Raw genomic sequence first — 54,396 nt, forward strand, 5'->3', positions numbered from 1 at the left:
ACTACTTCGAAAACTCAGGCTATGACCGAAATTAATCTCATCCCGCTCTAGATGGCCGCCAGAGAAGAATTTCCAAATAGCCTCTCAGATCATCTGGAATATTCCGGTGGTCTTGAACCGGAGATAGGCCTCGATGCTGCGCGTCATATTGGGCAGCATTTCGGGCAAGTCGTCGGGCGCGAACCAGCCGACGGCACTGCTCTCGTCATCGGTGACGGCCGGCTCGCCTTCAAAGGAGCGCGTGTAGAACATCAGCGCGAAAAACTGGGCGCGATCGCCATTCGGAAACTGGAAGGTTTCATAGTGCGGGTCACAGCCGAACCCGAACGGCTCGACATCGCTGACGATCAACCCGGTTTCCTCGAGTACCTCCCGGACCACCACGGTCTCCAGGCCCTCGCCTTCCTCGGCATTGCCGCCAGGCAGGCCCCACAAGCCAAAATCAGTTCGTTTCTGCAACAGGATGCTGCCGTCGGCGCGTTCGATGACGATGCGAGCGCCCGGCATCAGCACCAGACGATCCCCGATCAGCGCCCGCAATTGTCCCAGATAGCTGTCGGCAAAGGCCATTCAAACGCTCCCCGCAGCTAGCGAAACCGTTGCGCGAGCAATACCTCAGCCTTCCGGCTTGACCACGTCGACCGGACTGATGTCGAGCAGGTCGAGCGTGCGCCGGAGCAGCCGCACCTCGCTCTCGGCCAATTGCGAATCCGCCTTGGCGATCTCGGCCATATGGCGGGCCAGTTGCTTGCGCCGCTCGAGGTCTAGATCGCGGAACAGCGCGATGGCCTGCGAGCCGTTGGTCTCGTAGCCGAACTCGTTGAGATATTCGATGACGCTGTCGATGCTCGTTTCGGCAATGCCGAAGGCGTCCTTGCAAATGCGTCGGAAGGCAACCATCTCGCTCTCGCTGACCGACCCGTCGGCCAGGATCATGCGGAACAGCATCAAGAGTTCCGCCGACAGGACCGGATCGTCCGCCACCTTGCGCACGCCCGGGTCGCCGTCGAAGATCGAGCGTATCTGGTCCAGCAATGCGAATGCCATCAGGAGCCCCTTTCCGATTCAGATGCGTCGCATGATTTCACCCAAGCGCGACGCGCTTGAATAGGGGTAGCGCGGAATCGGCCTTGCGCAAACAGGGCCGTCGTGGTCGAACGCCCGATATCTCAGCCGACCGGACATTTCCATACAACAAATGATCGACCTCACCACCCAGACCGTCGCCATGCTGGCGTTCGCCGGCTTTGCCGCGGGCTTTGTCGACTCGATCGCCGGCGGCGGCGGATTGATCACCATTCCCGCACTGCTTCTCGCCGGTTTCTCACCGATCGAAACGCTTGGAACCAACAAACTGCAAGGCATGTTCGGCTCTGGCTCGGCCACAATGCATTATGCCGCGAATGGCCATGTCGACCTGCGACGACAGCTGCCGTCAGCCTTGCTGGCGGTTGCCGGCGGCACTGCCGGTGCCTTGCTAGCAACGATTGTGCCGGGCGATATTCTACGCGCCTCGCTGCCCCTTCTGCTGATCGCCATCGCATTTTATTTCGCCATAAAACCCAACATGGGTGATGTCGACCGTGCCGAGCGGCTGTCACCGTTCCTGTTCGGGTTGACTGTCGCGCCCGCAATCGGCTTCTACGACGGCCTGTTTGGACCCGGCGCCGGCTCCTTTTACATGCTGGCCTTCGTCGCACTCGCCGGTTTCGGCGTGCTCAAGGCGACCGCGCATACCAAGCTGCTCAATTTCGCCTCCAACATCGGCGGCTTCATCGTCTTCGCCGCGGTCGGCGTCGTCTACTGGAAGATCGGTTTGATGATGGGCGTTGCCCAATTCCTCGGCGCTCGCGTCGGCGCCAGCCTGGCCATGCGCATCGGTGCAAGACTGATCAAGCCGCTGCTGGTGGTCGTCTGCCTTGCGCTGGCCGTGAAGCTCTTGGCCGACCCGGCGAACCCGCTGCGTGTCATGATTGGTGTGTGAACACCCGCCCTGATAGAATGCCGCTGTTCGAATCATGTTGCGAGGAGCCAGACATGAATCTTAGCGCACCCACCCAAATTGTTTTCATCATTGCAGTTGTTATCGCCATCATCGGTGTTCTCGCCGCGCTTGGCGTTCTTGCGTTCATTCCAATCGCATCGGTGTGGATTGTTCTTATTGCCTTCATCGTGCTTGCCGGCGGCTGCTTGATGCGCGGCGCCTGACCAGTTTCCCTTGAAGTGGGGACCTGGAGCGCCCGGCCAAAAGCCGGGCGCTTTTGATTCTGGCCTGGGGTCTGCTAGATTTGCCTCGGCGGAAGGATGGCCGATGCCAGTCGAGACGCAGCACCGGAAGGAACAGGACCGCTCCATTGCTGGGCGGTTCGAGATGCGCCGGCGCCTGCCCAGTCCTGCACTTGAAGGCATCGTCACCGACATCTGCGGCTATCGCGAAACGGCGCCAGGCCATTTCCACAATGTCGAATATGCATCGCTGACCGTGCCGCTGGTGATCAGCTTTGCCGAGCCCTTCGCCATCGGCCTCGGCAAGACGCCGGGCGACAATGACCGCTTCGCCAGTTTCGCCGCCGGCCTTTTTGCCGGACCGGTGGTGATCGAATCCTTCGGCGGCGCCTGCTGCGTCCAGGTCAACTTCACGCCGCTCGGCGCACGCCGGTTTTTCAAGCAGCCGATGAGCGAACTGACCGACAGCATGGTCGTGCTCGACGACGTGCTTGGCGGCGAAGGCATGGCGCTGCGCGAGCGGCTTGGCAACGCGCCGGACTGGGCGGCGCGTTTCGACATCGCCGAAGCCTTCGTCGCGGCCCGTCTCAAGAATGCCGCCGAAACCCCGCTCGAAATCGCTTGGGCCTATGACCGCATCATCACCTCTGGCGGCCGGACCCGCATTTCGGTGCTTGCCGAAAAGCTGGGCCGGAGCCGCAAGCATCTCGCCAGCGGCTTTTCCGATGCGATCGGTATCGGCCCCAAGACGCTGTCGCGCATCGTGCGCTTCAACCGGGCGCTCGGCCTGTCAAGGCAGCAGACCGTCGACTGGGCGGATATCGCCGCCGATTGCGGCTATGCCGACCAGGCGCATCTGGTACGCGAATTCCGCGACCTTGCCGGCGAGACGCCGACCGCACTTGCCAGGTAACATTTCTTCAAGACGCTGGAACGGCCTTCGACCAGAGTGATGCATGTCGCCCAAAAGTGCGCAGCGGTTTTGGGCATGCACAATCAAGGTTCATCGACCAACCCAAGTGAAGGAGTTCCCATGCCCACCATCACGGAAGCGCCGCGCCTCTACCCCGCCCTGCGCTACAAGAACGCGGCAAAAATGATCGACTGGCTGTGCGAAGCCTTCGGCTTCAGCGTCCGTGCCCGCTATGGCGAAGGCGATGTCGTGCACCATGCCGAACTGGTTTTCGGCTCGTCGATGATCATGCTGGGCACGGTGCGCGACGACGACTACGGCAAGATGGTCGGCGAGCCCGGCTTAGGCGGCGGCAAGTCGATCTACATTGCGGTCGACGATGCCGATGCCGCCTATGCCAAAGCCAGGAAGGCCGGTGCCACGATCATCCAGGAATTGACCAACCGCGACTATGGCAGCCGCGAGTTCATCTGCCGCGATCCCGAAGGCAGTGTCTGGTCGTTCGGCACCTACTGGCCGAAGGCTGGCGACAAGGCATAGGCAAGGTCTAGCGCGCCAGCGCGAAAATCGCATCGCAGTCGAGATGGATTTCCAGCTCGGCTGCGACCTCGTCCAGCGCCCGCTCGACTTCGGCCCGATAATCGATGCCGCCACCCTTGATGCCGAGGCTTTCAAGGAATTTCCCGCGAAAGCCGTCGGCGCCGAACAGGCCATGCATATAGGTGCCGATCACCTTGCCGTCGGCGGAGACAGCGCCATCCTCGACACCATTGATGATCGCCGACGGTCGCATGGTGTCCGGACCCGTGGTGTGGCCAAGGTGAATCTCGTAGCCCTCGAGCGGCAGATCGAATTGTACCGAGCGGGCACTGACATTGCGCACCGTCTTCTCCGGTTCCATCACCGTCTCGACGTCGAGCAGGCCAAGCCCTTCGGCTTCGGTTACGCTGCCTTCGATGCCGTCCGGGTCGTGCACCGAGCGGCCAAGCATCTGGAAGCCGCCGCAAATGCCAACGACATGGCCGCCCCGCTTGCGGTGGGCAAGAAGGTCCCGGTCCCAGCCGTTCTCGCGGAATTTCAGGAGATCGCCGATCGTCGACTTGGAGCCGGGAATGACCACCAGCCCGGCATCGGCCGGCAACGGCCTTCCGGGCGGCACGAACACCACCTCGACCTGCGGTTCGGCCTTGAGCGGATCGAGATCGTCGAAATTGGCGATGCGGCCAAGCATCGGCACGGCCACCTTCAGCGCGCGCGTCTCGCCGGACGCCAGCCGTTCCAGCACCATCGAATCCTCCGAAGGCAGCCGCGCTGCCGCCTTCAGCCACGGCACCACGCCAAAACACCGCCAGCCGGTAAATTTCTCGATCGACCTTATGCCATCGTCGAACAGCGAGACGTCGCCGCGAAACTTGTTGATGAGGTAGCCGACGATCATGCGCCGGTCCTCTTCCGGCAGGATCAGATGCGTGCCGGCCACCGAGGCGATGACGCCGCCGCGATCGATATCGCCGACCAGCACCACTGGCACGTTGGCCCGCGTCGCAAAGCCCATATTGGCAATGTCGCGGCTGCGCAGGTTGATCTCGGCCGGCGAACCGGCACCCTCTACGATGACCAGGTCGGCGCCCTCGCCGACCTTGTTCCAGGAGTCCAGCACGGCGTCCATCAGTTGGCCCTTCAGTGCTTGATAGTCGCGTGCCCGCGCTTCGCCAAACACCTTGCCCTGCACGATGACCTGCGCGCCGACATCGGTCTGCGGCTTGAGCAGCACCGGGTTCATGTGGACCGACGGCGCCACACCGCAGGCGATCGCCTGCAGCCATTGCGCGCGGCCGATCTCGCCGCCGCCGGCCTTGTTGTCGCCGGGAATGTCGGCGACCGCAGCGTTGTTCGACATGTTCTGCGGCTTGAAGGGCCTCACCTTCAGCCCACGCTTTTTTGCTGCCCGGCAAAGGCCGGCGACCAGCACCGTCTTGCCGACATCCGAACCCGTGCCTTGCAGCATGATCGCCTTGGCCATCAGCCCCTGCCCTGCGCCACGGTTCCGGTGATCGTGGATTTTGCAGCCAGTGGCCCGCCGCGCCAGATGTAGAGCGCCAGCAATGGCACTATGCCGGTGCGCATGGCGTGGTTGACGTTGGAAGCGTGGTGGACGACCTCGCCGGCCACGCGCCGGCGAAACCCGCTCTCACCCATCCGCCACTCAGTGCCGCCGGTCAGCGGGATGTAGATCTCCTCGGCAACATGATGATGGTCGGGATAGACGATATCGGGGCCAAGAATCAGCAGGCCGGCCGCAACCTGGTCATTGGCGAAGTGGCCACGGGTGCCGAACACTTCGAGCCAGCCGTAATTGTCGATGAATGCCTCACCGAAATCCGCCTTGCTATAGGTCTGCCCCCAGCGGAGATCATTCCGACGTTCCGCAAGCAATCGCACCAGCGGCTTGGCATCGGGCGGCGCCAGTTCGGCGGCGCGATCGAGGTGGCGCAGGCAGCCAAGCGGATGCGGCTCCAGCGCGCGGGCTGGCATGTCCCAGGCGATCCCCGCCACGGCGTCGCGCACCAGGGCGTCGTCCACGGAAGCGAGATAGGCGTGGAACTGTTCCAGCAGTTCATCGAATTTTGTCGCCACGTCTCGCTCCGAACATGCATTGGTGCACAGCCGCTCCGTGGGAGGTCGGGTTGCGCGGCGGCATCATTGGTCTAGATTGGTGCGCGCGCAAAGCCAAAAACAACAGGCCAGCGAGCTTAAGATGTGTTGAGATTCAGGTCAGGCCGAGCCGAAAACGGCGGTTTTCGAGAACCGGAGCGGAGCGTACTTAAAGTACGTGAGCACCGGAAGCGCAGGAAACCGACGTTTGCAGGCCGGCATCACCTGAATATCAACATATCTTAGCTGGCCAGCACATAGGGAGCACGCCATGGACGCCGCGGTCGATGCGAGCACCAGCCAGTTCGAACTCAACGAGGAACAGCGCGCCATCCAGGAGATGGCGCAGGCCTTCGCCGCCGACCGCGTCGCGCCGAACGCACTCGATTGGGACCGCAGGAAACACTTCCCCGCCGACGTGATCCGCGAGACTGGGCCGCTGGGCCTCGGCGGCATCTATGTCCGAGACGATGTCGGCGGCTCCGCGCTCGGCCGGCTCGACGCGGTGCTGATCTTCGAGGCGCTCTCGCATGCCGATCCGGCCTTTTCGTCGTTCATCTCGATCCACAACATGGTCGCCTCGATGATCGACCGTTTCGGCAATGACGAGCAGCGCCAGCGCTTTCTGCCGAAACTCACGTCGATGGAGTGGCTGGCGAGCTACTGCCTGACCGAACCGGGCTCCGGATCGGATGCCGCGGCGCTGAAGACGCGCGCGGTGAAGAGCGGCGCCGACTATGTCCTGAACGGCACCAAGCAGTTCATCTCGGGCGCCGGCGACAGCGATGTCTACGCCGTCATGGTGCGCACCGGCGCCGATGGGCCGAAAGGCATTTCCACCATCGTCGTCCCCAAGGACGCGCCCGGCCTCTCCTTCGGCGCCAACGAGCACAAGATGGGCTGGCATATGCAGTCGACCCGCCAGGTCATCTTCGAGGACTGCAAGGTGCCGGCGGAAAACCTTTTGTCGGGCGAAGGCGCCGGCTTCGGCATCGCCATGGCCGGGCTCGACGGCGGTCGGCTGAACATCGCCGCCTGTTCGCTGGGCGGCGCGCAATCGGCGCTAGACAAGGCGCTGTCCTACGCCGCCGAGCGCAAGGCGTTCGGCTCCAGGATCAACCAGTTCCAGGCGCTGCAGTTCAGGCTGGCCGATATGGAGACCGAACTGCAGGCGGCGCGCATTTTTCTATACGCCGCCGCCTCGAAGCTCGACCGCAAGGCGCCGGACGCCGGCAAATGGTCGGCGATGGCCAAGCGATTCGTCACCGACACCGGCTTCACCGTGGCCAACGATGCGTTGCAGCTGCTCGGCGGCTACGGCTACCTGCACGATTATGGCATCGAGAAGCTGGTGCGAGACCTGCGCGTCCACCAGATCCTCGAAGGCACCAACGAGATCATGCGCGTCATCATTGCGCGAGCCCTGATCGGCCGCTGACGCCAGAAGAACCTGGGAGACAGACAATGACGACGATCGCCTTCATCGGCCTCGGCAACATGGGCAATCCAATGGCGGCCAATCTGGTCAAGGCCGGGCATGCCGTGCATGGCTTCGACCTGATGCCGGAGAATCTTACGGTCGCCCGCGAGCATGGCGTCGTCATCATGGCCAATGCACCGGCCGCGGTGAAGGACGCCGACGCGGTGATCACCATGCTGCCGGCCGGCAAGCATGTGCTCTCGGTCTATGAAGACATTGCTCCCAAGGCCAAAAAGGGCGCGCTGTTCATTGATTCCTCGACCATCGATGTCGAATCGGCCCGCAAGGTGCATGCCGTCGCCACCAAGCACGGCCTGCTGTCCATCGACGCACCGGTATCGGGCGGCACCGGCGGTGCGGCGGCCGGCACGCTGACCTTCATGGCCGGTGGCTCCGACAATGCCTTCGCCGCCGCCGAGCCGATCCTGAAGCCGATGGCCGGGCGCATCGTCCATTGCGGCGGCGGCGGCGCCGGACAGGCCGCCAAGATCTGCAACAACATGATCCTCGGCATTTCGATGATCGGCGTCGCCGAGGCCTTCGTGCTGGCGGAAAAGCTCGGCCTCTCCCACCAGGCGCTGTTCGACGTCGCCTCGACTTCGTCCGGCCAGTGCTGGTCGCTAACCACCTACTGCCCGGTGCCCGGCCCTGTGCCGACCTCGCCCGCCAACCGCGACTACAAGCCGGGCTTTGCCGCCGCTCTGATGCTGAAGGACCTGAAGCTGGCGCAGGAGGCAGCGCAAGGTTCCGGCGCGGTGACCCCGCTTGGTGCTGAGGCAGCTCAGCTCTATGCGCTGTTCAACGCCCAGGGGCATGCAGGCGCCGATTTTTCCGGAATCATTAATTTTCTGCGCGGAGCCAATCCATAAGCTCCTAATATAACTGGGTTTTTGCGTATCTTGAGAGAAACCGGTCAAATTTAGGTTTGCTTAAGCTCTCGATAACCCCCCGGTAACGATGTTTCTGTAAAACGGAATGCGAGGCGGACATGTCGCATCCGCCCGGCGCTCCGGATCAGGTCTCGCGTACCGGAGCCCGTAAGTTTCGCCAAGTGTTTGCGTAGCGAAACGCCATGCGTATCTGGCAAAGCCGCGTTCCCGATGGAGCGCGGTTTTTGCATTTCCGCCCGGTTTCATCAGTGCAGCCTGTTTTATATACCGATTGCCGCATTCGGGATCGCGACATGATCTTCATTGATCAGCACCATCGGTGCATCGGCTCCCTCGACCCTGACGACCAGCAGGCGCAGGCTCCACGTGCCTGCTGTCCGGACAGCGGTCGAGAAGGCGGTGCCCTTGCCCTTGGCGCCATGGACCGGAATGCTGAACTGGGCATCGCCCGCCCCATTCGCATTGACATTGAGATGGCCACCGACCCAGAAACTCTCGGTCAGGTCATCACCGAGGGCGGCCTTGACGCGGTCGTCGGCGCGAAGCTTGTCCATGGTCATGTGATAGGCATCGCTGCCCTTCAGGACGTAAGGAATGCCGCCGACCATCGCTGCACAGCCGCCGATGCCGACCACCCAGATGACAAGGCCGGCGATCGCCCAGTTGCGTTGCGTCTTGCGGAACTGTTCCGCGTCGCGCCAGGCGCAGTTCTGCCAGGCCCAGCGGCTGCCGCGCGCACCCAGTACGATGATCATGACGATGTTGACGACAGGGATCAGTGCCAGCAGCGCGATGAAGGTGCTGTTGCCGATACCCCAGATCCAGTTGAGGAAGAAGGCGCCCCAGTTCCAGCGGTCAAGTTCGGCCGGAATTTCGGCGGGCTGGTTGAGCGGCTGTCCGGCCATGATGTTCCCCCATCGGCAGATGTGCTTGATGGGTTCTAGCGTATGACCTCGAAAAACGGGAATCGGTTTTTCCGGAGCGGCCTTTCTTTGTCAGGCCTTGTTGGAAAGCCGGCGAAAATTCGCCTTCACCGTACGGCTTGCCGGCTTCAGCGCGGCGCTGATCGACCGTTCCGCGGCGACGCCGTTAAACAACGAGGGCGTGCGGCCGGCAAGGATTTCCGGCCAGAACCGCGATGCCGACTGCAGGAAGGACATTTGCGCCGCAAACGCCCCTTCGGCCATCGCCACGGTCTTCTCGTTCACCGCGCGCGCCGTCTCCGTGCCCCATGGCTTGCTGCTCCCAGCATCCAGCGCCATCAACGGCAGCCGCATCAGCGCCACCATCGGCGCCAGCATCAGGTCACCGCCGATGCTGGCTGCATCTTGCAGCCGTCGGGTCTTGCCGGTCTTTTTCATGGAAACAGTCCCCTTGTCGCAGCCACGTCGGCTGCTGACCCGCACACTAAGCGCTGAGGGTGAAATTCGTTCCCCAACGAAATGTTTCTCGAAGCCGGGCATTCCCATCGAGAACGCCCGGTCGAGGTACCGATCCCTACCGCTTGCGCAGATCCGCCTGCGCCAGGTCCAGCGCCTTTGAGATGCGCTCGCAAGCCATGTCGATCGTGTCACGGGTCCAGATCAGCGGCGGCGACAGGATCATCGTGTCGCCGGTGGCGCGCAGCATCATGCCATGCGCGATCGCATGGTCGCGCACGGTCACCGCCGCACTTCCCGACGGCAGGAACCGCTCCTTGGTGGCCTGGTCCTTGACGATTTCGATCGCGCCCATCAGCCCGATCGAGCGCACCTCGCCGACCAGATCATGCCCGGCAATGCGCTCCTGCAACGCCTTGGCGAAATACGGCCCGGTATCGTTCCTGACGCGATCGACCAGTCCTTCCCGCTCGATGATCTCGAGGTTCTTCAGCGCCACGGCACAGGCCACCGGATGACCGGAATAGGTATAGCCGTGATTGAACTCGCCGCCCTTCCCGACCAGGGTCGCGGCGATGCGGTCGCCGACCAGCAATGCCGACAGCGGCTGGTAGCCCGAGGTCAGTGCCTTGGCCGTGGTGATGGTGTCCGGCTCGATGCCGAGCGTTTGTGATGCGAACCATTCACCGGTGCGGCCGTAGCCGGTAATGACCTCGTCCAGCATCAGCAGGACATCGTATTTGCGGCAGATGCGCTGCACTTCCGGCCAGTAGCTGACCGGCGGTATCTTGACGCCGCCTGCCCCCATCACCGGCTCGCCGATGAAGGCCGCAACCTTGTCGGCACCGGCTTCGAGGATCGCATCCTCGACGGCCTTGGCCGCCCGCAGGCCGAAATCATGATCACTCTCGCCCGGCAGTGCCAGTTCATAGGCATAAGGCATCATCACATGGACGATGTTGGGCACCGCGCCGCCGAGCTGCTTGTGCATGGCATCCATGCCGCCAAGCGAGGTGCCGGCGACGGTCGAGCCGTGATAAGCCATCTTGCGCGAGATGATGCGGTTCTTCTCCGGCTTGCCTTCCAGCACCCAGTAGTGGCGGACAAGGCGCAGCGCCGTGTCGTTGGCTTCCGAACCGGACGAGCCGTAGAACACCTGGTTGACGTGCTTCGGCGCGATCTCCGCCAGCTTCTTGGACAACAGCACCGGTGTCGGCGTCGAGCACTTGAAGAAGGAGTTGTAGTAGGGCAGCTCCTTCATCTGCGCGTAGGCGGCCTCGGCCAGCTCGTCGCGGCCATAGCCGATGTTGACGCACCACAGCCCGGCCATGCCGTCGAGGATCTCAGTCCCCTCGGAATCGTAGATGAACGGCCCGTTGGCATGGGTGATGATGCGCGAGCCGGCTTCGCGCAATTCCTTATGGTCGGTGAACGGGTGGAGATGGTGCGCGGCGTCGATCTGCTGAAGCTGCTTCAGCGAATAATTCTGATAGGTCATTGATCTGATCTTTCCTCTGGATTCTATCCGGCCGTGCCGGGAGCGAATGCGTCAGAGGCAAGCAGGTGGTGAATAACCGATGCGGGCGCACAGCCGCAAAAGCTCGGCGCGCAGCGTGCGCGGTGACGGTGTCACCGCGACCCGGAATGCGCGAGCCCCAAATCCGGGAGCCAATGTCCTGACGAGAGCCATGGACGGCACCTTAGAGCAATTCCGGGAAAAGTGTGAAGCGGTTTTCCCGGGAAAAGCGCGTAGCGCTTTCCCCAGGGATTGCGTCAAAACAAAGAGCGAGCAAAGGGCGGTCGAGGCGAACCACCCTTTGCGTTTGCAGCGCCGGGACTCCGGCTCATGCGTTGCCGCTCAGCGCCCTTTGTAGGAACACATATTTCATCGCCGTCTGCGCCGCCTGCGGCCGGCGGTCGCCGCGGCCGCCATGTCCGCCCTCGGTCTCCTCGAAGAACAGCGTTCGGGCATGGCCGGCTTCCTGCAGGCGGGCCGCCATCTTGCGCGCATGACCGGGATGGACGCGGTCGTCCGCGGTCGAGGTGGTCAGCAGCACCGGAGGATAGGTGGCATCGGCCGCGACATGCTGGTAGGGCGAATAGGACGAAAGCCACTTCGCATCTTCCGGTTTCGACGGATCGCCATATTCGGCCATCCAGGAGGCACCGGGCGGCAATTCGGTGTAGCGCAGCATGTCAAGCAGCGGCACCTCGATGATCACGGCACCGAAAAACTCGGGATGCTGCGTCATGGAAACGCCGGTCAGCAAGCCGCCGTTCGAGCCGCCCTGGATGCCGAGCGAAGCCGCCGTGGCAATCCCGCGCTTGACGACGTCCTGCGCGACCGCGGCGAAATCGTCGAAGGCGTTCTGGCGGTTGCCCTTGAGCGCCGCCTGATGCCAGGCCGGGCCGAACTCGCCGCCGCCGCGAATGCAGGCTTGGACATAGGCATTGCCCCTTTCCAGCCAGAGCCTGCCGCGCACGCCGGCATAGCTTGGCAGAAGCGGGACTTCGAAACCACCATAGCCATAAAGCAGCGTCGGCACCGGACCCTTCTGGTCGTGCCGCCGGACGACGAAGTACGGGATCATCGTGCCGTCCTTCGAGCGCGCCTCGAACTGCTCCGAGATCAGCGGCGACGCATCGAAGCGGGCCGGCTGCGACTTCACGGTGGCGAGCGTCTCGCCATCGTCGTCCGACCAGATGATCGAACTCGGTGTCAGGAAGTCGGTGAAGGAGAAGGAAACGCTGGAGCCGAAATGCTCGGCGTGGCTGATGCCGACATTGCCATTCTCGGGCAGTGCCACGGGCTTCTGCGACCAGCCGCCATCCTTGCGCTCGCAGACAACGACCTTGCCGCGCACATTGTCCATCAGGTTGATGAACAGGCGGTCCTGCGTGCGGGCAATGCCGGCAATCGACACGTGATACGCCGGCTCCAGCAAGGTCTCCACCGGGCCGAGCGTGCCGGTTTCTACCCAGTGTGCCAAATCCAGCGAATAGAGGCCGTCAGGCTTGCACGAGGTGCCATCCGGCGCCGTCCACGGGCTGCGCACGCCGAAGACGAGCTGGTCCCTGAAGATCGCCGTATCGGTCACGTCGTCAGGCAGCGGCAGACGTTTGTTCTCGCCGGGAGGCAACCGCAAGAAGATATGCGAGGCGAAGAAATCGAGTGTCCGGGCCAAGATCAGATAACGTCTGTCGCCGTCGAACTCGACGCCAGCGCCAACCGCGAGATCCTCCTTCCGCCCATCGAAGATCGGTGTCGCGTCTTCCAGTTTGGTGCCGCGCTTCCACAGTTTGACCACGCGCGGATAACCGGATTGCGTCTTGTCCTCCTCCTCGAAAGCCGCCGAGACGATGACGGTGTCCTTGTCCAGCCAGCCGAAGCCCGACTTGGAAGCGGGTGCGCGAAATCCGCCCTCGACAAAGGATTTGGTCGCGATGTCGAATTCGCGCATCTCGCTGGCGTCACCGCCATCCGGCGACATCGAGACAAGGCAGAGGTTGAAGTCCGGATGGAGCCGGCTGGCGCCGCTGAACACCCACTTGATTCCGTCCTTGGCCGCTAGCTGGTCGAAGTCGACGATCGTTTCCCAGTCTGGCTTCTCGGTCTTGTAGGAAGCGACCGTCGTGCGGCGCCACAGGCCGAGCACATTGGTCTTGTCCTGCCAGAAATTGTAGACATGGCCGGCAATCGCGGCACCGACCGCGATATTGTCCTCGGCAGTCATCAGGTCGAGCGCGGTCTGGAACGACGCCTGATAGGACGGATCGCCCTGCAATTCACCGACCGTTACCTCGTTCTGACCATGCACCCAGTCGAGCGACTGCTTGGCTGTCCTGTCCTCCAGCCAGAGAAAGGGATCTTCGGTCGAAGGGGTAGAATTTGGCAGGGTCTGTGTGGTCGACTTGGTCATAGGGTCTCCGGTAAACTCATCAAGGCTCGGTGTCGCACACATCGGCATGCCACTACCGAAATTCAATTGGAACGCGCGAAAGAAGCGACCCGCCATACCGCATCAAGTGCGAAACCTTATCCGGCCATGTGTCGCTAAGAGGAAGCTTCATGCAATTTCTCTACATTGCCAAAGAGAGATTTGATCCGTCCAGAGGCAAGGAATGGACGAAATACGTCGAGTGGTCGGGCCTCACACAATTGACCGAAGTCGTCACCCTCGATGGAATGCTCGGCCCGATCGCGCTTGGCGAGACAAAGGACAGCTACTGGCCCCACATTGTGAACGAGGACCGGATGCTCGATTTCTTTGTGGACCTGGAGTTTCTGCTTTCGCAACTGGCGGATACCAACGAACTGAATATTTTAAGCGTAATTCGAAAGCCGTCGTCGGACGTGCATTCGATTGATTGGGGCGGTTTCATCTTCCTGGGCTACGACTTGTTGGATCAAGAAGTTTCCATAAGCGCGTTGACCAACTGCGGCGGATTTCCCGACGTGTTTGCGAATTCGGAGTTGTCTCAAGTTGGCCTGATACCTGACTTTGATCGTGCCGTTGAAATTCAGGGCATGCTGCGCCGGATGCACCCTGAGGAACGTCACGCCCATTGTGACATATGGGCAATTTCGAGATGGCGAGGCGATGACGAGCTGCGGAATCCCAGGATCGCATCAGGCTGACTTTCGACCCACGATACTCGCAATCGCCAGCGCCAGGCACATCAGGCCAAGCGTGATCGGCAGGCCTCTTGCACCCAGAACATCCATCGCTGTGCCGGCCAGCGGCGGCACTGCGATGCCGCCGACGCCCCACATCAGGGAGAAGGCGGCGTTGCCGGCAACCAGTGTCGAGCTGGTGAAGCGCTCGCCGAGCTCGATGATCGACATCGTGTAGATGCCGTAGGAAACCGCACCCCAGACAAAGATCATCGGCCAGATCAGTGGCGTCTCGATGAGAAACGGCAGGAGCAGGCAGCCGAGCACCGTGATCGCGACACAGGCAAGCCGCACCAGACGCGCGGAGAGCCTTTCGGCCAGCAGGCCAAGTGGTACCTGCATGGCGATGTTGCCGGCGATCATCACCGAAAGCAGCGCCGACATGCGGGTCTCCGTGATGCCGTGATGGGTGCCATAGACGGGCAGCAAGGCCAGCGCGCCCTGCTCGAAGCCGGCGGCAACGATAACGGCAAACAAAAGCAGCCACGCCAAGGGCACGAAGCCCAGGACGGAAACCCGATGCCCGGCCTCGTCGACCTTGGGCAGACGCGGCAGCACCGACGCCAGGCAGATGCCGCACAGCACGAAGGCGAAAATGCCGACGAGGAAGGGCGGCCAGCCCTCTGTGCCGACGGCAAGCAGGCAAAGCGGCCCAGCTGCGAAGCCGGCCGAGATGATCGTCGAATAGACGCCCATGACACGGCCGCGCCGGGCCGGCGGCGCCAGCGCGATCACCCAGATCTCGCTCAGCACGTAAAGCGGGTTGGTGACGACGCCGATCAGGAAGCGCAACGGAAACCACAGATAGACATCCTGCGTCCAGCCGATCAGCGCCAGCACGATCGCCGAAAGCGCCGCACAGGAGAGCGCCGTGCGCCCTGCCCCGAACCGGCGCGCCAGCGCCGGGATCAGCGGTGACGAGACGATGAAGCCGATCGGTGTCATTGCCGCCGACAGGCCGATCATCGCCGGTGAGACGCCCTGGCGCTGCAGGATGAAGCTCAGCAGCGGATAGGACAGGCCTTGCGCGATCGCGAACACCGAGACGGTCGCGATCACGCCGGTGATCGCCGCCCATTGCATCGCCGTCTCACTGTCGCTCGACCCGTTCGCGTTCATGCCTTGCCGCTCCGGCGCACGGACGAGCGATACAGCGCAAACATCACCAGCAACGCGTCGAGACCGGCGATCACGACCGGCAGGCCGAGCGGGCCGATGCCTTGCATGAGCAGCCCGGCACCCGGCGGGCCGACAATACCGCCTGCGCCCCACATCAGCGCGAAGGCGGCGTTGCCGGCGACCAGCACCGAGCCCTTGAAACGGCTGCCCAGTTCGACCAGCGCCATTGTGTAGACGCCGTAGCCGACGGCGCCCATCACCAGCAGCACGACCCAGATTAGCGGCGTCAAGACCAGCAGCGGCAGCGAAAGCGCACAAGTCGCGGTTGCCAGCGCACAGACGATGATCATGGCACGACCGCCAAAACGCTCCGCCAGCAGGCCGAGTGGGATCTGCAGCAGGATGTTGCCCAGCGAAAGCGCCATCACCAGCGAGGCAAGCACGGCCTCCGCCAGGCCGTAGCTGGCGCCGAACACCGGCAACAGCGCATAGGTGCTTTGCTGGACCGCGGCCGAAACCAGGACGGCAAGCAGCAGTGCCGGCGCCACCTTGGCAAAGCCGACGAGGCCGCTGGCAGGTTGGCCGTCATCCTCGAAACCGGTGAGCCTGGAAGAGACGGCGTGCAGGATCACCGCGCAGAGCGTAAAGCCGGCGACACCGACCAGGAACGGAGCCCAGCCCGACGTGCCCAGCAGGGTCAGTGCAAATGGCCCGGCCGCATAGCCGGCGCCCAACATCGTGTTGAACACGCCCATGACCCGGCCCCGCCGCGATGGCGGCGCCAGCGACAGCGCCCAGACCTCGCCAAGTATGTAGAGCGGATTGATGACCACGCCAATGATGAAGCGGATGACGAACCAGGCCACCCAGTCCTGCAGATAGCCGATGCCCAGGAAGCAGAGCGCGCCGATCAGCGAGCAGCCGACCGCCAGCGTGCGTGCGCCGACCAGCCGCACCGCGGCCGGCACGAAGGAAGCCGAAAGGATCAGGCCCAGCGGCATCATCGCCGCCGACAAGCCGATCAGCGCGGGCGACATTCCCTGCTTCTGCATCAGCAGCGTGAACAGCGGCGAGCTCAGCCCTTGCGCGGCGCCGAACATGGCAAGTGCTGCGGTGACGCCGGCAAGCGCTGCCCACTGCGTTCCCGCTTCGCCTTCGCTCGAGCCGGTCGCGACCATGCTGATACTGTCATCCATGTGAAAGTGCAGGCCATCCCGCCGGCAAGCCCGACTAGCTACTGGTTCGATTTGGGGAAAGGAAGGGCCGGACGGCGAAATCCGCTTGCGCCACCGGACCCGTCCTGTCGGCTGAAGCCGATCGGTCCCTCATCGAATGGAGGCAGGTGCTGAACCTGGTGGAGGCTACGGAAAATACCGGGCGATAGCCCCCTTCTTGCCGTCGGCGTAAGGCTTCAGCCACTTGTCGTCGATGGAAATCCCGTCATCGTCGGAAGGTCCCTTGCCGATCGTCCTGCGCCAGGCGCGGAACTTGTAGTGGTCGAACACATCGAGCATATGCACTGCATAAGCGGCGGCGAAGGTCTTGTCGCCCTCCACGATCACCATGTTCTCGTCATTCTCGTAGGAAGCCTTGTAACCGAGATTGTGGCTGCCGGTGATGACGGTGGCGTTGTCCTCCATCGGATCGATGATGACGATCTTGTCGTGCACGATCGCATGGCCGACGGTCAGCACCTCCGCCTGGAAGTCGCGGGCAATCGTGGCGCCGGTCAGGTTTGCCGCCCGCACAATGGAGACGTTTGGCATCTCCCAGACCTTCTCCGGGAATACGAAGGGCGACTTGCCGTCCTTGTTCGATTTGTGGGTGACCGGATCCTTGGTCGGCGCGACATAGTTGGGCATCGCGGTTTCGTCGCTGATCGCGCCTTGCACGATCAGATCCGGATCGGCCTTGGCTGCCGCGACGGCCTGGTCGACGATCGAGTTTTCGCCGAGCAGCGACGGATTGAACACCAGGAACAGCACCGCGCGCTTCGCCGCCTTGATGCGGGCGAAGACATCCTCGAGGTCGACCGGCCGCACCGAGATGTCCTTCTTGTTGCGGTCGGGATCGTTGGGAGAGAACCAGACCGTCATGCCGTCCAGCGTTGCCGTGGCGCCGTTCAGCGGATTGGGCAGGTGGTTTTCCCTACGAAACGGCACGCCTTGCGTCTGCACGACGTGGCCGGCAGCGCTTTCCGAGGTTGGCGGCGGGAACACATCGGCCTTCATGCGCTGCCAATAGGCGTCGAAGATCTCGGCCATCGCCGGATCGTCACGGATGAAGGCGTTGTTCGATTGTCCGCAAATGCCCGTCGACGTCCAGTTGGTGCTGCCGGTCATCACCGCTTGCGGCTTGCCCTGGGCATCGCGGTAGACGGCAAACTTGTTGTGGCCGATATGGTTGTTATTGAAGAGGCGGTCGCTCACCACGACGCCCGCGTCGTGCAGGCGCTTCCTGTACGGCGCGTTGCCGGCGTCCCAGGCCTTGGTCTGGTCGTCCCTGCCCGAATTGGCAAGAATGACCTCGACGACATCCTTGGCGCCGACAATCGCGTCGCACAGCTCGTCGTCGCCAAGCTCGTAGAGCGCAAGCCTGACGGTGCCGCCTTCGGTCTTGGCTCGTTTCAGCAGGCTGGTCAGCACATCGGGCACATCGCCATGCAGATACGCGCGTATCTTGCTGGTCGGATCCTGCAGCACCGCCCTGATCTTGTCGCGCTGCCCGACCTTGATGCCGGCCTCTTGCAGCGCATGCGACATCCATTGCGTCGACAGCACGCCGTTGGTGAAGGCAACCCGCGCCTTGCCGAACATCTGCCCGAGAAAGATCGGTGGGCTGACCGCACCCTGGCCGAGATAACCGAGCGGGCGCGCCGGCCCGGTATAGGCGGGTTTGCCATCGACGATCTGATCGGGTCGCACCGGCACCGGGTCGAGACCCGGCTTCATGTCGCCGACCGGCCGCACCCGGTAGGCTATCATTTCACCCTCCGGCCTGACGTCGATGCTGTCGCGCCGCCGCCGCACGGTGAGATCGCGCCAGAAAGTCTTCTGCACCGGCCAGACGCCGGTATCCTGGGGAATCCATCGTGGATTGCGTTGACCCTTGAAAGGCACCCAGGAGGCCAGGCAGCGTTCCTCGCCAGTGTCGGGATAGATGCGCACGATCTCGAACCCGAGGCAGCCAGGGATCATGCCGTCTATATCCCAGGAAAGGAACGCGACTTCGTTGTTTGTCGCGGCGCGCACTTTGACGACGTCAGGCATGGCTTTCCCTCCAGAGACGTTCGGCGCGCCAATATAGCAGAAGTAAAAGACGGATGTGTAACGCGTTTCACTTAGCGTCGATCCGGCCGCTGGTCCCAGGCCAGCGCATCGCCACGATCGGGGCGATATTCTTGCCGTGCAACTGCCGTTCCGGCATGTCGCTTCCCTCGCCCTAGTGGTCGCCGCCTCCGCAACGACCGGCGGGTCGCCAGTCCATTATGCCGCCCGCTACCGCATCGTACGAGGACCATCATGACCGCCGCCCTACAACCTGCAGAACCGTCATTGGCCACCGACCGCGCCCGTCGTGGCGGCCGCGCTGGAAAGCGCGCCGGCGGTTCGGCCGCGTTCGAGCAGCCGGCTTTCCGCCAGCTGAAGAACCCGCTCGCGCCGACCAGGCTGGTTTCGGACGACGAGCTGGAATCGATCCATCTCGCCTCCTTGCGCGTGCTGAGGGAAATCGGCGTCGATGTTCTGCATGACGAGGCCCGCCGCATCATGAAGGCGCATGGCGCCGACGTGCGTGACGGCAGCGAGCGGGTGCGCTTCGACAGCGACATGATCCTGGAACTGGTATCGCACTGTCCGTCGGAGTTCACCATCCACTCGCGCAACCCGGCGCACAATGTGCGCTTCGGCGGCAACAATCTGATCATCTCGATGATGGCATCGGCGCCCAACTGCTCCGACATCGACCGCGGCCGCCGGCCCGGCAACCAGCAGGATTACCGCAACTTCCTCAAGCTCGCTCAGATGCACAACATCCTGAACTGCACCGGCGGCTATCCGGTCGAGCCGACCGATATCCATCCGTCGGTCCGGCACCTGGAGTGCGTCCGCGACCTCGCCACGCTGACCGACAAGGTGTTTCACATCTACTCGCTCGGCAAGGAGCGCAATGTCGACGGCATCGAGATCGCCAGGATCGCGCGCGGCATCAGCCACGAGCAGTTGCTCGAGGAGCCGTCGGTCTTCACCATCATCAACACCAATTCGCCGCTCAAGCTCGATGTGCCGATGATGGAAGGCATCATCCAGATGTCGAGCAAGGGCCAGGTCGTCGTCGTCACGCCGTTCACCCTTTCGGGGGCCATGGCGCCGGTGACGATCGCCGGCGCGCTGGTGCAGCAGAACGCCGAAGCGCTGTCCGGCATCGCCTTTGCCCAGATGGTGCGCAAGGGCGCGCCCGTCGGCTATGGCGGCTTCACCTCCAATGTCGACATGAAGTCCGGTTCACCGGCCTTCGGCACGCCCGAATACATGAAGGCACAGCTGGTCGGCGGCCAGCTTGCCCGCCGCTACAACATACCCTACCGCACCTCCAACACCTGCGCCGCCAACACGGTCGATGCGCAGGCGGCGTACGAGAGCGTGTTCTCGCTGTGGGGCGCCATCCAGGGCGGCGGCAATCTGATGATGCATGCCGCCGGCTGGCTCGAAGGCGGCCTTCGCTGCTCCTACGAGAAGACCATTTTGGACATCGACCTGCTGCAGATGGTGGCGGAGTTCCTGACCCCGCTCGACCTGTCCGAAGAAGCGCTCGGCTTCGATGCCATCCAGTCGGTCGGCCCCGGCGGCCATTTCTTTGGCACGCAGCACACGCAGGCCCGCTACAAGACCGCCTTCTACTCGCCGATCCTCTCCGACTGGCGCAATTTCGAGACCTGGGCGGAAGCCGGCTCGCCGACAGCGCTGGAAAAGGCCAACAAGGTGTGGAAGGAGCGGCTGGCCTCCTACGAAGAGCCCTATATAGACCCAGCCATTCGCGAGGAACTCAACGCCTTCGTCGAAAAGCGCCGGTCCGAGGGCGGCGCGCCGACCGACTTCTAAGCGGCACGCCGCGACCGTTAACCTCGGCCTCGCGACGTTCCAGCGCCAACCCAAAGAACCTGATTCAGTTTACGCAAAAACGGACCTATCTTGATGAAATCTCATGTAAAAGCGGTTGTCATCGGCGGCGGCGTCGTCGGCTGCTCGGTTCTCTACCATCTGGCCAAGGCCGGCTGGACCGACATCATGCTGATCGAGCGCTCGGAGCTTACCTCCGGCTCGTCCTGGCATGCGGCCGGCGGCTTCCACACGCTGAACGGCGACCCCAACGTCGCCAAGCTGCAGGCCTATACGGTGCAGCTCTACAAGGAGATCGAGGAGATTTCCGGCCAATCCTGCTCGCTGCACCTGACCGGCGGCGTGATGATGGCGGATACGCCGGAGCGCATGGACTTCCTGCGGCTCGCCCACGCCAAGGGCCGCTATCTCGGCATGGACACCGAGTTGATCACGCCGTCCGAAGCCAAGGCGATGTTCCCACTGATGGACGAGACCAATTTCGTCGGCGCCATGTGGGATCCGGTCGAGGGCCATCTTGATCCGTCCGGCACGACGATCGCCTATTCCAAGGCGGCCAAGAAGCTCGGTGCCGAGATCGTGCTGCGCAACCGCGTCGTCGAACTGACGCAAGAGGTCGACGGCACCTGGAATGTCGTCACCGAACAAGGCACGGTTCGTGCCGAGCATGTCGTCAACTGCGGCGGCCTGTGGGCACGTGAGATCGGCCGCATGGTGGGCGTCGAATTGCCGGTGCTGGCCATGGAGCACATGTACCTGCTCACCGAGCCAATGCCGGAGGTCGAGGAATTCAACAAGTCGACCGGTCGCGAGATGATCGGCGTGCTTGACTTCAAGGGCGAGATCTACACCCGCCAGGAGCGCAACGGCATTCTGCTCGGCACCTATGAAAAGGCATGCAAGCCGTGGTCGCCGGTCAACACGCCGTGGGATTTCGGCCATGAATTGCTCGCCCCCGACCTCGACCGCATTGCGCCGTCGCTGGAGATCGGCTTCAAGCATTTCCCCGGCATCGAGAAGGCCGGCATCAAGCAGATCATCAACGGCCCCTTCACCTTCGCGCTCGACGGCAACCCGCTGGTCGGCCCGGTGCAGGGCCTGACCAATTTCTGGTGCGCCTGCGCCGTCATGGCCGGCTTCAGCCAGGGTGGCGGCGTCGGCTTGGCGCTGTCGAACTGGATGGTCCACGGCGATCCCGGCTTCGACGTGTGGGGCATGGACGTCGCCCGCTTCGGCGAATGGGCCGGCCTGCGCTACACCAACGCCAAGGTGCGCGAAAATTATTCACGCCGCTTCTCCATCCGCTTCCCCAATGAGGAACTGCCGGCCGCACGCCCGGCGCAGACGACGCCGCTCTACGATACGATGCTCGCCAACAACGCCGTCATGGGCGACTCCTGGGGTCTCGAAACCCCGCTCTGGTTCGCTCCGAAGGGCAAGGAGCCGAAGGACATCGTCTCCTTCCATCGCTCCAATGATTTTGGGCCGATCGGCGAGGAAGTGCGCGCGACCCGCGAGCGCGTCGGCGTCACTGAGATCGCCAACTTCGCCAAATACGAAGTGTCCGGACCAGGGGCGGAGGATTTCCTCAACCGGCTGATGACCAACCGTATGCCGAAGACCGGCCGCATCGTGCTGACGCCGATGATCAACGAATTCGGCAAGCTGATCGGCGACTTCACCATCGCCAAGGCCGGCGAGGACCGGTTCATGATCTGGGGCTCGTCGGCGGCGCAGAAATATCACATGCGCTGGTTCGAGAAGCATCTGCCTAAGGACGGTTCGGTGCGCATCCACCGTTTCGACCAGACGCTGGTCGGTCTGTCGATCGCCGGGCCTAAGTCCCGCGACCTCTTGCAGAAGCTCGTCGATGTCGACATCTCGACAAAAGCCTTCCGCTTCATGGATTTCCGCGAGATGGCGGTCGGCGGTGCGCCCTGTTTGGTCAATCGCATCACCTACACCGGTGATCTCGGCTACGAGATTTGGATGGCGCCGTCCTACCAGCGCCTTGTCTATAAGGCGATCAAGGATGCCGGCGAGGAATTCGGCCTTGTCGATTTCGGCATGCGCGCTTTGCTGTCGATGCGCCTGGAAAAGAACTTCCCGACCTGGTTCCGCGAGTTGCGGCCGATCTACGGACCGTTCGAAGGCGCGATGGACCGCTTCATCAAGCTCGAGAAGAACGACTTCATCGGCCGCGAGGCTGCCGCCAAGGAACAGGCCGAGGGGCCAAAACTGCGCCGTGTCTCCTTCATCGTCGATGCCGCCGACGCCGATGTGATGGGCGACGAGCCGATCTGGGCCAAGGTCTCCAAGGACTACGGCACGGTGGAAAAGCCGCATGGCTACGGCGCGCCGCGCTTCGACGATGGCGGAGAGGAAATACGCGGCTCCAAGGCAGCTGAAGGCGCTTCGGCCGTGCGCGGCATCGTTGACAGCGACTGGCGCGTGGTCGGCTGGGTGACATCAGGCGGCTATGCGCACTATGTGCAGAAGTCGATGGCACAGGGTTACGTCCCGGCAGCACTCGCCGAGGACGAAAGTGCCGGGCTGTTCGAGATCGAGATCCTCGGACATCGGCGCCCGGCCCGCATCAACGTCGAAGCACCGTTCGACCCGAGTGGCGAGAAGATGCGGACCTGAGGTTCGGTCATGGACAGCGCTGGGCCGAAGGGCAGCTTTGGCCGCCATCGCAAGATCATGCCGTTCGAGCCGGGCTCGATCGAGGCGCTGCGCGACGTTTCCCGCCAGAAGGCGGCGTCGCTCAACCAGCATGTGCTGGGCTATGGCGCCCAAGCGGAAGCTGAATGGGCAGCGGCAGGTATTGCCGCTCCCGATCTGCCGGCGATGCGCCGATACCGGCTGGACCGCATCCGCGCCGAGTTGAAGCGCCGCGACTATGCCGGCGCCCTGCTCTACGATCCGGTCAACATCCGCTACGCCACCGATTCCACCAACATGCAGTTGTGGGTGGCGCACAACCCGACACGGCATTGTTTCGTCGCCACCGACGGGCCGGTGGTGCTGTTCGATTATTTTTCCTGCGAGCACCTGTCCGACCATTCCGGCATCGTCGACGAGGTGCGGCCCGCTGTCTCATGGATGTATCTCTATGGTGGCGAACTGACCGAACAAAAAGTCCGCCGCTGGGCCGCCGGCATTGCCGATCTGGTCAGGGAACATGGCGGCGGCAACAGCCGCATCGCGGTCGATCACATCAACCCGGAAGGCGTCGAGGAACTCGCCCGTCTGGGTGTGACGATCGGCAATGGCGAAGCGGTGATGGAAAATGCGCGGCTGATCAAATCATCGGACGAGATTCTCGCCATGCGCCGCGCCATCGTCGCTTGCGAGGCGGCGATGGGCGAGATGGAGCAGACCCTGCGGCCTGGCATTTCCGAGAACGAGCTGTGGGCAGAACTGCATCGCGGCAACATTGCGCGTGGTGGCGAATGGATCGAGACGCGACTGCTGACGTCAGGCCCGCGCACCAACCCGTGGTTCCAGGAATGCTCGTCGCGCAAGATCGAAGCCGGCGACCTGGTCGCCTTCGACACCGACCTGATCGGCCCCTACGGCTTCTGCGCGGACCTGTCGCGCACCTGGCTGTGCGGTGATGCAAAGCCGACCAACGAACAGCGCGACCTGTTCCGCATCGCCGTCGATCAGATCACCTACAATACCGAATTGATGCAGCCGGGCACCTCGTTCCGCGACCTTGTCGAACGATCGGCGGTGCCGCCCGGAGACTGTTTTCCGACGCGCTACGGCGTGCTCTATCACGGCGTCGGCCTGGCCGACGAATACCCGACCTTGCCGCATGCCAGCGACTGGACCCCCGACACGCCGGACGGCGTGCTGGAGCCGGGCATGGTGCTGTGCGTGGAAAGTTATATCGGCCGGCTTGGTCGACGCGAGGGCGTCAAGATCGAAGAGCAGATCCTCATCACCGCGACCGGCAACGAAAAACTTTCAACCTACCCGTTGGATGCGAGGCTGCTCGGCTAATCCCGCAAGTGCCTCGCGCATCGCCCTGACCGTCTTTTCCGGTGTCGTTGCGGCGGTGATGAACGGCAGGCCTTTGCGCCGTCCCGTCCAGCCGACGACCTTCACCGCTCGCGCCGCCGGCTCCAAACGCTGCGCCAGCGCCCAGCTTCCGCAGTCGATGGCCGCGACATCCGCCTTGCCTTCGGCCACAGCGACGATCGAGTCGCGATGGCCGCCGCTTTCGCTGCGCGTCGAGAATATATCCAGGTCTTCGCCGGCCGCTTGCAGGTCGCGCGTCAGCGCAATGATGCCTGACATGGAATCAAGGCTGTTGAAGGTGAAGCGCTTGCCGCGGATCAGATCGAGCGGGATGCGAGCGCGGCCATCCGCAGGCGATCGAACCTCCGGCCCCTCGCCAGCCCGCATCACCAACGCGCTCGAATAGAGCTCACCCTGCCCGCCCTCACAGGCGTCGTAGCTCGGCTGACCGACCACCTGAACGTGTTCGGACAGGCCGAGTTCCATCGGTCCCCAGCAGGTCTGCGCAAACAGCAGCGCCGGATGCAGCCAAAGCTTGTGAAAATCGAGCTCGTCTGGCGGCAATGTCGCCGGGTCTGGCGCGATCAGTTTTCCCTGGGCATCATGAATGCCACCCGGCACCGGCGGCAGTTCGCCATTGCGGCGCACGATCGTTTGCGGCGCGTCGATACCCCTCCGCCGGAAGGCGTCGCGCAAGCGCGCCCATTGGGCGTCGACCTCGTCGCGCGCTTCGGGCCAGTCATACATCGGCAACGCCGCAACCAATTCGCTCATGCCGGAATCTGACCGTTGTATCTGGGATTGAAGGGGACCGACCGCAGCCAGTCTAGCAGGCATTACCCACTCGCCGCAAAACTCATTCCTTCGGCGGCTCGGCGGGAACCGGTGCGGAGCCGAGCCCATTGATGTTGCGCGCCCTGATGCGAGGTTTGAACGCCCTGCCCGGCTCCGGCGCGCGCCGGAGCACCGGGTGCACGATCGGCTCCTTCGCCTTGAAGGCATAGGCTTTGATCAGCGCGAAATAATTCGGATAGGCATAGCCATTGTTCATCCGCAACCATTCATCGCGACGGTCACGAAACAGCTTCGGCAGCCGGTACCACGCCACGGTCGGGCTCTTGTGGTGGACGAAGTGCAGATTGTTGTTGAGGAACAGGAGCGACAGCGGCGAGCGCTCGACGATCACCGTGCGGCCCTCCGGGTGTTCGGACCATTGATGCTCGGCGAAGGTGCGGATCGAGATCAGCGACTGGCCGAGCCAGACCGGTACCAGGACGTAGAGCCACAGCGGGATGCCGAAGCCGAACTGGACGATGGGCATCACGATGGCGAGGCCGATCGCATGCAGCAGCCACGCCTTGCGGATCGTCTTGTCGCCGGCGATCATGTGCTTGGCGTCGTCGATGAAGAAGCCGACGCAGGACAGCCAGGGGCCGAGCACGAAGCGGCCAGCCATGGTGTTGTTGATCTTGAGCAGGAATTTCATCGTCGGCGGCAAGTCGTCATGCTGCCAGAGCGCCTGGTAGTAGCTCTCGGGATCGTCCAGCGGATCGGTCAGCCGCTCGTCGGCATGATGGCGCAGATGAATGGTCTTGAAGCGGCGGAACGGCCAGACGAGACCGATCGGCAGGAAGACGAAGGCCTCATTGATCCGCGCATTGCGCGTTGGATGACCGTGCAGCACTTCGTGCATGATCGACGATTGCAATGCGGCGGTGAAGGCCAGGACGGCGAGCGCGGAGATCGGGTAGGATGGCCAGAGCAGGAAGCCGGTGGCGAACCATGTTGCGTAGCAGAAGAATGCGAGAACCACGGTCGGCCATTCGATGGCCGGTACGCTACGCTGTCTGATGCTCATGCTAGTCATGCTATCGACCACTGTCCCTCAGTCGCCGGAACCCCAACTGGTTCCTGACATCATTGTGTCAGGAGAAGCGATTCCACTCAACGAGACAAAGTGTACAAAATGTTGCGATTGCGCATTTTTGACAGCACATGTTACACATTGTAAACAATATTGGGGATTCATTTACGCCTGAGGCGTCCATCCGGCAGCTTTGGCGCAAATTTTTCCTCCTGATTCGCGGAGCCAAGTGATGGACAAACGAGATCTGTCAGCAATCTTTCGGGAGCGTCTGAAGCTGCTCCTGACACGGTCCGATCTCAACCAGTCATCTTTCGCGACCGCGGTCGGCATCGATCGCTCAGCCCTGTCGCAACTGCTGTCCGGCGCCTCGACACGCCTGCCCCGGGCGGAAACCCTGCTCAATATCGCTGCCGAGTTCAAAGTGTCGCTGGACTGGCTGCTTGGCCTCAGCCAGGACGAGGGTGTCACCGGCGAGATCCGCGAGAGCCTGGAGATCGAGGAAGCGCGCGACGGCTTCGACCGCACGCTGCTGGCAAAGTGGTTCGCCGAGGCGGCGGGTACCAAGATCCGCTATGTGCCGGCAGGCATCCCCGATCTTCTGCGAACACACGCGCTCGTCGACTACGAAGCCAACATCACCAACAGGAGCCGTCAGACGCAAGCCAACGAAACCCAATACCGCATCGACTACAACCGGCGACCGGAAACCGACATGGAAGTCTGCATGCCGCGCCATACGCTGGAGATCTTTGCCCGCGGCCTGGGCGTGTGGGACCGTTTTCCGGAGGCCGACCGCCGACAACAACTCGCCCATATGGCAACGCTGCTTGACGATCTCTACCCAACCTTCCGCTTGTTTCTGTATGACGGCCGCATGCGCTATTCCATTCCCCTCACCATCTTCGGCCCCTATCGGGCGGCTATCTATGTCGGCGACATGTATGTGGTGCTGAACGCCACCCAGCCGGTCCAGGCCTTGACCCAGCATTTCGACAATCTGATCCGTGCCGCCGACGTCAACCCGCACGAAGCCGCCGCCTTCGCGCGCAATCTGGCCAACATGTCCTTCGCATCAGGCTCTGCCTGATCGACGGCAATCGTGGATCATTCAACCCAACGCCCGGCCGTCGACATCGCCAGTCAATCGCGGCAAAATCGTTGACTACACATAAAGACTTCTTTATATCCTTATTCGAATTCGAAACATGAAAGCCAATCCGATGACGACGACCAACCCGATCGATGCGCTTCTGGCTGAAAAGGGCGTGCTGTTGGCCGATGGCGCCACTGGCACCAACCTGTTCGCCATGGGGCTGGAGGCTGGCGAAGCGCCGGAGCTGCTGAACGAGACGGCGCCCGAAACCATCACCAGCCTGCACCAGAATTTCGTCGATGCGGGCGCCGACATCATCCTCACCAATTCCTTTGGCGGCACCCGTCACCGGCTGAAGCTGCACCATGCACAGGACCGTGTGCACGCGCTGAACAAGCGCGCCGCCGAGATTGCGCGTGCCGTCGCCGACAAGGCCGGCCGCAAGGTGATCGTCGCCGGCTCGGTCGGTCCGACCGGCGAATTGCTGGTGCCGCTTGGCGCCATGACCTATGACGAGGCCGTCGACGCCTTTGCCGAACAGATCGAGGGTCTCAAGGCCGGTGGCGCCGAAGTCGCCTGGATCGAGACCATGTCGGCTCCCGACGAGATCCGCGCCGCTGCCCAAGCCGCCATCCGCGTCGGCCTGCCCTACACCTACACCGGGTCCTTCGACACCGCCGGCCGCACCATGATGGGCCTGCTGCCGAAGGACATCCACGGCGTCGTCGACGGCTTGTCGCAAGCGCCGCTCGGCGTCGGTGCCAATTGCGGCGTCGGCGCCTCCGACATCCTGGCATCGCTGCTCGACATGACCGAGGCGAAGCCGGAGGCGACTGTGATCGTCAAGGGCAATTGCGGCATTCCCGAATTCCGCGGCACCGAGATTCATTATTCCGGCACGCCGGAACTGATGGCCGACTATGTCAGGCTTGCCGTCGATGCCGGTGCGAAAATCGTCGGCGGCTGCTGCGGCACCTCGTTCCAGCACCTTGCCGCCATGCGCAAGGCACTCGACGCGCACACCAAGGCGGATCGTCCGACCGTTGGCGCGATTGTCGAGCGCATCGGTGCGATGCGCAACAAGGTGGCGACCGAAAACACCGCCGAGACCAGCGAAGCCCGCCGCGAGCGTCGCCGCAGCCGGGCCTGACCTTATCGTTTCTGATTATTCGCTGTTGTCGGCGTAGCTCGACTGCGCCGACTTGAAATCGGTACCGGCGCCGGCGGCCGTATCGCCGCGCATCGTCATCAGCGCCCCCGACGCACTGGGGTCGGAGATCTGCTCCAGCATGACGCGAAAACGATCATTGTTCAGCGCAGAGATGGCGGTGTGACGCGCTTGGGCCACATCGTCGCTGATGCGTCTGGATTCCGCCGACGGCGCGGACGCTGCCGATCCTAGTGCCGAAATATCTCGGGTTATCGAGTTCGCAACAGTCCTGATCAGCAATTCCGGCTCCCTCAAGCCCAAACATTAGCCTCTGCGTAACAAGAGGAAATTGCCATCATCTACCGGAAATCCAACGCAATTTAACAATCCGCAAAAAAAGGCCGGCAAGGAATGAACCCTCGCCGGCCTGCCTCACCCGCCCGTGGGTCGGTTTCCCGTATCAGAACGATCCCATCTGAAAGAAACCGGCCGTCATCACCACTACCGATTTCCGCCCAGCGCCGAGGCAAGGCGCACAAGCGAGAGGAACTCGGACCTGTACCCAAACGGGTCGGATCCTCGAGCGGCAGTGGCAATCTCCATGATCTTGTCGTAACCGAACTTCGCGGTCGCATCCTCGTCGCGCAGCTTCTGGCCGAAGGCCGCGACGGCCACGGAGAAGCGCTGGTCGGTGCCGGCCTCGTCGAAGGACGAGACCTCGTTGGCCGAAGTCACCGGCGTGGTGATCAGCTTCGAGACGTCCTCGTTGGGCAGCTTGTAGCGGATCTTGACGAAGGCATATTCGCCGGCATTGGCGACTCCCCCATTGTCCACCGACGCCTGGCCGTAGCGCAGCGGATCGATCTGCTCGCCACCGCTGCCCTTCGGCGTGATCTCGTAGATCGCGGTGACCGAATGGCCCGAACCGATATCGCCGGCATCGACGCGGTCATTGTTGAAATCCTCGCGGTTGAGCGCCCGGGTCTCATACCCGATCAGCCGATATTCCGAGACCTTGTTCGGGTTGAACTCGACCTGGATCTTCACATCCTTGGCGATGGTGAACAGCGTCGAGGAGGCATCCTCGACCAGCACCTTTTCGGCCTCGGCGAGCGTGTCGATATAGGCGGCCGTGCCGTTGCCGTTCTGGGCGATGGTCTGCATCATCTGGTCGTTCAGATTGCCGCGGCCAAAGCCGAACACCGACAGGAAGACACCGGTCTTGCGCTCGCTTTCGATCAACCGCTTCAGATCGTCGTCATCCGTCTGGCCGACATTGAAGTCGCCATCTGTGGCGAGCATCACCCGGTTGACGCCGTCCTTGACGAAGGATTGCTGGGCAAGCTTGTAGGCTTCCTTGATGCCCGCCTCGCCGGCCGTCGAGCCGCCGGGCTGCAGATTGTCGATGGCATTGAGGATCTTGTCCTTCTCGGCAACTTTTGTCGGCATCAGCACGGTGCCGGCCTCACCCGCATAGGTCACGATCGAGATCGTGTCGTCTGCCTTCAATTTGCCGACCAGAAGTCGGAAAGCCGACTTGAGCAGCGGCAGCTTGTCCGGCTCGTCCATCGAGCCCGACACGTCGATCAGGAAGACCAGATTGGCTTTCGGCTGCTCGGTCGGCTTGACGTCAAAACCCTTGATGGCGACATGCATCAGCTTGGTGTGCGTGTTCCACGGTGTCGGCATGACGCTGACCGTCGAGTTGAACGGCGTCGTGGCGGAGTCCGGGCCCTTCCAGTCATAAGGGAAGTAGTTGATCATCTCCTCGACGCGAACCGTGTCGGCCTGCGGCACGAACCCTTCCTTCAGCGAACGCCGCACGAAGGAATAGGAAGCCGTGTCGACATCGATCGAGAAGGTCGAGACCGGATCCTCGAGCGCGGCATGCAGCGGATTGGTCTTGAAATCCTCGATGCGGTCGCGGTTTTCCTCTTGCGGCTGAACCTGGTCGGCCGGAGCCATGGCTGGCTGCTGCGCCATCAGCTTGGACTCGGCCGGCATGCGGGCGTCCCGCGACGTGCTAGGTGCACTTACAGTACCGTCCAGCGCAAATTCGCCTGTCGGGGCCGGTGCCGGGGGTGCAATATTCATTGCCACACTTCCGGCGCCAGTAGCATCTTGTCGGGGAGCGCTCTTCGCCGCCTCCTGCTGTGCACCGCCGATAGCAATGGTCGATTCGGATTTCGGCGGTGAGGCCGGCGCGACAAGCGCATCTGTGGCGTCGCGACTTTCTACATCCGCGTCGGCCTTCTTGTCTTTCTCCAGTTCGGTGCGGGCCGGCTTGAGCTCGTTGGTCGTCTGCTTCACCGTCGCAGGCTTGTCGGCCAGCGTTTCGGTGATCTTCTCGTCGCCGCCGAATTTGGGCGGCTGTTCCCTCAGCATGTGGAAGGTGGCGTATCCGGCGATCGGCAGGGCGACGAGCCCGGCAAGAGCCGGCGCGGCAATGAGTTTCTTTTGCATGATCTCGCTCCAGAGCTTTTGTGCTCGCTCTGTGAGACGAAGCCCGCCAACCGATCCTTGGGTCACGGTCGAAATATTTTCCTGGTCATAGGCGCGCATGGCGGCTTCGAAGGCGCGAGCCTTCGCGCTCTCACCCGGCGCCGGCGCCGCGATGTCGCGCAGTCTGTTGAGTTCGTTGTCGTCGACCATGGTCACACTTCCCCGACCGAGCGCATCAGCGTCTTCAGCCGTTTCTTCGCTTCATGGATGTGCCAGGAAACCGTCGCCTCCGAGATCGCCATCGCCTCAGCGGCGGCCGCATGGCTCAAGCCCTCCCCGTAAACAAGCAGCACGGCGTCGCGCTGCTTGTCCGGCAGTTGTCGCACCGCCGCCCACAATGCCTCGGCCGGGTCTTCCGGCTCTGCCGAAGCCTCGCCCGAGATCAGCGCGTGAACGCCGTAGGCCTCCGTCTTTGCCATATCGCAAGCGGACTTGCGCATCATGTCGCGCGCGGCGTTCAGGGTCACGGAGTAGAGCCATGTCGTGAAGGCGCCGCCGCCGCGATAGTCGCGGATAGCCCGGCCAAGCCGGACGCAGACTTCCTGGGCGATGTCTTCGGCATCGGCCTTCTTGCCGCACCAGCGATAGGCGGCGCGATAGACGAAGTCATAATGCCTTTCCAGCAATTTGCTGAAGGCCCCCCTGTCTCCGCCCTTCGCCCGCCCGATCAGTTCGGCGTCGGAGGCTTCGCTCTCATCCAGCATCATCGCCATCATTTGCCTGTTGGACGAAGGCTAATGGCGATTCCTTGGGGCAATGGAAAGATTTTTTTGGAAACGGGTAGATCGTGGCCATCGCTGCCCTGCTTGACAGATACATATCTCTGCAGTTATACGTCGATCAATAGCCGCCGAGTTATCGATCCCAATGACGAATGCTCACGATATCCTTTTCCGAACGCTCTCCGATCCGACGCGTCGGGCAATCTTCGAGCGCCTGTGCCGGGAAGGCGAGCAGACGGTCGGCGCTCTGACGGCTCAGTCCGGGGTCTCGCAACCAGCCGTATCAAAGCATCTCGGCGTGCTCAGGCATGCCGGGCTGGTGCGCGACCGCCATGAGGGACGGCAGACTCATTACAGCGCCCAACTCGGCGCACTTGCACCACTGACTGACTGGACGAACCAGATGAACGCATTCTGGCAGAGCCGGTTCGACGACCTCGAAAATCTGCTCAATAGAATGGACCAATGACCAACATTGCGACCGAAACGCGCTCCGTCGTTGTCGAACGAGATATACCTCATCCGCCGGAAAAGATCTGGCGCGCTCTCACCCAACCGCATTTGATTGAGGAGTGGCTGATGAAGAATGATTTCAAGCCAGTCGCGGGTCATCGCTTCAATCTGCGAAAGGACCCACAGCCTGACGTGAGCATCGTCGTTGACTGTCAGGTAACCGCAATCGAGCCGAACAAGACACTGTCCTACACCTGGCAGGCCTATGGCCTCGAGAGTGTCGTCACATGGACTCTCATGCCGACCAGCACGGGCACTCGATTGCGCATGGAGCAGTCCGGCTTCCGGCCGGATCAGGAGCAGGCATACCGGGGTGCGACTAGTGGGTGGCGGCAGTACTTTGCAAACCTGGCTGAGGTCCTGGCGCGAATGGATTGAAACCCGCCGAGTGGATCACTGGGTCCGCTTCGGCTCGTTTTTAACGGGAGGTCTCATTGGATTGGAACAAGTGGGTTCGGCAAATTCATCGCTGGCTGTCGATCATCTTTACGCTGACCGTCATCGCCAACTTCGTTGCCATGGCATTGGGGCAGCCGCCCGCCTGGATTGTCTATTCGCCGCTTTTGCCGCTCTTCTTGCTCCTGTTCAGCGGCTTGTACATGTTCGTGCTGCCGTATGCCGCCAAAGGAAACGGCAGGGAACGCGCGGGCGCATAGGAATGGGCAGAATGGCCAAGACGCAGAGGCAATCGACCAAGGTCGCGGCCAAGGCTGCACCAGTCCAGCTGTCGGGCGGCAACCCGCAAATCGCGAAGGGGGACGGCGACGCGCCGGTGCAGGCCTATATCGCTGCAATGCCGGGCTGGAAACGCGGCCTCGGCGAGCGCCTCGACGCACTCATCGTGCGCAATGTGCCTGATGTACGCAAAGCCGTGAGATGGAATTCGCCGTTCTACGGCATCGAGGGCCAAGGCTGGTTCGTGACGTTCCATGTCCTGACCCACTATGTGAAGGTGACTTTTTTCAGCGGCATGTCGTTGCGGCCGGTCCCGCCGGCGGCACGGCGAAAAGCAGGGACGCACGCTGGATCGACATCCGCGAACACGACGCGTTCGACGAGGCGCAGATGGCGGACTGGGTGAAGCAGGCCGCCGCCCTGCCCGGCTGGATCCCTTAGCCGCGCCAGCGGATTGATTGAAGCCTGCCAGCACAATTCAAACCACGCCCTTCCGACAGGGTGGACAGAGGAGAAATAGCGATGAAGATCAAGCTGACCAGCGTCTATGTGGACGACCAGGAAAACGCGCTGCGCTTCTATACTGAAGTGCTCGGCCTCACCAAGAAGGCCGACTTCAGCAATGGACCCTATCGCTGGCTGACCGTGGCTTCGACCGACGAGCCCGATGGAACCGAGCTGCAACTCGCGCTCAACGACAACCCCGCCGCCAAGGCCTATCAGCAAGCCATCTTCAAGCAAGGCCAGCCAGCCGTCATGTTCTTCACTGACGACGTCAAGGGTGACTACGAACGCATCAAGGCGAGCGGCGGCGAGTTCACCATGCCGCCGACCGAGGTGACCGGCTCGACCATCGCCCAGTTGAACGACACGTGCGGCAACCTCGTTCAGATCACCCAGCTGGCGCGCTGGTAAAGCGCGGCAAACAAAACGCGTCGTGGCAGAGAAAGGCACGCAATGATTCCATCGCAACAGATCGACCAGCTGATCGCGGGCCTCACGGACTGGCGTGGCAAGACGCTCGCCAGCGTCCGCAGGAGCATTCTTGAAGTCGATGGCGAGATCATCGAGGAGTGGAAGTGGATGGGAAGCCCGGTGTGGTCCCGCGACGGAATGATCGCCGTCGGCAACGCCCACAAGGACAAGGTGAAACTGACCTTTTCCCACGGTGCCGGCCTGCCGGATCCCGGCAAGCTCTTCAACGCGGGGTCGGACGGCAAGGTGTGGCGTGCGATCGACCTTTTCGAGGGCGATGAGCTCGATGAGCGCGCGCTGAAAGACCTCGTCCGGGCCGCCATCGATTACAACCAGGCCAAAAAGCAGAAGAAAGCGCTGGCGAAGGCACGGAAGTAGCATCGTCGCCATTTTTGGCGCCTTAGGCCGCTTGTCCGGCGACCCAGCCCGACGACCACGCCCACTGGAAATTATAGCCGCCCAGCCAGCCCGTGACATCGACGACTTCGCCGATGAAAAACAGGCCCGGCACGGATTTCGCCTGCATCGTCTTCTGGTCGAGCCCGTTGGTGCCGACCCCGCCAAGCGTCACTTCAGCGGTACGGTAGCCCTCCGAACCGGCCGGCTTGATGCGCCAGTCATTGACCGCCGCGGCGATGGTTTTGATCTCAGCATCCGAAAGATCGGCGAGGTTGCCGTCGATCCCGGTGCGCTCGGCGATCGACTGTGCAAGCCGTTTCGGCAGATGATTTGCCAGCACGGTCTGCACGGCTTGCCGCCCATTGCCGCGCTTGGCGGTGCGAATGAGGTCCGCCACGTCGGCTTCCGGCAGCATGGCGATGCGGATTTCGTCGCCTTCGCGCCAATAGGACGATATCTGCAGGATGGACGGTCCGCTGACGCCGCGATGCGTGAACAGCATTGCTTCGGAAAACCGTGTCTTGCCACAGGCGACTTCCGCTTCGACGGCGTTGCCGGCCAGGGGCGCCAGCCGCTCGAGCGTTTTTGCGTCGAAGGTCAGCGGCACCAGCGCCGGCCGCGTTTCGACAATGGCAAGACCAAACCGTTCGGCAAGCTCGTAGCCGAAGCCGGTCGCCCCCATCTTGGGGATCGACTTGCCGCCACACGCCACGACCAGGGACTGGCATGCGACCGTACCGGTGGAGAGGGTGAGCACAAATCCTTCCACGGTTTTGCGGACATCACCGACGTTGGCCGACAGTGCCAGTTCCACGTCCCTGCTCCGCATTTCCGCGACCAGCATGTCGATGATCTGGCGTGCGGAGCCGTCGCAGAACAACTGCCCCAGTGTCTTTTCGTGATAGGCGATGCGGTGGCGTTCGACGAGCGCGATGAAATCGCGCTGCGTATAGCGGCTAAGCGCCGAGATGCAGAAATGCGGATTGCCCGAGAGAAAGTTCTTCGGGCTGGCATGGATGTTGGTGAAATTGCACCGGCCTCCGCCGGAGATGCGGATCTTTTCGCCAGGCATCGCCGCGTGATCGAGGATCAGCACCGAACGCCCGCGCTTGGCCGTCTCCACGGCGCACATCATTCCGGCAGCACCCGCGCCGATGATCACGACATCATAGGATTGCATCAGGCCAAATCGTTCCCGCTGACGGCGCCGTTCAGCAGGCGGCGCCAATCGTGCAGTCTCTAACCGGTCGGTGCGACCGCAGGCAACGTCCCGATCAGTTTTAGATCAGCGTCTCGGCAAAAAGCGTCGTCAACCGCTTCCAGTGGCGCTCGGCACCGATCGCATCGAAGACGCTATGATCCGGCACGCACCAGCCATGCGCCATGCCGACATAGTTCTCGATCACATGGTCGACTTCCGCAACTCGCAGCGCCTCGGCAAGCCGTGCCGACTGCTCAGGCGGGAAACTTCTGTCGATACCGGAGGTGCCGACATAGACACGCGCCTGGATCGAGGCAGCCTTGCGATGCGGGCTGTCGGCGGCATCGCTGGCCAGATTGCCACCATGGAAACTGGCCACCGCCCTTATCTGCTCGGGATAGGTTGCAGCGGCGTTCAATGCCCGTGCGCCGCCCATGCAATAGCCGACCGTGCCGATCGGCCCGGTAACAACTTCAGCAGCCAGCGCATCGAGGAATGCGCCGCTGTCGCTGATGGTCATCGCCTGCGTGGTGCCAGTGACCAGTGCCATCAGCGCTGTCTTGGTCTTTTCCTCGGTAAAGGCGGTCTTGGCGTCGAACGGCCCGTAGGGCGCATTGCGGTAGAACAGGTCCGGCACCAACACTGCATAGCCTTCACCCGCCAACCGTTCCGCCATGCCATCGACTGCAACGCGCGGTCCGAACGCGTCCATATACAGGATGACTCCGGCCTTGGCCGGGGACGTGTTTGCAGCGCGGAAAAGTCCTGCCCTGGCAACGCCATCCCTAGTCTTGATCTGAAGGTCTTGTTTCGTCATCGCCTGCTCCGTTCATCAGATGCGCGATACATATCCGCGTGAGCCGCCAGAACAAGGCGGCAGTCAACATTTCGTGCAGGATCGCCTGACGACTACAGACCGGCGAATGCCGCCATATGAAAAGCCTGGACCTCCGGTGGATAGCGATAGGCCGTGCCATAGGGACAGGCGTTGCGGTCGAGGCAGCCGCCGCTTCGGCACGGTCCGCCATTCGCTCCCAGCACATGCGCCAGACAGGATTGGTAGGCGAAACCTTGTTCGGAATAAGCGTCGACCGGACAGGATTTCAGGCAAGGTTTTTCCACACATGCATCGCAAAGGTGAAGCGGCGTCTCAACGGCTTGAAGAGCAAGTTCTTGCTCGAACAGCAGCGCACCACGATAGGCGTGCCACAGCCCATAGTGCGGATGCATGAGGATGCCGAGTGGAGACGGCTTCAGCCCCTCCGCCCGCATCGCCCATTGCTGAAATGGCAGATAGGGCTTGTCGGACGGTGAAATGGCCCTCGCCCCGAATACCTCCGCCACCGCCCCGATCACTTCACGCGACCAGGTGTCGAGCGGATTGGCGATGGTCGGCGATTGCTTTTCCCGCCATCGCAGGAAATGCGGCCAGGACGCGGCACCCGCCTGCCCCACCAGCAAGACGGCCTTGGAGGGAGCGCCTGACCGGCCCGGTGGCGGCGCTTCGCCCAGCACAAAATTGAACCCGCCACGAAGAACAAGGCTGTTGGCGAGAAGCGCCGCAGCGATACGGTCAACGCTGCCGGCACGCGCAATCATTCCTTCTTGACCGGATCGGAGAATGCGCTCCGCCAGACTTCCTTGTGAATGATGTTGGCGACTTTAGCCCCGCCTGACTCGGGCTCCTTTCAAGTGAAGGCGTCGGGCATCGACCCCTTCTTCTTGGCGATGAAGTCCTTCAAGGCTTCGTCGACGCTCGGATCGAGGTACGGTGCCTCATAGCTTTCCAGCCAGCGGCGGGCGAGTTCGTTGGCGCGCTGCGGCGCGGTCTTCTCGCCCTCGGCCAGCCACTGTTCGTAGGAATTGTTGTCGGCGATGTTGGAGCGGTAGAAGGCAGTCTGGAAATTGGCTTGGGTGTGGTCGCAGCCGAGATAGTGGCTGCCCGGGCCGACCTGGCGGATCGCGTCCATCGCCTGGCCGTTTTCCGACAGGTCGACGCCTTCGGAAAACTTCTGCGTCATGCCGAGCTGGTCGATGTCCATCATGAATTTTTCGTAGCAGGAGGCGAGCCCGCCCTCGAGCCAGCCGGCCGAGTGCAGCACGAAGTTGGTGCCGGCAAGGATGGTCGAGTTCAGCGTGTTGGCACTTTCGTAGGCCGCTTGGGCGTCCGGCACCTTGGACGCACAGAGCGAACCGCCGGTTCGGAATGGCAGGCCGAGGCGACGTGCGAGCTGTGCCGCACCGTAGGACACCAGCGACGGCTCCGGCGTGCCGAAGGTCGGCGCGCCCGATTGCATCGAGATGGAGGAAGCAAAGGTGCCGAACAGCACCGGCGCGCCCGGGCGGATCAACTGCGTGAACGATGCGCCTGCCAGCACCTCGGCCAGAACCTGCGTCAGTGTGCCGGCGACCGTCACCGGGCTCATCGCGCCGGCGAGGATGAACGGCGTGACGATGCAGGCCTGATTGTGGCGCGAATAGACTTTCAGCGCGCCGAGCATGGTCTCGTCGAACACCATCGGCGAGTTGGCGTTGATCAGGCTGGTCAACACAGTGTTGTTTTCGACGAAATCCTCGCCGAACACGATCTTGGCCATGGCGACGGTGTCCTCGGCGCGCTCCGGGGCCGTCACCGAGCCCATGAACGGCTTGTCGGAATATTTGATGTGGCTGTAGATCATGTCGAGATGGCGCTTGTTGACCGGCACATCGACCGGCTCGCACACCGTGCCGCCCGAATGGTGGATCGACGGCGCCATATAGGCGAGCTTTACGAAATTCTGGAAATCCTCGATCGTCGCATAGCGCCTGACGCCGTTGAGATCGCGTACGAACGGCGGACCATAGACCGGCGCAAAGACAGTGGCGTTGCCGCCGATCTGCACCGAGCGCTCGGAATTGCGGGCATGCTGGGTGTAGACGGATGGCGCGGTCTTGAGCAGCGAGCGGCAGAGCCCTTTGGGAAAGTGCACACGCTCGCCCTTGACGTCGGCGCCGGCTTCTTTCCACAGCTGTAATGCTTCCGCGTCGTCGCGGAAGATGATGCCGATCTCCTCGAGCACCGTGTCGGTGTTCTTCTCGATCAGTGCCAGGCCTTCCTCGTCCAGCACCTCATAGACGTTGATCTTGCGCTTGATATAGGTGAGCTGGGTGCCGGGGCCGCCGCCCGAACGTGCTGCACGCCGGGCAGCAGCCCCGCCGCTGGCGGCGCGCCCGCGTCGCGCGTTTGACGCTTCCTGATCGACTGCCGCGTGTTCGCTCATGATCGCTCTTCCCTGAATTTGTTCTTGTCCGGAATCCATTGCGGCAGCGTATCGCCGCTTCTTGCCGGATCGTAGCCATGCACCCTATTCGAAACGGCCCGCCAGCGCCAACGCCTGTCGCAAAATCGACAAGAATTCCAAGAGAGTTACGGTCGCTTTCCTTTTGCGGGAAGTCGCAAATCAGCTATGGATACATGCCCCCAGCGGGTTAGGTATGAACGCGAATATTGTGTGCCTTGCGACGCAGTCGCGATGCCGGCAGGAGCTCGATACAAATGTCCGACGACGAGATCATCCTTTCCGAACTTTCCGACGACGAGTTGGTGCAGCAGATGCACGACGATCTCTATGACGGGCTGAAGGAAGAGATCGAGGAAGGCACCAACATCCTGCTTGAGCGCGGCTGGGTACCTTACAAGGTGCTGACGGAAGCGCTGGTCGAAGGCATGCGCATCGTCGGCGAGGATTTTCGCGACGGCATCCTGTTCGTGCCCGAAGTGCTCTTGTCCGCCAATGCTATGAAGGCCGGCATGTTCATCCTGCGTCCCCTGCTCGCCGCCACCGGCGCGCCGAAGCAGGGCAAGATGGTCATCGGCACCGTCAAGGGCGACATCCATGACATCGGCAAGAACCTCGTCGGCATGATGATGGAAGGTGCAGGCTTCGACGTCATCGACCTCGGCATCAACAATGCGGTCGAGAAGTATCTCGATGCGATCGAGCAGCACCAGCCCGATATCATCGGCATGTCGGCACTGCTGACCACGACCATGCCCTATATGAAGGTCGTCATCGACACGATGAAGGAAAAGGGCATTCGCGACGACTATGTCGTGCTGGTCGGCGGCGCGCCGCTGAACGAGGAATTCGGCAAGGCCGTCGGCGCCGACGCCTATTGCCGCGATGCGGCGGTGGCGGTCGAGACCGCCAAGGACTTCATGAAGCGCAAGCACAACGTTCGCGCTTCGGCGTGATTGGCCAATCCGGCATGGACAATAGAAAAAGCCGCGCCTTGCAGCGCGGCTTTTTTGTTCCCAAGTGGTGGGTGAGGCTGTGTGGAGATCAAGGCTTGGTGACGGTGTCCTTGACCGCCCTGGCCGTCGATTTGACATCCTTGCCGACGCCACGGACGGTGTTCGCACATGCCGTAAGGGCCAGGGCGCAGGCAAGGACGGCTATCGGCGCGATGCGTAACAGTTTCATGGACGGTGTCTCCCTCAATAGGTAAATTAGCCCCGCAGCAACGAAGGCCGGCTCGACTGGTCCCATGGCCAAGATACAAAAAACGAAACCGAATCAAGACGACAGGCTGCTCGTTATCGCCTGTGGGATGATTGCGCGCGAAGTTCTGGCCGTCAAGGAACAGCTCGGACTGGATCACCTCGATCTGACCTGCCTGCCGGCGGAATTCCATTTCTATCCCGACCGCATCGCGCCGGCCATGGACAAGGCCATCGAAAAGGCCAAGGCGGACGGCTACTCACACGTCTTCGTCGGCTATGCCGATTGCGGCACCGGTGGCCTGCTCGACCGGATCTGCGAAAAACACGGCGTCGAGCGCATGGCCGGCCCGCATTGCTTCGCCTTCTATCAAGGCATGGAGGCCTATGCGAAAATCGCTGACGACGACATGATGTCCTTCTACATGACCGATTTCCTGTGCCGCCAGTTCGACGCCTTCTTCATGAAGCCGCTCGGCCTCGACAAGCACCCGGAGTTGATCAAGGACTATTTCGGCAATTACGAGAAGCTGATCTACCTGGCCCAGACCGACGATCCGGAGTTGGATAAGGTGGCGGAAAAAGCCGCAAAATTGCTCGGCCTTGCCTACGAGCGCCGCGCGACCGGCTATGGCGACCTGACGGCCGGAATGGCGCAGGCCGCGGCACACGCCGGCTAGGCTGCTCCCGCTTCCGCCCGCAGCTCCGCAAGCACATCGGCAAAGCTCGTCCTGCAGACGAAACCCAGCCTGTCGGTTGCCCGCGAGGCGTCATAGACGCGGTCGATGGAGGAAAACATCGTCCAGCCTTTTCGCGCGTAGAGCGCCGGAAAATCCGGAAAATAGCGAGCGACGACCGACGGCGCATCGGCGATCAGTGCCGCGCAATCATCGGGCCGGAACGGCGTTGGCGCCGACACGATAAAGATATCGAAACCGAGCTGCGGCGCCTTTTCGAGGGCAAGAATGTGCGCATCGGCCGCGTCCTCCACCGTCAACCGGCGAAACAGCAGTTCATTGGCCTTGGTGTTGGCATCCGACTGCTCGATCGCATGTGCCATGTCGTCGGCTTCGGGAAAGAACCGGGCGGTGCGCAACACCACGACCGGCAGCCCATGCTGGATATGATAGAGGCGGCAAAGATGTTCGGCCGAAAGCTTGGTGACGCCGTAGATGTTGCGCGGCTCGGGCGACATCGCCTCCGTGAGCCAGGCGGCCTTGCGCGCACCACCCTCGAACCCGTCGCGTATCGCCTGCGAAATCATCAGCGAGGTCGTCGACGTGAAGACGAAACGCTCCACGCCGGACACCACCGCTGCATCGAGCAGGTTCAGCGTGCCTTGCACGTTGGCCGCGACAAAATCGCTGTTGGCGCGGTTCTCGATGTTGGGCTTGTGCAGCGCACCGCTGTGGATGATCGCCTCGATCCGGTTGTCGCGGACAGTGCGTAGGACAAGATCACGATCGGCGATCGAGCCGACAATCCGGGTCTCCCTCGATGGAACGGGATCGAGGCCGGTGACATCGTGGCCGAGGGCCCGCAGGCGCGGCGCCAGCGCGCTGCCCAGCCAACCCGACGATCCCGTGAGCAAGATTCGCATTCGTCACACCATGATTTTTGACCGTGACGCTGTTAAGCACGGATGACAGGCGCCAGCGACCCGATAGTTATGCACCAGGTCCGCAGCGGCGCTGCTCGAGACATCAACCGGGAGTCCTCCTATGATCCTTCGTCCACTGCTCGCCGCTGTCGGTCTGCTCTGCTGCACCCTTCCCGCCCTTGCCGATGGTGAGGTGCAGAAACTGATCACCGCCGCCGACAAGACACGGCTGGACAAATATGGCGAGACCCGCAAGGCGGCGCTGGCCGAGGCGAAGGCGGGAGATCCCGCCGAGGTCAAGCAGCTCGACGCCTTGCTGGCAAAACCGCTGGTCGCGTTTTCCGACAAGGACCTGACCGGCAACTGGCAGTGCCGTACCATCAAGGCCGGCGGACCATTGCCGCTCGTGATCTATGGCTGGTTCAAGTGCAAGGTGACCGACGACGGCTCCGGCTGGCGGCTCGAAAAGATCAGCGGCTCGCAGCGAACCCAGGGCCGCTTTTTCGACGATGGCGAGAAGCGCGCCATCTATCTCGGCTCCGGCTCCGTCAACAACGATCGGGCAAAGCCTTATGGCAACGGCCCACAGACCGACCAGGTCGGCTATGCCTTCCGCACCGGTGCCGGCGAATGGCGCATCGAACTTCCCGCGCCCTACTACGAATCGAAGCTCGACATCCTCGAATTCAAGCGCTGAGCGTAGTCATCAAGATTTAACTCCATTCCGGCACAAATCCGGCCAGCATGCGGCAGCCGGCCGCGTGCAAGGCAGGAAAGCGGGCCATGTCTTCACCGGTTGGAACCAGTGCGTCGATCGTCGTCGTGACCGGCGGCGGCCAGCATGTCTGGGCCATGATCAACGCAATCGCCGATCGCGTCGGTCCTGTCAGCGTCATTCTCGAAACCCCTGAATCCAAAAAGCAATTGCTGCGTGGCCGGGCTCGCCGCCAGGGTTGGGTCTCGGCCATGGGCCAGCTTGGCACGATGGTGCTGAGCAGGGTGGGCAAGCGGCTGCTGGCTCGCCATGGCGCGCGATTGATCGCCGAGGAGAGACTGGAGGTTGAGCCGCGACCAGGCCAGGAGATTATCCAGGTGGCCTCGGCCAATGGGCCTGAGTGCCTGCAGGCGATCCAAAAGATCCAGCCAGGCGTCGTGCTGCTCAACGGTTGCCGACTGATCTCGGCCGAGATGCTGCGCAAAATGCCTTGCCCGGTGCTCAACTATCATGCCGGCATCACACCGAAATATCGCGGCATGAATGGCGGCTATTGGGCTCTGGCATCAGGTGATGCGCAGAATTTCGGCACCACCGTGCATCTGGTCGATGCCGGCGTCGATACGGGCGCGGTGTTGAAACAGGTGCGCGCTCAGCCCAAACGCGGCGACAGCATTTCGAGCTACGCGCTGCGCCAGGCGGCGTTTTCGCGCGACATCTGCGTCGAAGCGGTCAGCGACGTGCTGGCCGGAAAACTTGCCACCATCGACCCGGGCCTGCCGTCGAAACAATGGTATCACCCCACGATCTGGTTCTACCTCTGGACAGCCCTGAGAACCGGCATCTGGTAGCGCAATCATGATCCGCGATCGGGTGCACCGCGCCGGCTTTTCCGACGCATAGAACCTGCCGCCGGCACACGCCGGAAACGAATAAACGCACCTTTCATTTTACGACATCCGAATGCGTCGCTTTTGAATGCGCGCGCGTCGTCCCATAACAAGCGGCCCAACTGCGCTTCCGGCAATGCTCGCTCCATCGAGGAGTGAGAATTCATGGCCGATCTGATCGTCGTCTACTGGCGCGACATCCCTGCCCAGGTCATCGTCAAGAAGGGTCGGCAGAACGCCAAGCGCGAACTGCCGCTGCGCTTCACCGAAGCGATCGACATGTGCGCCATGCGCACCGGCGCCGGCGGCACCGACGACTATCTGGCCGAATGGCGCAAGGCCGATCCTGTTCCGGTCGGCGACGACCTCGAAGCCGAGGTCGAGAAAGCGTTCCAGGACATCGACACGACATACGACCGTGAGCGGCTGGTCGCTCTGGTCAAGGCGGGCGGCAAAGAAAATGTCTGACACCCAGCCAACGGTTACCCAAGCCACTCTGGTCAAGAAGGCAGCGCCGAAATCCGACTACAAGCCGGCCGACGTGTCGCCGCAGCGGCGCGTGCAGCGTTCCTTCGCGGTCAGATTATGGTCGGTGCGGCACTCGCGATTGCTCGAATGGTTCTATGCCAGATTCGCCGACATGTTCCTGCTCCTCCACCCCTTGTGGAAGGGCATCGGCTACGGCCGTGTCGAAGGGCCGGTCAAATTTATAGAGAAGCGCGTCAAGGGCTTCATGTTCGACTGCCGCATGTGCGGCCAATGCATATTGTCCTCGACCGGCATGTCCTGCCCGATGAACTGCCCCAAGCAATTGCGCAACGGCCCGTGCGGCGGCGTACGCGCCAACGGCAATTGCGAGGTCGAGCCTGACATGCCCTGCGTCTGGGTCAAGGCCTGGGAAGGCTCGCAGAACATGGTCCACAACGACAGGATCCTGACCGTGCAGAAGCCGGTCGATCAGTCGCTGCGCGAAACCTCGGCCTGGCTGCGAGTTACCGCGCAGGCGGCCGCCGCGCGCGAAGCCGCCGCTGCAGCCAAGAATGGGGCGGCAAACACCGGGGCATCGGCATGATCGGAAGCCAGCGCGACGAGAACCCGGCCGGCATCCATCTGCCGCTCGATCCCCTGCCCGGCCACACCTCGCGCGGCCGGCTGGAACGTGTCCTGCGGCGTGGTGAATTCGCGGTCACGACCGAACTCAACCCGCCCGACAGCGCCGACCCGGAAGACGTCTACAACCGGGCGAAGATCTTCGACGGTTGGGTTGACGCCATCAACGCCGTCGACGCCTCGGGCGCCAACTGCCACATGTCGTCGGTTGGCATCTGTGCGCTTTTGACCCGCATGGGCTATGCGCCGATCATGCAGATCGCCTGCCGCGACAAGAACCGCATCGCCATTCAGGGCGACGTGCTGGGCGGGGCTGCGATGGGCGTCGCCAACATGCTGTGCCTCACCGGCGACGGCGTGCAGGCCGGCGACCAGCCCGGCGCCAAGCCGGTCTTCGACCTCGACTGCATGTCGCTCCTGGAAACCTGCCGCGTCATGCGCGACAACGGCAAGTTCCTGTCCGGCCGCAAGCTGACGACGCCGCCGCAGCTTTTCCTTGGTGCGGCAATCAATCCGTTCGCACCGCCGATCGATTTCCGCCCGCATCGGTTGGGCAAGAAGATCGCCGCCGGCGCGCAATTCGTGCAGAGCCAGTATTGTTTCGACGTGCCGATGTTCCGCACCTACATGCAGAAGGTGCGCGACCTCGGCTATACCGAGCAGTGCTTCATCCTGGTTGGCGTCGGACCGCTGGCCTCGGCCAAGACAGCCAAGTGGATCCGCTCCAACGTGCCGGGCATTCACATCCCCAATTCGGTCATCAAGCGGCTGGAGGGCGCGCAGGACCAGAAGAAGGAAGGCAAGCAGCTCTGCATCGACATCATCAATGAGGTGAAGGAAATCTCCGGCGTCTCCGGCGTCCATGTGATGGCCTATCGCCAGGAGGAATATGTCGCCGAGATCGTCGATGAATCGGGCGTGCTGAAGGGCCGCCAGCCATGGAAACGCGAAATCCGTCGCGACGACCAGATGGTCGCCGACCGGCTCGGGCACATACTGCACGACGACATTACCGAAACGCAGGTGGACATGGTGAAGACCGCGCACTGACGGCGCGGACGAGCACCCGTTCGCTTGAACGAAACCAGACAACGATATAAAGAAATCTTTATATCACGGCGGAGAGAGAATTCATGACCCGGACCATCGTCGCCTCGGCGACACGAGAAATCATCATCGGCTTCGACCAGCCGTTCTGCGTGATTGGCGAACGCATCAATCCAACCGGCCGCAAGAAGCTGGCCGCCGAGATGATCGTGGGCAACTTCGAGACTGTCATCAAGGATGCGCTCGAGCAGGCAGCCTGTGGCGCCACCATGCTCGACGTCAATGCTGGCGTTACCTCGGTCAACCCGAACGAGACCGAACCCGGCCTGCTGGTGCAGACGCTGGAAATCGTCCAGGGCCTGGTCGACCTGCCGCTGTCGATCGACTCGTCGGTCACCGCCGCGATCGAGGCCGCGTTGAAGGTCGCCAAGGGCCGGCCGCTGGTCAACTCCGTCACCGGCGAGGAAGAAAAGCTCGAGGCCATCCTGCCGCTGGTCAAGAAGTACAACGTCCCTGTCGTCGCCATCTCCAACGACGAGACCGGCATTTCGATGGATCCGGATGTGCGTTTCGCCGTCGCCAAGAAGATCGTGCAGCGTTGCGCCGATTTCGGCATTCCCGCGCACGACGTGGTCGTCGACCCTCTGGTGATGCCGATCGGCGCGCTCGGCGATGCCGGCCGCCAGGTGTTCGCGCTGCTGCGTCGGCTGCGCGAAGAGCTCAAGGTGAACACCACTTGCGGCCTGTCTAACATCTCTTTTGGCCTGCCGCATCGCCACGGCATCAATGCCGCCTTCATCCCGATGGTGATCGGCGCCGGCATGACGAGCGCGATCATGAACCCGGTGCGTCCGCAGGAAATGGAAGCCGTACGCGGCGCCAATGTCCTCAACGGCACCGACGAGAACTGCACCAACTGGATTCGCACCTACAAGGACTACAAGCCGGCCGAAGGCGGCCAGGCGGTAGCCGCACCGACGCAAGTCAATGCGCCGGGCGAAGGCGCCGGCAATGGTGGACGTCGCCGTGGCGGCCGTGAAGCCCGGATGGGTCGAGGATAAGCGCGCAATCGTGGACTGTCCTGTAAACCTCACCGAACCGATCGTGCAGATGATGCCGTCGGGACGGTGTGCGTTTCGGTCAGGCCATGCCCAAAATGGCGTCGAACAGCACCATTCCCGCCCACGACCCAAAAATGCCGGTCAGCCCGCCGACAATGAAGTCGTCGTCGGCGGCCGGCCAGAACCCGTGGAGCAGCAATGCTCCGACAATCGCGCCGACAATACCGGACGCCAGATATTGCGGATTGCGCAGCCATGGGCCGCGCAGCAGGCGCACCATGGTAAAAGCGGTTGTTATGGCGGACAGGAGGAGATCGGACATGATTGGCCTCTGGACCATCAAACATTCCGCCCAATAGCGAAACGATCCGTTAAACGGCATCGACAATCGTCATCGAGACGCGTGCAAGCATGAATTCACCTGCCAACATCACCGATCCGCTCGTGCTGTTCATGCCGTCGGGCAAGCGCGGGCGGTTTCCTGTCGGCACGCCGGTGCTCGATGCCGCGCGCCAGCTCGGCGTCTATGTCGAAAGCGTCTGCGGCGGACGCGCTACCTGTGGGCGCTGCCAGATCGAAGTGCAGGAAGGCAATTTCGCCAAGCACAAGATCGTCTCCTCCAACGACCACATCTCGCCCAAGGGCGCCAAGGAAGAGCGCTACGAGCGCGTGCGCGGCCTGCCCGAACGGCGCCGCCTCTCTTGCTCGGCGCAGATCCTCGGCGACCTCGTCATCGACGTGCCTCAGGACACGGTCATCAACGCGCAGACCATCCGCAAGGATGCCGACACCAGGGTGATCGCCCGCGATGCGGCAATCCGCATGTGCTATGTCGAAATCGAAGAGCCCGACATGCATAAGCCGCTCGGGGATCTCGACCGCCTCAAGATCGCCCTGATGAAGGACTGGAACCTCAAGAGCCTGGACTTCGATTTTTATCTCTTGCCGCAAGTGCAAGGCATTCTGCGCAAGGGCAGCTGGACCGCCACCGCTGCCATCTGCAAGGATGCCGACTCGGAGACCGCACGCGTCATCGCTTTGTGGCCGGGCCTTAAGAACGAAGCCTATGGGTTGGCCTGCGATATCGGCTCGACCACCATTGCCATGCATCTGGTGTCGCTGCTGTCGGGCCGCGTCGCCGCCTCGTCGGGCACGTCGAACCCGCAGATCCGCTTCGGCGAGGACCTGATGAGCCGGGTCTCCTACGTGATGATGAACCCCGACGGTCGCGAAGGCATGACGGTCGCCGTGCGCGAAGCGATCTCCGGCCTGGTCGACAAGGTCTGTGCCGAAGGCAATGTCCACCGCAACGACATCCTGGATTCCGTCTTCGTCGGCAATCCGATCATGCACCATCTGTTCCTCGGCATCGACCCGACCGAGCTTGGCGGCGCGCCTTTCGCACTAGCGGTTTCAGGCGCGGTGCACGTCAAGGCATCCGATATCGGCCTGAAGCTCAACCAGGGCGCCCGGCTCTACATGCTGCCTTGCATCGCCGGCCATGTCGGCGCCGATGCGGCGGCGGTGACGCTGTCGGAAGGCCCGCATCGCCAGGACGAGATGATGCTGATCGTCGACGTCGGCACCAATGCCGAGATCGTGCTTGGCAACCGCACGCGCGTCGTCGCTGCCTCCTCGCCCACCGGCCCCGCCTTCGAGGGCGCGGAAATCTCCGGCGGCCAGCGCGCCGCGCCCGGTGCCATCGAGCGCGTGCGCATCGACCCCGACACGCTGGAGCCGAAGTACCGCGTCATCGGCTCGGAATTGTGGTCCGACGAGGCGGGCTTCCTCGACAGCGTGCAGGCGACCGGCGTCACCGGCATCTGCGGTTCCGGCATCATCGAGGTCGTCGCGGAGATGTATCTCACCGGCATCATCTCCGAGGACGGCGTCATCGACGGCGGACTTGCCGCCCGCTCGCCGCGTGTCACCGCCAATGGCCGCACCTTCTCCTACGTGCTGAAGGAGGGCGAGCCGAAGATCACCATCACCCAGACCGACGTGCGCGCCATCCAGCTCGCCAAGGCAGCGCTTTACGCCGGCACAAAGCTGTTGATGGAAAAGCAGAACACCGATCATGTCGACCGCATCCATTTCGCCGGCGCCTTCGGTTCCTTCATCGATCCGAAATACGCCATGGTGCTGGGCCTGATCCCGGACTGCGATCTCGACAAGGTTTCGGCCGTCGGCAACGCCGCCGGTGCCGGTGCGCGCATGGCGCTGCTCAACCGCGGCTATCGCCGCGAAATCGAGGACACGGTCAGCAAGATCGAGAAGATCGAGACCGCGCTGGAACCGAAATTCCAGGAGCATTTCGTCTACGCCATGGCGCTGCCCAACAAGGTCGATCCGTTCCCGAAACTGTCGGCGGCGGTGAAACTGCCGCCGCGCAAGACGGTCAGCGAGGACGGTGTCGCCGGCGACGCCGCTCCGCGCCGGCGTTCGCGCGAGGGCCACGCCGCCCGGCGCGGCCGGGAATAGGCGGGCGCGCCCAGGTCGCCAGCCTCTCCAACTCATTGTATGCAAATGTTTCCGGATCTGCCGATTCGGAAACCGAAGCGTTGTTTTCGTGAAATCCGCTGGAAACATGCGCGGCGCATTTAGGCCGGCGTCGAAGGCCGGTCGGAAATGTCTTCCTGCCGCAGTGACCTTCCGGAGGAAACCAAAATGTCGATGTTCGAAAGCCTCGGCCGTTATGGTGCGGCCATCAAGTTTGCCCACGACAGGAAGAAGTCGATCCGGGCCATGAACAGCTTGCCGCCGCATGTCCAGAAGGACATTGGTTGGCCGGCATCGCCGCCGAACGACCCGCAGGCCGCGCTCATCTCGCTGCTTCTGGGGACGGCGCGCTGATGACATTCACCGACAAATGCAAACTGCTCGTCAGGCGTCGGAGCCCCCATGCGGCCTCGGCGCCTGGCAACGCTCGGCTGCGCGCCGCGCTTCTGCTGCGGCGTTGATCGTCGGCGCAAGCACCACGGCGCGGATCACACCACCGTGTAGACATAGCGTATAACTTGACATTTTCGGCCACGGCACGATCTTCGCGAGAGAGGGGAATTCTCTTAGTCGGCTGCCGCCGAAGTTCGTGTATCCGCATGCCAAGTTTGAAAAGCCACGTCGTGTCCTTCGTGCTCCGGTACAGCCGCAAGAAGGCGTTTTCCAGCCCGGAAAACCTGCAGCGGTGGATCGCAGCCGCGCGCAAGACCGAGACCCACCAGCCGCCCCCCTCACTGCATCAGCGTCTCGACATCCAGATGCATACGGTCGATGGCTTCCCCGTCTATGAAATCGCACCCAAGGCCGGCGAGCAGAAGCGGATGCTTTATCTGCACGGCGGCGCCTATGTCTTTGAAATCACGCCCTATCACTGGCACCTGATCGCCGACATGGCCGACCGGCTGGGCTACGGCATCACCGTGCCGATCTATCCCATCGCTCCCGAACACGATTTCCACGCCATGTTCGGCATGGTCGGCGACGTCTACCGCCAGATGCTCGACGAGACGGAGGCCGAGGATATCGTCTTCATGGGCGATTCCGCCGGCGGCAACATGGCCGTCGTACTGACCATGATGGCCGCGGAACAGGCCCTGCCCCTGCCGTCGCGCCATGTGCTGATTTCGCCCGGCCTCGACATGTCGCTTTCCAACCCCGAAGTGTTCGAGGCCGAACGCCGCGACCCCTGGCTGGGCATTTCGGGTGGGATGGAGGCTGTCCGGCTCTACAGCGCCGGCTTCGATCGCAGCGACTGGCACATCAGCCCGCTCTATGGCGACCTCTCGGTGCTGCCTAAAACGCTGCTCCTAACCGGCTCGCACGACCTCCTCAGTCCTGACAATCTGATCTTCGCGCAAAAGGCGCGCGCCGTCGGCGTCGAGGTCGAGGTCGTCTACGAGGAAGGTATGTTCCACGTTTGGCCACTGATCGACATGCCTGAAGCACGGCGGGCGCGCGACAGCATCGTGACCTTCCTGGCCGGGGAAAAAACCTTTGGTCAAGCCGAGATCGAGGCGATCACCTGGTCGGTCAAGGCTTCATCTAGCGAACCATTCAACACCGGATTGGCCAGCACGAAAATTGCTTCCACTATCTCTTCATCTCGCTCTGGCTGGTAGTCAATATCTTCCCTGCATTCGATCAGATCTGCCCAGGCCTCCACGTCCGCAGCGATGAGCTCTCCTTCCTGGAACCGTCGGAGCACACTCAAAATATGATCAGTGGTCAGGACGACCACTGGCGTCTCGGACCAACCCAGGTCGCTTACGTTTGCAGCCAGAACATCAATCGGCTTCCCACATGTGATAAGATCGCTGAGCACTGAAACGCGGTTCACAGCCGGCGTATCAGAACTTGCCGGTTTCCCGGAACACTTCGAAGGTCGCGCGGATATGGTCGGCAACGGCCTTGACCGGCGCGCTGGCGTCCGGCGCCACCACCATCGCCAGATTGTAAGTGCCGATGTCGGGCATCCCGTCCTTCGGGCAGAGTTCGACCATGTCGTTGCCGAGGAATGACTTCGGCAGCGGCGCCACGGCGAGATCGGACATGATCGCGGCGCGCTGGCCGGCCGTGTGCGCACTCATATAGGCGATGCGATAGTTGCGGCCTTCGCGTCCAAGCGCCTCAAGTGCGCCGGCCCGCCAGGCGCAGCCCTCTTCCCAGAGCGATACCGGCAAGGGTTCGCGCAGATGCGCGCAGCCGCCCTTGGCACCGGCCCAGACGATCGGCTCGGTGAGCAGCACCTCGGCGCCGAGCGCACTGGTCTTGTAGGAGTTGGTCAAGAGCGTGATGTCGAGCGCCCGGTCGTCCATGCGCCGGCGCAGATTGCTGCTCTGGTCGATGGTGACATCGACGGCGATCGACGGATGCGATTGCGCAAAACGCTTCAGCACATGCGGCAGCACGCGCTCGCCATAGTCATCCGGCGAGCCGAGCCGGACAACGCCGACAATCTCGGGAATGATGAACTTCGACACCACCTCGCGGTTGATCGACAGCAGCCTGCGGGCATAGCCGAGCAGCATTTCGCCATCCGTGGTGAGCGACACCGAGCGGGCGTCGCGCGCGAACACCGAGCGGCCAAGAATGTCCTCCAGCTTCTTGATCTGCATGGAGACAGCCGACGGCGTGCGGAAGACGGCATTGGCGGCGGTGGTGAAGCTGCCTGTCTCGGCAATCGCCACGAAAGTGCGCAAAACGTCGAGATCGAGCAGTGGCAGTGGATGATTGAGTGGGGCGTTCATGGGAAGCGACCTTCAATTTTTCTGATACAAAGCATCATTCCATTTCGTTTGATTGAACATCAGATTGGGAGGATAGTCAACACCATCGAGGCAGGACGCATTGGAAGTGGCCACGAAACGACCACGACACAAACCTGCAATCGACATGAAATGCAGTTGAAACAAAAGCGACGTAACCAACTCACCGTCTGGCATCCGCCAGCACCAAAGGAGAAAGAAATGTCTATCCTGTCGTCCATCGGTCGGATCGCGACCGAATTCAGCGCAGCCCGCGCCCGCTACCAGACCGAACGTGCCATCCACTCCCTGCCGATCGAACTGCAGAAGGACATTGGCTGGCCTGAAGCTGCCGACACCAAGACCGGGGTTCGCAACGGCGTCGGATCGTGGGCTGGAGCAAAGTAAATCGTGTGTACCATGTGCTGAAGGCCTGCCGCGCAAGCCGCCCGGCAGGCCTTCTTTGTTTTATTTGTATTCAAATGAGTTTTGGAGCCATGTCGCCAGCGCATGACGCATATGAGCAAGCCGCATAGCGACCCGGCTTCCCAATTAGTCCCTTGTAAACAATCGTAAATTTCGAGCATGTTGCCCAAGATTGTCGCAATCGGTGTCGCATTTCATAACAAGCGCTTCGCTTTTGCGATTTAGTTTTTGCTTACACAAGCCTATATCAGCGTCAGCAAACGAGCTGCCCCACTCCATCAAGCGAAGGCGACCCGTCTGAGCAACCGAATGGAGATGATCATGAAGCTTTTTGCCCGCCTTTTCGCCCGCCGTGAAATGAACCTGACCACCGCTCTCGAGCGTCAGCGCCTTGCCAACACCATGCCCGGCCAGACCGGCGCGATGGCTGCGGCGCGCCTCGGCTTCGTCGCCTGAACTTTTCTTGCAGGCAGCGCTTCCCTGCCGCTGCTTTAAAACTGCAACGCCGCCTGGTTCCTCCCAAGGCGGCGTTTTTGTTTTCGCCGCAAGGCGTGATCTGCCTGTTCCTGAACAGTTGGGCGTCGCGTGCAGGCCTCGCTGAACACCCGATTGCCCATTTGCGACCCATGTCGCAAATTTAATCGTGTCCTGGCCGCGTAGCCGATTGACAGACATGGTTTTTCCTGATGTCGCTATGCTAATCGCGACATCCTGTTCGCGTCATGGCTGCGTGAGGTTCCCTTGAACGCCGTAAAGCATCCGATCAAGCGATCGTTTGTATTCTTTCTTATTCCCGATTTCACCATGATCGCGTTTGCGACCGCGCTCGACCCGTTGCGCTCGGCTAACCGCATGCTTGGCTATGAGGCCTATCGCTGGCGCCTCGCCAGCATCGACGGCAAGCCGGTGCGCGCCTCGAACGGGGTCGAATGCGCGGTCAACACGTCGCTGGAGGAAGAGCGCAAGAAGATGGCGGGCCCTGACCGGCCGAACATGGCCATCGTCTGCAGCGGCGTCAATGTCGAGCGCTATCAGAACAAGTCGGCCTTCGCCTGGCTGCGCGAGGAGTACAATCGCGGCGTCGCCGTCGGCGGTCTGTGCACGGGCGCGCATATCCTTGCCGCCGCGGGACTGCTGTCCAACAAGCGCTGCGCCATTCACTGGGAGAACCTGCCGGGCTTTTCCGAGGCTTTTCCGAAGGCCAATGTCTTTGCCGACCTTTTCGAGATCGACCAGAACATCTACACCTGCGCCGGCGGCACCGCGGCACTCGACATGATGCTGAAGCTGATCGGCGACGATTTCGACGAGAACCTCGTCAACCGCGTCTGCGAGCAGGTGCTAACCGACCGCGTGCGCAGCCCGACCGACCGCCAGCGCCTGCCGCTGCGTGCCCGCCTCGGCGTGCAGAACTCGAAGGTACTGACCATCATCGAGCTGATGGAGGCGAACCTGTCCGAGCCGCTGTCGCTGATCGAGATCGCCGACCATGTCGACCTGTCGCGCCGCCAGATCGAGCGGCTGTTCCGCACCGAGATGGGACGGTCCCCTGCCCGCTACTATCTGGAAATCCGGCTCGACCGCGCCAGGCATCTGCTGATCCAGTCGTCGATGCCGGTGGTCGAGGTGGCGGTCGCCTGCGGCTTCGTCTCGGCCTCGCATTTCTCCAAATGCTACCGCGAACTCTATGCCCGCTCGCCGCAGCAGGAGCGCGTCGACCGCAAGCAGTTGCTGGCGGCCTGAGCCGGCCATCAAGGTTGCCTAGGCGCTCTGCGTCTGCGCCGTGCGCATCGCTTCGACGCGGATATCCTCGGTCAGCCGCGCCTTCAGCGCCGAGAATTCCGGGCTGGTCTTCAGCGTGTAGTGGCGCGGATGCGGCAGGTCGATGGCGAGATCCGACTTGATGCGACCGGGCCGCGCCGTCATCACGATCACGCGCGACGCCATGAAGATCGCCTCCTCGATGTCGTGGGTGACGAACAGCACCGTTTTCTTGCGACGCTCCCAGATGCCGAGCAGCAGCTCCTGCATCAACCCGCGCGTCTGATTGTCGAGCGCGCCGAACGGCTCGTCGAGCAATAGGATCTCGGGATCGTTGGCCAGCGCGCGGGCGATAGCCGTGCGCTGCTGCATGCCGCCAGAAAGCTGCTTCGGCCAATGGTTCTCGAACCCTTTCAGGCCAACGAGATCGACATAGGAAGCAACGATCCCGTCCCGCTCCTTTTCGGCCATGCCGCGTTC

Annotated in this window: 56 protein-coding genes and 1 pseudogene (1 of these 57 only partly in view); 31 read left to right on the plus strand and 26 right to left on the minus strand. The window is 62.4% G+C overall.

The genetic code is table 11. From position 1 onward, the window contains the following. Window positions 1-84: 84 nt before the first annotated feature. Window positions 85-570, minus strand: a complete 486-nt coding sequence (locus AC07FD_RS11285) for an NUDIX domain-containing protein (RefSeq protein WP_478349913.1) — start codon at window positions 568-570, stop codon at window positions 85-87. A gap of 45 nt (window positions 571-615) precedes the next feature. Beyond that, on the minus strand, window positions 616-1,047 hold the full coding sequence (locus AC07FD_RS11290; RefSeq protein WP_095087434.1) for a TerB family tellurite resistance protein: 432 nt from the start codon (window positions 1,045-1,047) through the stop codon (window positions 616-618). A gap of 151 nt (window positions 1,048-1,198) precedes the next feature. On the opposite strand from AC07FD_RS11290, the gene AC07FD_RS11295 reads away from it, so the two are divergent. The 4 genes from AC07FD_RS11295 (at window position 1,199) to AC07FD_RS11310 (ending at window position 3,679) form a co-directional block, all read left to right on the plus strand. Continuing rightward, a complete protein-coding gene (locus tag AC07FD_RS11295) occupies window positions 1,199-1,984 on the plus strand; it encodes a TSUP family transporter (protein WP_095087432.1) in 786 nt (261 codons plus the stop codon). 53 nt (window positions 1,985-2,037) lie between these two features. Then, window positions 2,038-2,208, plus strand: coding sequence for a hypothetical protein (locus AC07FD_RS11300; protein WP_457154742.1), 171 nt, complete (start codon window positions 2,038-2,040; stop codon window positions 2,206-2,208). 103 nt (window positions 2,209-2,311) lie between these two features. Beyond that, window positions 2,312-3,139 (plus strand): helix-turn-helix domain-containing protein, encoded by an 828-nt coding sequence (locus tag AC07FD_RS11305; RefSeq protein ID WP_478349914.1) that lies wholly within the window; start codon window positions 2,312-2,314, stop codon window positions 3,137-3,139. Window positions 3,140-3,259: 120 nt separating this feature from the next. Next, on the plus strand, window positions 3,260-3,679 hold the full coding sequence (locus AC07FD_RS11310) for a VOC family protein (protein WP_478349915.1): 420 nt from the start codon (window positions 3,260-3,262) through the stop codon (window positions 3,677-3,679). Window positions 3,680-3,686: 7 nt separating this feature from the next. Here the strand turns inward: AC07FD_RS11310 and AC07FD_RS11315 are convergent, their stop codons facing one another. Together AC07FD_RS11315 and AC07FD_RS11320 are read right to left on the minus strand one after the other, a co-directional pair. Next, the gene (locus tag AC07FD_RS11315; protein ID WP_478349916.1) at window positions 3,687-5,162 is read right to left on the minus strand and encodes a cobyric acid synthase; all 1,476 of its coding nucleotides are present in this window, start codon (window positions 5,160-5,162) and stop codon (window positions 3,687-3,689) included. Next, window positions 5,162-5,776 (minus strand): dimethylsulfonioproprionate lyase family protein, encoded by a 615-nt coding sequence (locus tag AC07FD_RS11320; RefSeq protein ID WP_478349917.1) that lies wholly within the window; start codon window positions 5,774-5,776, stop codon window positions 5,162-5,164. The genes AC07FD_RS11315 and AC07FD_RS11320 overlap by 1 nt, the downstream gene beginning before the upstream one ends. 289 nt (window positions 5,777-6,065) lie before the next feature. Here AC07FD_RS11320 and AC07FD_RS11325 point away from each other — a divergent pair, with 289 nt between their 5' ends. Then, a complete protein-coding gene (locus AC07FD_RS11325; protein ID WP_478349918.1) occupies window positions 6,066-7,232 on the plus strand; it encodes an isobutyryl-CoA dehydrogenase in 1,167 nt (388 codons plus the stop codon). Window positions 7,233-7,258: 26 nt separating this feature from the next. Continuing rightward, the gene (mmsB, locus tag AC07FD_RS11330; RefSeq protein ID WP_478349919.1) at window positions 7,259-8,143 is read left to right on the plus strand and encodes a 3-hydroxyisobutyrate dehydrogenase; all 885 of its coding nucleotides are present in this window, start codon (window positions 7,259-7,261) and stop codon (window positions 8,141-8,143) included. A gap of 281 nt (window positions 8,144-8,424) precedes the next feature. Here the strand turns inward: mmsB and AC07FD_RS11335 are convergent, their stop codons facing one another. The 4 genes from AC07FD_RS11335 to AC07FD_RS11350 form a co-directional block, all read right to left on the minus strand. Next, entirely contained in the window at window positions 8,425-9,069 is a 645-nt protein-coding gene (locus AC07FD_RS11335; RefSeq protein ID WP_478349920.1) for a cytochrome c oxidase assembly factor Coa1 family protein, read from the minus strand. Between the two features lie 90 nt (window positions 9,070-9,159). Continuing rightward, the gene (locus tag AC07FD_RS11340; protein ID WP_478349921.1) at window positions 9,160-9,525 is read right to left on the minus strand and encodes a hypothetical protein; all 366 of its coding nucleotides are present in this window, start codon (window positions 9,523-9,525) and stop codon (window positions 9,160-9,162) included. A 136-nt stretch (window positions 9,526-9,661) separates the two neighbouring features. Beyond that, window positions 9,662-11,041: an aspartate aminotransferase family protein gene (locus AC07FD_RS11345; RefSeq protein WP_478349922.1), complete on the minus strand. Its 1,380-nt coding sequence runs from the start codon at window positions 11,039-11,041 to the stop codon at window positions 9,662-9,664. Window positions 11,042-11,387: 346 nt separating this feature from the next. Next, window positions 11,388-13,463 (minus strand): prolyl oligopeptidase family serine peptidase, encoded by a 2,076-nt coding sequence (locus AC07FD_RS11350; RefSeq protein ID WP_478349923.1) that lies wholly within the window; start codon window positions 13,461-13,463, stop codon window positions 11,388-11,390. A 149-nt stretch (window positions 13,464-13,612) separates the two neighbouring features. Here AC07FD_RS11350 and AC07FD_RS11355 point away from each other — a divergent pair, with 149 nt between their 5' ends. Next, window positions 13,613-14,182: a hypothetical protein gene (locus AC07FD_RS11355; RefSeq protein ID WP_478349924.1), complete on the plus strand. Its 570-nt coding sequence runs from the start codon at window positions 13,613-13,615 to the stop codon at window positions 14,180-14,182. On the opposite strand, the gene AC07FD_RS11360 is transcribed toward AC07FD_RS11355, so the two are convergent. The 3 genes from AC07FD_RS11360 to AC07FD_RS11370 form a co-directional block, all read right to left on the minus strand. After that, window positions 14,174-15,337, minus strand: a complete 1,164-nt coding sequence (locus AC07FD_RS11360; protein ID WP_478349925.1) for an MFS transporter — start codon at window positions 15,335-15,337, stop codon at window positions 14,174-14,176. The genes AC07FD_RS11355 and AC07FD_RS11360 overlap by 9 nt on opposite strands. Further along, complete coding sequence (locus AC07FD_RS11365) at window positions 15,334-16,515, minus strand: MFS transporter (protein WP_478350048.1); 1,182 nt, start codon at window positions 16,513-16,515, stop codon at window positions 15,334-15,336. The genes AC07FD_RS11360 and AC07FD_RS11365 overlap by 4 nt, the downstream gene beginning before the upstream one ends. A 183-nt stretch (window positions 16,516-16,698) precedes the next feature. Continuing rightward, the gene (locus AC07FD_RS11370) at window positions 16,699-18,606 is read right to left on the minus strand and encodes a phospholipase D-like domain-containing protein (RefSeq protein WP_478349926.1); all 1,908 of its coding nucleotides are present in this window, start codon (window positions 18,604-18,606) and stop codon (window positions 16,699-16,701) included. A 252-nt stretch (window positions 18,607-18,858) separates the two neighbouring features. Between AC07FD_RS11370 and AC07FD_RS11375 the strand changes: the two genes are divergently transcribed. The 3 genes from AC07FD_RS11375 (at window position 18,859) to AC07FD_RS11385 (ending at window position 24,465) form a co-directional block, all read left to right on the plus strand. Next, a complete protein-coding gene (locus AC07FD_RS11375) occupies window positions 18,859-20,436 on the plus strand; it encodes a trimethylamine methyltransferase family protein (RefSeq protein WP_478349927.1) in 1,578 nt (525 codons plus the stop codon). A gap of 93 nt (window positions 20,437-20,529) precedes the next feature. Next, window positions 20,530-23,100 carry a GcvT family protein gene (locus AC07FD_RS11380; RefSeq protein WP_478349928.1) on the plus strand — a complete coding sequence of 857 codons (2,571 nt, stop codon included), beginning with the start codon at window positions 20,530-20,532 and terminating at the stop codon, window positions 23,098-23,100. Window positions 23,101-23,109: 9 nt separating this feature from the next. Continuing rightward, complete coding sequence (locus AC07FD_RS11385) at window positions 23,110-24,465, plus strand: M24 family metallopeptidase (RefSeq protein WP_478349929.1); 1,356 nt, start codon at window positions 23,110-23,112, stop codon at window positions 24,463-24,465. Here the strand turns inward: AC07FD_RS11385 and AC07FD_RS11390 are convergent. Together AC07FD_RS11390 and AC07FD_RS11395 are read right to left on the minus strand one after the other, a co-directional pair. Beyond that, window positions 24,430-25,257 carry a phosphate/phosphite/phosphonate ABC transporter substrate-binding protein gene (locus tag AC07FD_RS11390; protein WP_478349930.1) on the minus strand — a complete coding sequence of 276 codons (828 nt, stop codon included), beginning with the start codon at window positions 25,255-25,257 and terminating at the stop codon, window positions 24,430-24,432. The two genes, AC07FD_RS11385 and AC07FD_RS11390, sit on opposite strands and share 36 nt — an antisense overlap. A gap of 82 nt (window positions 25,258-25,339) precedes the next feature. Further along, a complete protein-coding gene (locus AC07FD_RS11395; RefSeq protein WP_478349931.1) occupies window positions 25,340-26,350 on the minus strand; it encodes a fatty acid desaturase in 1,011 nt (336 codons plus the stop codon). A gap of 229 nt (window positions 26,351-26,579) precedes the next feature. Between AC07FD_RS11395 and AC07FD_RS11400 the strand changes: the two genes are divergently transcribed. Together AC07FD_RS11400 and bmt are read left to right on the plus strand one after the other, a co-directional pair. Further along, window positions 26,580-27,437, plus strand: coding sequence for a helix-turn-helix domain-containing protein (locus AC07FD_RS11400; protein WP_478349932.1), 858 nt, complete (start codon window positions 26,580-26,582; stop codon window positions 27,435-27,437). Between the two features lie 133 nt (window positions 27,438-27,570). Further along, window positions 27,571-28,593, plus strand: coding sequence for a betaine--homocysteine S-methyltransferase (gene bmt, locus AC07FD_RS11405; RefSeq protein ID WP_478350049.1), 1,023 nt, complete (start codon window positions 27,571-27,573; stop codon window positions 28,591-28,593). 15 nt (window positions 28,594-28,608) lie between these two features. Here bmt and AC07FD_RS11410 read toward each other — a convergent pair whose 3' ends face one another. From AC07FD_RS11410 to AC07FD_RS11420, 3 genes are all read right to left on the minus strand, one after another. Next, window positions 28,609-28,893, minus strand: a complete 285-nt coding sequence (locus tag AC07FD_RS11410) for a hypothetical protein (protein ID WP_478349933.1) — start codon at window positions 28,891-28,893, stop codon at window positions 28,609-28,611. A 201-nt stretch (window positions 28,894-29,094) separates the two neighbouring features. Continuing rightward, window positions 29,095-31,245: a vWA domain-containing protein gene (locus AC07FD_RS11415; protein WP_478349934.1), complete on the minus strand. Its 2,151-nt coding sequence runs from the start codon at window positions 31,243-31,245 to the stop codon at window positions 29,095-29,097. Between the two features lie 2 nt (window positions 31,246-31,247). Beyond that, window positions 31,248-31,808 carry an RNA polymerase sigma factor gene (locus AC07FD_RS11420; RefSeq protein ID WP_478349935.1) on the minus strand — a complete coding sequence of 187 codons (561 nt, stop codon included), beginning with the start codon at window positions 31,806-31,808 and terminating at the stop codon, window positions 31,248-31,250. A gap of 154 nt (window positions 31,809-31,962) precedes the next feature. Between AC07FD_RS11420 and AC07FD_RS11425 the strand changes: the two genes are divergently transcribed. The 6 genes and pseudogenes from AC07FD_RS11425 (at window position 31,963) to AC07FD_RS11450 (ending at window position 34,358) form a co-directional block, all read left to right on the plus strand. Then, window positions 31,963-32,286 carry an ArsR/SmtB family transcription factor gene (locus AC07FD_RS11425; protein WP_478349936.1) on the plus strand — a complete coding sequence of 108 codons (324 nt, stop codon included), beginning with the start codon at window positions 31,963-31,965 and terminating at the stop codon, window positions 32,284-32,286. After that, a complete protein-coding gene (locus AC07FD_RS11430) occupies window positions 32,283-32,708 on the plus strand; it encodes an SRPBCC family protein (RefSeq protein ID WP_478349937.1) in 426 nt (141 codons plus the stop codon). The genes AC07FD_RS11425 and AC07FD_RS11430 overlap by 4 nt, the downstream gene beginning before the upstream one ends. A gap of 56 nt (window positions 32,709-32,764) precedes the next feature. Continuing rightward, window positions 32,765-32,986, plus strand: a complete 222-nt coding sequence (locus tag AC07FD_RS11435) for a hypothetical protein (RefSeq protein WP_478349938.1) — start codon at window positions 32,765-32,767, stop codon at window positions 32,984-32,986. 2 nt (window positions 32,987-32,988) lie between these two features. Then, window positions 32,989-33,446, plus strand: a pseudogene (locus AC07FD_RS11440) (DUF1801 domain-containing protein). Between the two features lie 81 nt (window positions 33,447-33,527). Beyond that, entirely contained in the window at window positions 33,528-33,920 is a 393-nt protein-coding gene (locus AC07FD_RS11445) for a VOC family protein (protein WP_478349939.1), read from the plus strand. Between the two features lie 42 nt (window positions 33,921-33,962). Further along, the gene (locus AC07FD_RS11450) at window positions 33,963-34,358 is read left to right on the plus strand and encodes a DUF1801 domain-containing protein (RefSeq protein ID WP_478349940.1); all 396 of its coding nucleotides are present in this window, start codon (window positions 33,963-33,965) and stop codon (window positions 34,356-34,358) included. A 22-nt stretch (window positions 34,359-34,380) separates the two neighbouring features. Here the strand turns inward: AC07FD_RS11450 and AC07FD_RS11455 are convergent, their stop codons facing one another. The 4 genes from AC07FD_RS11455 to AC07FD_RS11470 form a co-directional block, all read right to left on the minus strand. Further along, the gene (locus AC07FD_RS11455; protein WP_478349941.1) at window positions 34,381-35,559 is read right to left on the minus strand and encodes a BaiN/RdsA family NAD(P)/FAD-dependent oxidoreductase; all 1,179 of its coding nucleotides are present in this window, start codon (window positions 35,557-35,559) and stop codon (window positions 34,381-34,383) included. Between the two features lie 100 nt (window positions 35,560-35,659). Further along, on the minus strand, window positions 35,660-36,397 hold the full coding sequence (locus tag AC07FD_RS11460) for a dienelactone hydrolase family protein (RefSeq protein WP_478349942.1): 738 nt from the start codon (window positions 36,395-36,397) through the stop codon (window positions 35,660-35,662). Window positions 36,398-36,489: 92 nt separating this feature from the next. Next, window positions 36,490-37,179 carry a hypothetical protein gene (locus AC07FD_RS11465; protein WP_478349943.1) on the minus strand — a complete coding sequence of 230 codons (690 nt, stop codon included), beginning with the start codon at window positions 37,177-37,179 and terminating at the stop codon, window positions 36,490-36,492. Window positions 37,180-37,268: 89 nt separating this feature from the next. Further along, the gene (locus AC07FD_RS11470) at window positions 37,269-38,843 is read right to left on the minus strand and encodes a trimethylamine methyltransferase family protein (RefSeq protein ID WP_478349944.1); all 1,575 of its coding nucleotides are present in this window, start codon (window positions 38,841-38,843) and stop codon (window positions 37,269-37,271) included. 275 nt (window positions 38,844-39,118) lie between these two features. Between AC07FD_RS11470 and AC07FD_RS11475 the strand changes: the two genes are divergently transcribed. After that, window positions 39,119-39,817 carry a corrinoid protein gene (locus AC07FD_RS11475; RefSeq protein ID WP_027029468.1) on the plus strand — a complete coding sequence of 233 codons (699 nt, stop codon included), beginning with the start codon at window positions 39,119-39,121 and terminating at the stop codon, window positions 39,815-39,817. A gap of 88 nt (window positions 39,818-39,905) precedes the next feature. Here the strand turns inward: AC07FD_RS11475 and AC07FD_RS11480 are convergent, their stop codons facing one another. Next, a complete protein-coding gene (locus AC07FD_RS11480; RefSeq protein WP_478349945.1) occupies window positions 39,906-40,046 on the minus strand; it encodes an EncA/B family entericidin in 141 nt (46 codons plus the stop codon). Window positions 40,047-40,110: 64 nt separating this feature from the next. Between AC07FD_RS11480 and AC07FD_RS11485 the strand changes: the two genes are divergently transcribed. Further along, window positions 40,111-40,743, plus strand: a complete 633-nt coding sequence (locus tag AC07FD_RS11485) for a DUF1638 domain-containing protein (RefSeq protein ID WP_478349946.1) — start codon at window positions 40,111-40,113, stop codon at window positions 40,741-40,743. On the opposite strand, the gene AC07FD_RS11490 is transcribed toward AC07FD_RS11485, so the two are convergent. Beyond that, entirely contained in the window at window positions 40,740-41,663 is a 924-nt protein-coding gene (locus tag AC07FD_RS11490; RefSeq protein ID WP_478349947.1) for an NAD-dependent epimerase/dehydratase family protein, read from the minus strand. The genes AC07FD_RS11485 and AC07FD_RS11490 overlap by 4 nt on opposite strands. A gap of 121 nt (window positions 41,664-41,784) precedes the next feature. Between AC07FD_RS11490 and AC07FD_RS11495 the strand changes: the two genes are divergently transcribed. The 6 genes from AC07FD_RS11495 to AC07FD_RS11520 all read left to right on the plus strand — a co-directional run bounded on the left by AC07FD_RS11495 (window position 41,785) and on the right by AC07FD_RS11520 (window position 46,486). Beyond that, window positions 41,785-42,360 (plus strand): DUF4893 domain-containing protein, encoded by a 576-nt coding sequence (locus AC07FD_RS11495; RefSeq protein WP_478349948.1) that lies wholly within the window; start codon window positions 41,785-41,787, stop codon window positions 42,358-42,360. Between the two features lie 86 nt (window positions 42,361-42,446). Then, the gene (locus AC07FD_RS11500) at window positions 42,447-43,229 is read left to right on the plus strand and encodes a formyl transferase (protein WP_478349949.1); all 783 of its coding nucleotides are present in this window, start codon (window positions 42,447-42,449) and stop codon (window positions 43,227-43,229) included. Between the two features lie 204 nt (window positions 43,230-43,433). Next, window positions 43,434-43,736 (plus strand): virulence factor, encoded by a 303-nt coding sequence (locus tag AC07FD_RS11505; protein WP_477289258.1) that lies wholly within the window; start codon window positions 43,434-43,436, stop codon window positions 43,734-43,736. Next, window positions 43,729-44,340 (plus strand): methylenetetrahydrofolate reductase C-terminal domain-containing protein, encoded by a 612-nt coding sequence (locus tag AC07FD_RS11510; protein WP_478349950.1) that lies wholly within the window; start codon window positions 43,729-43,731, stop codon window positions 44,338-44,340. The genes AC07FD_RS11505 and AC07FD_RS11510 overlap by 8 nt, the downstream gene beginning before the upstream one ends. Continuing rightward, window positions 44,337-45,428: a methylenetetrahydrofolate reductase gene (locus AC07FD_RS11515; protein ID WP_478349951.1), complete on the plus strand. Its 1,092-nt coding sequence runs from the start codon at window positions 44,337-44,339 to the stop codon at window positions 45,426-45,428. Before AC07FD_RS11510 ends, AC07FD_RS11515 begins: the two co-directional genes overlap by 4 nt. Window positions 45,429-45,511: 83 nt before the next feature. Beyond that, on the plus strand, window positions 45,512-46,486 hold the full coding sequence (locus tag AC07FD_RS11520; protein WP_457153730.1) for a methyltetrahydrofolate cobalamin methyltransferase: 975 nt from the start codon (window positions 45,512-45,514) through the stop codon (window positions 46,484-46,486). 79 nt (window positions 46,487-46,565) lie between these two features. Here AC07FD_RS11520 and AC07FD_RS11525 read toward each other — a convergent pair whose 3' ends face one another. Beyond that, window positions 46,566-46,808, minus strand: coding sequence for a hypothetical protein (locus AC07FD_RS11525; protein WP_477228713.1), 243 nt, complete (start codon window positions 46,806-46,808; stop codon window positions 46,566-46,568). 89 nt (window positions 46,809-46,897) lie between these two features. Between AC07FD_RS11525 and AC07FD_RS11530 the strand changes: the two genes are divergently transcribed. From AC07FD_RS11530 to AC07FD_RS11540, 3 genes are all read left to right on the plus strand, one after another. Beyond that, a complete protein-coding gene (locus AC07FD_RS11530; protein ID WP_478349952.1) occupies window positions 46,898-48,967 on the plus strand; it encodes an ASKHA domain-containing protein in 2,070 nt (689 codons plus the stop codon). 186 nt (window positions 48,968-49,153) lie between these two features. Continuing rightward, window positions 49,154-49,339 (plus strand): hypothetical protein, encoded by a 186-nt coding sequence (locus tag AC07FD_RS11535; RefSeq protein WP_184873525.1) that lies wholly within the window; start codon window positions 49,154-49,156, stop codon window positions 49,337-49,339. Window positions 49,340-49,584: 245 nt separating this feature from the next. Further along, on the plus strand, window positions 49,585-50,604 hold the full coding sequence (locus AC07FD_RS11540) for an alpha/beta hydrolase fold domain-containing protein (RefSeq protein WP_478349953.1): 1,020 nt from the start codon (window positions 49,585-49,587) through the stop codon (window positions 50,602-50,604). A 228-nt stretch (window positions 50,605-50,832) separates the two neighbouring features. Here the strand turns inward: AC07FD_RS11540 and AC07FD_RS11545 are convergent, their stop codons facing one another. After that, complete coding sequence (locus AC07FD_RS11545; protein ID WP_095087339.1) at window positions 50,833-51,732, minus strand: LysR substrate-binding domain-containing protein; 900 nt, start codon at window positions 51,730-51,732, stop codon at window positions 50,833-50,835. A 219-nt stretch (window positions 51,733-51,951) separates the two neighbouring features. Between AC07FD_RS11545 and AC07FD_RS11550 the strand changes: the two genes are divergently transcribed. Continuing rightward, window positions 51,952-52,137, plus strand: a complete 186-nt coding sequence (locus AC07FD_RS11550) for a hypothetical protein (protein ID WP_095087335.1) — start codon at window positions 51,952-51,954, stop codon at window positions 52,135-52,137. 144 nt (window positions 52,138-52,281) lie between these two features. Here the strand turns inward: AC07FD_RS11550 and AC07FD_RS11555 are convergent, their stop codons facing one another. Further along, window positions 52,282-52,830, minus strand: coding sequence for a hypothetical protein (locus AC07FD_RS11555; protein WP_478350053.1), 549 nt, complete (start codon window positions 52,828-52,830; stop codon window positions 52,282-52,284). Window positions 52,831-52,959: 129 nt separating this feature from the next. Here AC07FD_RS11555 and AC07FD_RS11560 point away from each other — a divergent pair, with 129 nt between their 5' ends. Beyond that, window positions 52,960-53,898 (plus strand): GlxA family transcriptional regulator, encoded by a 939-nt coding sequence (locus AC07FD_RS11560; RefSeq protein WP_425352300.1) that lies wholly within the window; start codon window positions 52,960-52,962, stop codon window positions 53,896-53,898. 18 nt (window positions 53,899-53,916) lie between these two features. Here the strand turns inward: AC07FD_RS11560 and AC07FD_RS11565 are convergent, their stop codons facing one another. Beyond that, window positions 53,917-54,396, minus strand: the 3' portion of a protein-coding gene (locus AC07FD_RS11565; protein WP_478349954.1) for an ABC transporter ATP-binding protein. The gene runs 312 nt beyond the window's last position; 480 of the gene's 792 nt are visible here — the last part of the coding sequence; the start codon falls outside the window, past its right edge; the stop codon is at window positions 53,917-53,919.

The sequence above is a fragment of the Mesorhizobium waitakense genome, from assembly GCF_056431085.1.

What these genes read in the sequence shown, in the direction of transcription:
- AC07FD_RS11475 (WP_027029468.1), top strand. Translation starts at nt 39,119, where the DNA reads ATGTCCGACGACGAGATCATCCTTTCCGAACTTTCCGACGACGAGTTG.
- AC07FD_RS11295 (WP_095087432.1), top strand. Translation starts at nt 1,199, where the DNA reads ATGATCGACCTCACCACCCAGACCGTCGCCATGCTGGCGTTCGCCGGC.
- AC07FD_RS11490 (WP_478349947.1), bottom strand. Translation starts at nt 41,663, where the DNA reads ATGCGAATCTTGCTCACGGGATCGTCGGGTTGGCTGGGCAGCGCGCTG.
- AC07FD_RS11395 (WP_478349931.1), bottom strand. Translation starts at nt 26,350, where the DNA reads ATGACTAGCATGAGCATCAGACAGCGTAGCGTACCGGCCATCGAATGG.
- AC07FD_RS11510 (WP_478349950.1), top strand. Translation starts at nt 43,729, where the DNA reads ATGTCTGACACCCAGCCAACGGTTACCCAAGCCACTCTGGTCAAGAAG.
- AC07FD_RS11335 (WP_478349920.1), bottom strand. Translation starts at nt 9,069, where the DNA reads ATGGCCGGACAGCCGCTCAACCAGCCCGCCGAAATTCCGGCCGAACTT.
- AC07FD_RS11485 (WP_478349946.1), top strand. Translation starts at nt 40,111, where the DNA reads ATGGCCAAGATACAAAAAACGAAACCGAATCAAGACGACAGGCTGCTC.
- AC07FD_RS11460 (WP_478349942.1), bottom strand. Translation starts at nt 36,397, where the DNA reads ATGACGAAACAAGACCTTCAGATCAAGACTAGGGATGGCGTTGCCAGG.
- AC07FD_RS11530 (WP_478349952.1), top strand. Translation starts at nt 46,898, where the DNA reads ATGAATTCACCTGCCAACATCACCGATCCGCTCGTGCTGTTCATGCCG.
- AC07FD_RS11400 (WP_478349932.1), top strand. Translation starts at nt 26,580, where the DNA reads ATGGACAAACGAGATCTGTCAGCAATCTTTCGGGAGCGTCTGAAGCTG.
- AC07FD_RS11425 (WP_478349936.1), top strand. Translation starts at nt 31,963, where the DNA reads ATGACGAATGCTCACGATATCCTTTTCCGAACGCTCTCCGATCCGACG.
- AC07FD_RS11495 (WP_478349948.1), top strand. Translation starts at nt 41,785, where the DNA reads ATGATCCTTCGTCCACTGCTCGCCGCTGTCGGTCTGCTCTGCTGCACC.
- AC07FD_RS11385 (WP_478349929.1), top strand. Translation starts at nt 23,110, where the DNA reads ATGGACAGCGCTGGGCCGAAGGGCAGCTTTGGCCGCCATCGCAAGATC.
- AC07FD_RS11525 (WP_477228713.1), bottom strand. Translation starts at nt 46,808, where the DNA reads ATGTCCGATCTCCTCCTGTCCGCCATAACAACCGCTTTTACCATGGTG.
- AC07FD_RS11370 (WP_478349926.1), bottom strand. Translation starts at nt 18,606, where the DNA reads ATGCCTGACGTCGTCAAAGTGCGCGCCGCGACAAACAACGAAGTCGCG.
- AC07FD_RS11360 (WP_478349925.1), bottom strand. Translation starts at nt 15,337, where the DNA reads ATGAACGCGAACGGGTCGAGCGACAGTGAGACGGCGATGCAATGGGCG.
- AC07FD_RS11305 (WP_478349914.1), top strand. Translation starts at nt 2,312, where the DNA reads ATGCCAGTCGAGACGCAGCACCGGAAGGAACAGGACCGCTCCATTGCT.
- AC07FD_RS11520 (WP_457153730.1), top strand. Translation starts at nt 45,512, where the DNA reads ATGACCCGGACCATCGTCGCCTCGGCGACACGAGAAATCATCATCGGC.
- AC07FD_RS11455 (WP_478349941.1), bottom strand. Translation starts at nt 35,559, where the DNA reads ATGCAATCCTATGATGTCGTGATCATCGGCGCGGGTGCTGCCGGAATG.
- AC07FD_RS11350 (WP_478349923.1), bottom strand. Translation starts at nt 13,463, where the DNA reads ATGACCAAGTCGACCACACAGACCCTGCCAAATTCTACCCCTTCGACC.
- AC07FD_RS11340 (WP_478349921.1), bottom strand. Translation starts at nt 9,525, where the DNA reads ATGAAAAAGACCGGCAAGACCCGACGGCTGCAAGATGCAGCCAGCATC.
- AC07FD_RS11375 (WP_478349927.1), top strand. Translation starts at nt 18,859, where the DNA reads ATGACCGCCGCCCTACAACCTGCAGAACCGTCATTGGCCACCGACCGC.
- AC07FD_RS11345 (WP_478349922.1), bottom strand. Translation starts at nt 11,041, where the DNA reads ATGACCTATCAGAATTATTCGCTGAAGCAGCTTCAGCAGATCGACGCC.
- AC07FD_RS11415 (WP_478349934.1), bottom strand. Translation starts at nt 31,245, where the DNA reads ATGGTCGACGACAACGAACTCAACAGACTGCGCGACATCGCGGCGCCG.
- AC07FD_RS11390 (WP_478349930.1), bottom strand. Translation starts at nt 25,257, where the DNA reads ATGAGCGAATTGGTTGCGGCGTTGCCGATGTATGACTGGCCCGAAGCG.
- AC07FD_RS11365 (WP_478350048.1), bottom strand. Translation starts at nt 16,515, where the DNA reads ATGGTCGCGACCGGCTCGAGCGAAGGCGAAGCGGGAACGCAGTGGGCA.
- AC07FD_RS11420 (WP_478349935.1), bottom strand. Translation starts at nt 31,808, where the DNA reads ATGGCGATGATGCTGGATGAGAGCGAAGCCTCCGACGCCGAACTGATC.
- AC07FD_RS11535 (WP_184873525.1), top strand. Translation starts at nt 49,154, where the DNA reads ATGTCGATGTTCGAAAGCCTCGGCCGTTATGGTGCGGCCATCAAGTTT.
- AC07FD_RS11540 (WP_478349953.1), top strand. Translation starts at nt 49,585, where the DNA reads ATGCCAAGTTTGAAAAGCCACGTCGTGTCCTTCGTGCTCCGGTACAGC.
- AC07FD_RS11505 (WP_477289258.1), top strand. Translation starts at nt 43,434, where the DNA reads ATGGCCGATCTGATCGTCGTCTACTGGCGCGACATCCCTGCCCAGGTC.
- AC07FD_RS11380 (WP_478349928.1), top strand. Translation starts at nt 20,530, where the DNA reads ATGAAATCTCATGTAAAAGCGGTTGTCATCGGCGGCGGCGTCGTCGGC.
- AC07FD_RS11355 (WP_478349924.1), top strand. Translation starts at nt 13,613, where the DNA reads ATGCAATTTCTCTACATTGCCAAAGAGAGATTTGATCCGTCCAGAGGC.
- AC07FD_RS11310 (WP_478349915.1), top strand. Translation starts at nt 3,260, where the DNA reads ATGCCCACCATCACGGAAGCGCCGCGCCTCTACCCCGCCCTGCGCTAC.
- AC07FD_RS11555 (WP_478350053.1), bottom strand. Translation starts at nt 52,830, where the DNA reads ATGTCTGTCAATCGGCTACGCGGCCAGGACACGATTAAATTTGCGACA.
- AC07FD_RS11515 (WP_478349951.1), top strand. Translation starts at nt 44,337, where the DNA reads ATGATCGGAAGCCAGCGCGACGAGAACCCGGCCGGCATCCATCTGCCG.
- AC07FD_RS11450 (WP_478349940.1), top strand. Translation starts at nt 33,963, where the DNA reads ATGATTCCATCGCAACAGATCGACCAGCTGATCGCGGGCCTCACGGAC.
- AC07FD_RS11285 (WP_478349913.1), bottom strand. Translation starts at nt 570, where the DNA reads ATGGCCTTTGCCGACAGCTATCTGGGACAATTGCGGGCGCTGATCGGG.
- AC07FD_RS11325 (WP_478349918.1), top strand. Translation starts at nt 6,066, where the DNA reads ATGGACGCCGCGGTCGATGCGAGCACCAGCCAGTTCGAACTCAACGAG.
- AC07FD_RS11560 (WP_425352300.1), top strand. Translation starts at nt 52,960, where the DNA reads ATGATCGCGTTTGCGACCGCGCTCGACCCGTTGCGCTCGGCTAACCGC.
- AC07FD_RS11290 (WP_095087434.1), bottom strand. Translation starts at nt 1,047, where the DNA reads ATGGCATTCGCATTGCTGGACCAGATACGCTCGATCTTCGACGGCGAC.
- AC07FD_RS11470 (WP_478349944.1), bottom strand. Translation starts at nt 38,843, where the DNA reads ATGAGCGAACACGCGGCAGTCGATCAGGAAGCGTCAAACGCGCGACGC.
- AC07FD_RS11315 (WP_478349916.1), bottom strand. Translation starts at nt 5,162, where the DNA reads ATGGCCAAGGCGATCATGCTGCAAGGCACGGGTTCGGATGTCGGCAAG.
- AC07FD_RS11465 (WP_478349943.1), bottom strand. Translation starts at nt 37,179, where the DNA reads ATGATTGCGCGTGCCGGCAGCGTTGACCGTATCGCTGCGGCGCTTCTC.
- mmsB (WP_478349919.1), top strand. Translation starts at nt 7,259, where the DNA reads ATGACGACGATCGCCTTCATCGGCCTCGGCAACATGGGCAATCCAATG.
- AC07FD_RS11300 (WP_457154742.1), top strand. Translation starts at nt 2,038, where the DNA reads ATGAATCTTAGCGCACCCACCCAAATTGTTTTCATCATTGCAGTTGTT.
- AC07FD_RS11430 (WP_478349937.1), top strand. Translation starts at nt 32,283, where the DNA reads ATGACCAACATTGCGACCGAAACGCGCTCCGTCGTTGTCGAACGAGAT.
- bmt (WP_478350049.1), top strand. Translation starts at nt 27,571, where the DNA reads ATGACGACGACCAACCCGATCGATGCGCTTCTGGCTGAAAAGGGCGTG.
- AC07FD_RS11445 (WP_478349939.1), top strand. Translation starts at nt 33,528, where the DNA reads ATGAAGATCAAGCTGACCAGCGTCTATGTGGACGACCAGGAAAACGCG.
- AC07FD_RS11480 (WP_478349945.1), bottom strand. Translation starts at nt 40,046, where the DNA reads ATGAAACTGTTACGCATCGCGCCGATAGCCGTCCTTGCCTGCGCCCTG.
- AC07FD_RS11545 (WP_095087339.1), bottom strand. Translation starts at nt 51,732, where the DNA reads ATGAACGCCCCACTCAATCATCCACTGCCACTGCTCGATCTCGACGTT.
- AC07FD_RS11550 (WP_095087335.1), top strand. Translation starts at nt 51,952, where the DNA reads ATGTCTATCCTGTCGTCCATCGGTCGGATCGCGACCGAATTCAGCGCA.
- AC07FD_RS11500 (WP_478349949.1), top strand. Translation starts at nt 42,447, where the DNA reads ATGTCTTCACCGGTTGGAACCAGTGCGTCGATCGTCGTCGTGACCGGC.